We start from the raw sequence: 55,916 nt of genomic DNA, 5'->3' as shown, positions 1-55,916 counted from the left end.
TATACGCGGTCGAAAGCTTCCAATCGGAGAAATTGTCGCTTTGCAGTTCGACGTAGTTGGCCTCGGGGTCCTGATAGTAGATCGAGATCGTCAAGCCATGATCGACGCTGAACGCCGGCTCGACGCCGGCCTTGCGCAAACGGTCGTACGACGACATCAGGTCAGCGAAGCTCGCATACTCGAACGCACAATGGTGCATCCCGTTGTGATGGATCTTGTCGGCGTCGTCTCCGAGACCGGGCACAGCCAGGAAAGCGATCCGATGGTTTGCCTCGTCATTTGACGTCCAAGCGGCCACTTCGTTTCGGAACTGCACCTGCGTACCGAGAACACGACCATACCATTCGATCATCTCGTCGAGGCGGCTGGTTTTCATCGTCACGTGGTGGAGCGAGGGTCTGATGATGGTGGTGGAAGTTGCAATCATGGCTCTGTCCCTTTCGCCGCAGAGTTTTCGAGTCATCGCCGCGCAATGAGGATGTGAAACCGGGCGTGACGGCGGCAGCTTTTCCGGTTCAATTGAACCCGACATCGCTGATCTAGGTTGGCATCGCGTCGCGATGTCGCCAAAGCACCCACGAATCCCGCCAGCTCTGCCGCGGCTCGCCGGTTCATGATCCAAACGACCACTTGCGATATATGGACCAATTGGTCTATATATTGAGGATGAGCCGCCAAACCACCACGCAGCTGCCTCGTGGCCGCCCGCGAAGTTTCGACATGGAAGCCGCCGTCGAACGTGCGATGGATGTGTTCTGGTCGCGCGGCTATCACGCCACGGCACTGCCGGATCTGCTGCGTGCGACGAAGCTCTCGCGTGGTAGCCTTTACGCCGCCTTCGGCGACAAGCACTCGCTGTTCCTGCGCGCGCTCGATCGCTACATTGCCGATGCGCTGACTCGGATGGATATCGAACTCGACTCTGGCGGAGAGCCGGTCGCCGGCCTGCGGGCCTACCTTGCCGGTTACATCCAGCGCGCCAGCGGCGCCAATGGCCGGCGCGGATGCCTGCTGGTGGCGACGGCCATGGAACTGGCCGGCCAGGATGCCGAGGTTGGCCGTCGCGTCGCGGGCTTTTTCAAAACAATGGAAGCCAGGGTGGCAGACGCGCTGTCTCGCGCGGAGGCGGCGGGCAGATTGGCCGATGGCGTCGAGGCTGCAAGCGCCGCCCGAATTCTCGTCTGTTTCGTTTGGGGGTTACGCGTGGTCGCCAAAACGGCACAGACACGGATCGCATGGCAAGCCACCGCTGACGCGCTGCTCGATCGCTTCATCAGATAAGCCATAACCCATGGACGCCTTCGCTATTGGTGCGTCCATATCTAGACCGATCGGTCTTGAAAGGAATGATGCCATGTCTGCCATCCAGATCGTCTGCGCAGTGGCCGTTCCCTTGCTTTGGGGCCTTCAGTTCGTGGCCATCAAGGTGGGTGTCACGGAGTTTCCCCCGCTGTTCTTCCTCGCACTGCGCTTCCTGGCGATCGCGCTGCTGCTTGTTCCGTTCGTCAAAAAACCCACGCGTCAACAGTTCGGCCCTATCGCAGCTATTTCGCTTTTCCTTGGTGGACTGAACTTCGGGCTGTTCTATGTTGGTCTTGGGCTCGGCTCGGGAAGCATATCGGCTGTCGCATATCAACTCGCGCCGCCTTTCACCGTCCTGCTGGCCTGGCCGCTGCTCGCCGAGAGGCCGTCTCTCGTCACGTCAGCCGGCGTGGTGCTTGCATTCGCGGGCGTGGTGGTGTTGGCGGCGGGGCCGGGGCTGTCGACCAACGCGCTTCCGCTGCTGCTTGTGGTCGGGGCGGCGTTCGCGTTCGCGGTGTCCAACGTCCTGACCAAACGCTACGGCCCGTTTGATCCGCTGATGTTGATGGGGTGGTCGTCGCTGCTCACCGTGCCGCAGGTCATGGTGATGTCGCTGCTGCTCGAATATGGACAGCTGGCGAGCCTTGGCACGGCGGATCAACGCGGCTGGCTGGCGCTCGCCTACACTATCTTCATCGGAGGCATCGTCGGCTTTGGCCTCTGGTTCTGGCTGATCGCCCGTTGCTCGATGGGCCGCGTCGCCCCGTTCGGTCTGCTGCTTCCGGTGTTCGCCCTGATCTCGAGCGTGATGTTCCTTGGCGACCGCGTGACCCCGAAATTGGTTGTCGGCGGGCTGCTCGCAATCTCCGGCGTCGCCATCACACAGCTACGATCGGCCTACGTGCCAATTAAGTCGAGCCGTCACAATAATTGACCCGACACGGATTTGAGCACAATCGATATTTGTCTAGGCTGGCTTACCGTTACCACGGAAGGCAACGATGCTCGGCTACTCCTTTGACCTGCTGCCGCGAGACCTCGAATTTATTTCACAGCAAGCCTACCGAACGCCCATGCGGTCATCGTCCGAGTTGAACGCTCGGATCGGATGTACCGTCCATGTCAAAGATGAAACTCTGCAGCGCAGTGGGTCGTTCAAGTTTCGGGGAGCAATACTTGGGGTCCGCAATGCCTCCCAAGGCATCGTAGCCGCGGGAGCTGGCAACTTCCCAATCGCAGTTGGCTTGGCAGCCCAAACGCTTGGCAAGCCCGCTTGTCTAATTATGCCAAGCGATGCACCGGCCTTCAAATTGGAACAAGCTCGAAGAACAGGAGCAGACATCCAATTCGCGGAACGTTCGCAGTTGGCAGAGCGCGCCGAGACAGAAGCAGGAGAGCGCAATTGGCGTAACCTGCATGCCTTCGAAGATATCGAAATGATCGCGGGCAGCTTCACCCTGGGACTGGAAATCGCTGCCGCGATGGACGCAGATAACTCGAACTCCGATGCCGTCGTCGTAGCCTGTGGCGGCGGCGGATTGGCGGCTGGCGTGGCGCTGGCCCTGCGCTCCAGGTCTATTTCTGCTGAAATCTATGTTGTCGAGCCGGAAACGCATCCGCGATATGCGCGCGCGCGTGCGGGGGGCGCGCCTATTCGGATCGACCCCGTTGGTGACACGTCGTGTGATGCCTTGCGGTCTCGCAAGGTCGGCGCACGCGCGTTCGAGATCCTGGAAAACTCGAATGTCGAGGTATGCGCGGTCAGTGACAGGCTGGTGGAAGATGCATGTCGGCTCTTGCGCAAGATGTGCGGCATTCAAGCTGAGCCAAGCGGAGCGGTCGCGTTGGCGGCAGTTTTGGGAGGTGTCGTCACCAAGAAGCATACCCGAACCTGGGTCATTGCTTGCGGGGGCAATGCGGAGCCCGAATGCTGACCGCGCGAACCGCGGCCCAGATGTCCTTGCGCACCTCGTCAAAAAATCTCGCGGATCTCCTCGATCGAGCGGGTGCGGAAAGTGACGCCGAGATGCTCTTCACGCGCTGTCGAAGACCGCTCCATTCAGTCATTTTGCTGACGCATTCTCTGTCTTAGTCGGGCGCGAAACTGAAGACACGGTGTGAGGACCGTCCCGGTTCTCATAATGGTTCCGTCGCCGGAACTGGCGCGAATCCGCGAAGAATTGGCACGCGTTAACGCCACCGCGTTCGCTTGACCATGTTTTGCGGCATCAGGAACCGGACGATCGAAAAAAATCAATCAAGGAGTTATGATGCTGTTCGGCTCGAGCGCCGCAATTTGCGGCGCCCTGGTTGCGCTCGCCATTTCTGGCACCGCTGCTCGAAGTGAAATCGGTGCGGTTCATTCAACCGCCGTCGTCAACGCCGCGTGTGGGGATGCAATAATTGGCGCGGCATCCATGTACAATCCGTTCAAGCCCGGCAAGGAGGAGGGCGGTCCGAGCACAGCCTCCGGCGAGCGCTATGATCGCTCGGTCTGGGCGGCTGCCATCAAAACGAGTTTGCGTCGGAAGTTTGGTGGGGTCCAATTTGGCGCGAGGCCGAAATATGCCCTCGTCGAGGCTGTAGGCAAGAAGGTCATCGTGAAGATAAATGACGTGGGGCCACTACGGCCTGGCCGCATCATTGACCTCAATGAGCGGACGATGCGCTATTTCGATCCAAGCCTGGAGCTCGGAGTCATTGGTGACGTAAAGGTCAGCCCGCTTGCGGGGGATTATTGGATTCCCGGACCGGTCGGCTGAACACCGCACGCGAAAGAGCCAGGGCATCGCACGCAGCAGGCGCGGATTAGCCCACCGGGTCCGCGCGAAGCGCGGCCCGATGACAGGCTCCGGCGTAATCCGCCGGTGCACCCGACAGAAGATGGCGGATGACGCTTCGCTAATCCGCCCTACGCACCTCGTCGCTACAGCGTCACCACGATCTTGCCGAGGTGCTTGTTGGCTTCCATGTGTTCGAACGCCTTGCCGATGTCGGCGAATTTGTAGACCTGGTCGATCGGCAGCTGCAGCTTGCGCGCCTCGACCGCGGGCCAGATGTCCTTGCGCACCTCGTCGAAGATATCTCTGATCTCCTCGATCGAGCGGGTGCGGAAGGTGACGCCGATGTACTGGATGCGGCGCGCCGCGTGCAGGTCGAAGTTGAAGTCGGCGTGGGTGCCGCCGAGCCGGCCGACATTGACGATGCGGCCCTTGACCTTGGTCGCCTTGAGGTTCTGGTTTGCGACCGGTCCGGAGATCTGATCGACGATCAGATCGACACCTTCACCGCCGGTCGCTTGCAACACCTGATCGACCCAGCCGGGATCTTTGGAATCCACCGCGAGATCGGCGCCGAATTCCTTTAAGCGGCCGCGGCGCATCGCATCGGTCGAGGACCCGACCACGAGCTTCGCGCCCTTCAGCTTGGCGATCTGCATCGCCATCAGGCCGACGCCGGAGCTCGCGCCCTGGATCAGCACGGTCTGGCCCGCCTGCAGCGCGCCATTGGTGACGACGGCATTGTGCATGGTGGCGAGCGCGACGGGCAGGGTGGCGGCCTCGTCGAAGTTCATGTTCGATGGCGCGCGAAACAGCCTGCCGTGATCGGCGAGCGTGTACTCGGCGAACGCCGCGCCGCCCGAGCCCATGATCTTGTCGCCGACCTTGACGCCTTTGGCATCAGGGCCGAGCTCGGCAACCTCGCCGGCCCATTCCATGCCGAGCACGGTGCCGACGCCGCCGGCCGCGCCGTGGGCGTGGCCCTTGGTCATGCCGAGATCGGCGCGGTTCAGCCCGCAGGCGTGAACCTTGACCAGCACCTGCGTGCCCTTCGGCACGGGCTTCGCAACGTCGGTGATTTCAGGGCCGTTGGCTCCGTACACGTAGGCTTTCATGGGCTTCTTCTCGTTGTGTGTCGATTTCGAGATGACTCTGAGTTCCGTCATCCTGAGGAGCGCGCAGCGCGTCTCGAAGGATGAACGGCCCGGCCGGTGGCCGTCGACCCTTCGAGGGCCGCTGAAGCAGCGGCCACCTCAGGGTGACGGGTAACTCATCTTACCCTCGGCCGCTTACTCCGCGGCCTGGCGCTTGCCCACCGACGTCATGCGGTCCAGACGCTCGCGGATGATCGCTTCCGCCTCGCTCACGATGCGCGAGATCAGTTCGGCGCAGGACGGAATGTCGTGGATCAGGCCCTGCACCTGGCCGGCCGACCAGATGCCTTCGTCGGCGTCGCCGGTGGCGTAGACCATCTTGCCGCGGGCGCCGGCGACGAGCTCGCGCACGTCCTCGAACTTGGCGCCTTCCCTCTCCATCTGCACGACCTTGGTCGAGATCGCATTCTTGGCGACGCGCGAGGTGTTGCGCATGGTGCGGAAGATCAGCTCGGTCTCGCGCTCGTCATTGGCGACGATGCGTTCCTTCACGAGCTGATGGATCGGGCTCTCCTTGGTGCACATGAAGCGCGTGCCCATGTTGATGCCTTCGGCGCCGAGCGCCAGCGCTGCGACGAGGCCGCGGGCATCGCCGAAGCCGCCCGAGGCGATCATCGGGATCTTCACCTTGTCGGCGGCGGCCGGAATCAGGATCAGGCCGGGGGTGTCATCCTCGCCGGGATGGCCGGCGCATTCAAAACCGTCGATCGAGATCGCGTCGGCGCCCATCCGTTCGGCGGACAGCGCGTGGCGGACGCTGGTGCATTTGTGCAGCACCTTGATGCCGTGCCTCTTGAACTCGTCGACATGTTCCTGCGGCTTGTTGCCGGCGGTCTCGACGATCTTGATGCCGCTCTCGATGATGACCTGGCGGTATTCGGCATAGGGCGGCGGCTTGATCGCGGGCAGGATGGTCAGGTTCACGCCGAACGGCTTGTCGGTCAGCTCGCGGCAGCGCGCGATTTCCTTGCGCAGATCATCCGGCGTCGGCTGCGTCAGCGCGGTGATCATGCCGAGCGCGCCGGCATTGGCGACGGCGGCAACCAGCTCCGCGCGCCCGACCCATTGCATGCCGCCCTGCACGATCGGGTGGTCGACGCCGAACATTTCGGTGAAGCGTGTCTTGATCATTCTGCCCTCGTTTCCATCAGAATTTTCCGCGCCGCGGACGGCCGCGCACGGTGTTGTTTTTGGATGTCGAGGGAAGGATGCAGTCCTGTCCGGCAAATGTCTACCGGCGACCTGCGGCGCGCCCATGCGGAAATGACGGGGCGCGGCGGTCCGGCGAGGGCGGAGTTTTAGGCTATTGCGGCAAGCGCTGATGATCGGCACGCAGCGCCTGGCCGAGAACAATGACAGCCGAGATGCTTGTTACGCCGGCACCGCGTCCTTCTTCGAGGCGGAAGTTTCCTCGTCGAACGCGGCCGCGATGTCGCGCATGCTGACGACGCCGATCAGGCTGTAATCGTCGATCACGGGCACGTGGCGAATGTGGTGCTTGGTCATGAGATGACGGATGTGCTCGAGCGTGTCGCTCGAGGTGCACGACACCAGCTGTTGCACCGAGACCAGCTGCGACACCTTCATGCTGGCGCCGGCCGCGCCGTGCTCGGCAATCGCGCGCACCACGTCGCGCTCGGTGAACATGCCGACGGCAGTGTTGCCCTCGGTGCGAACGACATCCTTGACCACGAGCGCGCTGATATTGCTGGCGCGCATCAATTGCGCGGCGATCGCCACCGTCTCGTTCATGCGAACCGTGGCAACGCGAGGGGTCTTCTTGCGCAGGATATCTCCGACTTGCATGGCAACCTCCTTGGTTATCGTTGACAGGATTCTGGTATACAAAATGCCAATTGTCAACGCGGCCGTTACGGAAATCTACCACCAGGAAACAGCCGAAATAGGCAGAGTCGCTGACGTTTCAGACGATTGTGACTTGGTGTGAGCGGGCTGGCCATCTACCGCGCTTGGCGTATCTGGTATCTGGCATCCCTGTGCTCCCCAAACGAAAGAGGCGCACCGAAATGCGCCTCCATCAGTCCGCGGGAAGTCGGGCCGTCAAATCAGGCCGGCATATCAAGCCGACATTTCAGGCCGTCTTGGCATTCGTTGCGGTCTCGGCTGCGGCGGCAGCCTCGTTGCCGTTGATGAAAGCGCGGCGCATCGGCTTGATCACGAACAGCGCCATCAGCGCCGCGGTGGCATTGAGCGCGACCGCGATCACGAACACCGCCTGCCAGCCATAGCTGGCGGCAACGATGCTGGCGGCCGGCACCAAGAGCGCGGCGGTGCCCTTCGCGGTGTAGAGCATGCCGTTGTTGGTGGTCGCGAACTTCGAGCCGAAGGTGTCGCCGCAGGTCGCCGGGAACAGCGAGTAGATCTCGCCGAACACGCCGAAATAGACCGCGGTCGCCAGCACGAACACCAGCGGATTGTGGCCCCAGGTGGACAGGGTCAGCAGCATCAGCGCGCCGGTGCCGAACGCGATGAACATGGTGTGCTCGCGGCCGATATTGTCGGAGACCCAGCCGAAGAACGGCCGTCCGAACCCGTCGAAGATGCGGTCGAGCGAGATCGCAAAGGTCAGCGCGGCCATCTGGAAGCCGGCGAGCGAGACCGGCGTGTTGGCGATCTTGTAGTCGTGCGCGATCGGCGCGATCTGCGCCGCCGCCATCAGGCCGCCGGAGGCGACCATCACGAACACCAGATACATCACCCAGAAGATCGGGCTGCGCAGCACCTGCGGCGGCGTGAAGTCGATCTTGGTCTGCGGCAGATTGAGCTGCTTCTTCCTCGGCGGGATCGTGACCGCAGGCTTCTGGATGAAGAAGGCGAGCAGGAACACGATCAGGCCTTGCCCGATGCCGAAATCGAAGAACGCGGTCTGATAGCCGCTCGAGGCGATCATGTTGGCGATCGGCACCACGGTCAGCGCTGCGCCGGCACCGAAGCCTGCGGCGGTTGCGCCGGCGGCGAGGCCGCGGCGATCGGGAAACCATTTCAGCGCATTGCCGACGCAGGTGCCGTACACCGAGCCGGCGCCGATGCCGCCGATGACAGCCGCGGCGTAGAGCAAAGTGAGTGAATCCGCGTAGGAGTTCAGCACCCAGGACAGTGTGATCATGACGCCGCCGAACATGATGACGATCCGCGGGCCGTATTTGTCGACGAACCAGGCCTCGACCGGCACCAGCCAGGTCTCCGTCACCACGAAGATCGTGAAGGCGAACTGGATCGCCGCGCGGCCCCAGTGATGCGCCCCGTCGATCGGATCGACGAACAGCGTCCAGCCATATTGCAGGTTCGCGATCATCGCCATGCAGACGATGCCCATGACGAGCTGAAGCCAGCGGAAGCCACTGGACGAAGGTTGTGCTTGTGTTACGGCAGCATTGCTGGAAACCATCAAATCCTCCCGAGCGCGCCTGGTCTTGTTGTGACCCAGTGTCGCAATTCTTGTGGCGTATCGTCGCAAGCGCTTAGCCGGAGGTTGGTATACTATATTCCAGAAAGCAAGCCTATCTTTCTGGTGCATTGCAGCAAGACTGGCATACGAAGCGCCGGTTCAGCCTCGGATTCGAGCCCATAGCGGACGCCGAAAAATGAAAACGCCCGGCGTTCGGCCGGGCGCTTTCGTCAGAAGATTGGCGCGTTGCTCAAGCCATCGCCGCCGATTTCGCAACCACGATTTTCCGCCACGGCTTGAGCACGGCGATCGCGAGCAGCGAGGCAAGGATGTTGGCGCCGGCTGCGATGATGAACACGTTGTCCCAATGGCCCGACGACTGCTGCATGTAGTTGGCGATCGGCACCAACAGCGCGGCGGTGCCTTTCGCGGTGTAGAGCAGGCCCGCATTCGTCGTCGCGAACTTGGCGCCGAACGTGTCGGTGCAGGTCGAGGGGAAGAGCGAATAGATCTCGCCCCAGGCGAAGAACACGAAGCCCGAGAGCAGCACGAACCAGACCGGATCGTGGCCCCAGAGGTAGAGCATCCAGATGCCGAAGCCTTCCATGCCGAAGGCGATGAACATCGTGTTCTCGCGGCCGATCATGTCGGAGATCCAGCCGAAGAACGGACGCGTCAGACCGTTGAGGACGCGGTCGATGGTGGCCGCGAACGTCACCGCCGTCATCGTCACCGCCATCAGCGTGACCGGCACGCTGTCGACCTTCCAGTCGACCGCGATCGGCTTCAGGTTCGCCGTCACCATCAGGCCGCCGGCGCCGACGATCACGAACATGAAGTACATCAGCCAGAAGATCGGCTGCCGCAGCACTTCAGTCGGCTGATAGTTGCGCCGGGTCTGGATGATGTTGGCGTTCGCCACGACGGCCGGCACCTGTCCGGCCTTCGGCGCGAGCAGGAAGAAGGCGAGCAGCACGATGATGATGCCCTGGCCGAGACCGAAATAGAGGAAGGTGGTCTGGAAGCCGGAGTCCTTGATCATCGCCTGGATCGGCGCGACCGTGAGTGCGGAGCCCGCGCCGAAGCCGGCTGCGGTGATGCCCGCCGCAAGTCCGCGCTTGTCGGGAAACCATTTCAGCGCGTTGCCGACGCAGGTGCCGTAGACGCCGCCGGCGCCGATGCCGGCGATGATCATGCCGAGATAGTAGCCGTTCAGCGAGGTCGCCTGCGCGTTGATCGCCCACCCGATCGCGCAAAGAATGCCGCCGATCAGCACGACGAGGCGCGGACCGTATTTATCGACGAACCAGCCCTCGACCGGCACCAGCCAGGTCTCGAACAGCACAAAGAGCGTGAAGGCCCACTGGATCGATGCACGATCCCATCCGAACTTCTTCTGGATGTCGGGGACGAAGAACGTCCACCCGTATTGATAGTTTGCGATCATCACCATCGCGGCGACGCCGATCGCAAGTTGCGTCCAGCGATAGGTATCGCTGACACGCGCGGCCGCCGGGGCCGCAGTTGCCTGAACCATGTCCGACATTGATCCTCCCAGTGCGCGCTTTGTCATTCTGCTTGTGGCGCGGCTCGGTCATCTTGGTATTTGATATGCCAAGGTTCAAGCTGTCGCAGAGGTTGCGTGCGCATATGCCGCAGAGGACTGAAGGCGGTCACCGCAATGAGAGTAATTCAGCGCGCAAAAAAAATGGCCCCGAAAATCGGGGCCATTGGTCGAAGGTTCAATGTGAGATCGCATCTTGCGACGAAACGGTCTCGGTGCAGCGCGCGCGGAATCCTCAGGCCTCAGAGGCCGAAGTGCGGCAGGTCGCCATTGCGGTTGGAGATCTCCGCGCTCTTCATCAGCAGGCGGTCGATCGTGGCCATCAGGCGGCCGAACAGGGCGGAGGAGGGCGCGAGCGTGAGTGCAGTAGTCTTGGACATTGGTGTCCCCTTTGACTGGAGGGCCAGCAACGGGCCGGCTCATCATCTGCAGCCAAATTATGTATACCAGATGCCAGAGACAACGGGCCTGTTTGCATAGCAGCATGGCAAATTGTGCAATGCAACAGGACGGGTGGGTTGGCATCCCACATTGGGGAGCGCATTGAAGCCACGGCCAAGTCCAGGCAAGCGTGGGTCTTCACCAAGCCCGGGAATCGTGCCGCTCTTGCGCGGTGCATTTTCAATGTGGCCGACCGACGCCGTCGCTGCCGTCACAAAGAAGGCCGCCTGACGGGGCGGCCTTGAGTGACTGGGTTTGCTTTTCTTCTTGGCCGATGAAGGGTCGGGGCCAGATCCCTTCACCGCGTCCAGTCTTCGCCCGCGCACAGCGTTCCCATGCAGCCGCGAACGTTCAGCGTGCCCGACGACACCAGCGTCACCGAGCTCTCATAGGTCTTGCCGTCATCCGCGTTGTAGATCCTGCCGGCCCATTTGTTCGGGCCTGCGGGCTGCATGTTGATGAAGAGCGAGATGCCTATGACCGGCCGGGTCCGCTGCGCGGGATCGGCATTCTTGTCGTCGCGTTGCGGCTTGCCGGTGGCCTTGTCGGTCGGCTCCTTCAGCCAGACGACGCGGCCGCACAGCGCGCTGCCGCAGCGCTGGACCTTGATCCTGGCGTCGCCGGACTGGGTCAGCCAGACGCCGGCCGGATCGTTGGCCTTGTCATTGGCTTTGGCGGCATCGGCGGCGCTGCTGAGCAGCGGAATGTGGAACGCTGCCACGATCAGGCGGCGCGTGAGGTGAGCGTGGATCAGCTGTTTCAGGGCGCTGCGGAGGCCGTCAATATCTGGGGGTAACGTCATCATCCACCTTCTTCATGAAAAATTTCATGATAAGCATGAAATAAATCACGTTTAAGGTTGAGTCAACAACATTACCGCAGCATGATGCGGCCCGGCCGTAACGGCCTGTATGGGCAAAAAAATTATCGGATGGATGTGATGTGGAAATCGGTTCGCGAGCAGCGCCAGCTTTGGTTTCGCCGGCTCGATCGGGCGTTCTGGGTGATCTGGGTCGCGCTGCCGGTGGTGCTGTGGCTGGCCTATTACCGCACCACGACTGCTCCGGTCACGATTGCGGAAAGCCTGAGCGGCGAGCAGGCGAAGTGCGCCAGCATCGTCGCCAACCCGCTCACCATGTCGACCCTGGGCCAGCTGCTGTTCTGGTCGCTGTTTGCGCTTGGGGTATCGTTTTACGCCGTGCTGATCGGCATGCTTCATCGCATGGTGAACCGATTCGCGAACGGCCGGATTTTTGTCTCCGAGACACTGCAGGGCGTCTGGTGGATGGGGATCTTTCTGGTGGTCTGGCCGTTCGTCGATACGATCACGACCAACGCGGTGATCTATGTCCTGTATCGGATCGGAGACATCAAGTTCCTGCTGCTGAACTACAACCTCGATGTCGGCACCATCGCCGGCGGTGTGTTCCTGATGGCGCTGAAGTTCGTGCTCGAGCACGCCATCCTGTTGCAGTCCGAAAACGATCTGACGATCTGAGGGTGATGCTCGTGCCCATCGTGGTGAACCTCGATGTCATGCTCGCAAAGCGCAAGCGCCGCCTCGGAGACCTTGCGGACGCGATCGGCATCTCGATCCAGAACCTGTCGATCCTGAAAACCGGCAAGGCCAAGGCGATGCGCTTCTCGACGCTGTCGGCGATCTGTCGCGAACTCGACTGCCGGCCCGGGGACATTCTGGAATATGTACCGGGCGATGAGGGTGAGGCCGATGGCGGCGAGGGCGGCTGATCCGGCGCGCGATCGATCGCGCGCGAGTGTCCCCGAGCACACCCTGGTCCATTGGTCCGATGTCGGCGTGTCAGATTTTGCTTCTCGGCTGCCCCCTTCGAGTTCCGCCGCCCCTCGTAAATCGCGGCAGTGGTTTGCCTCTTTGCCTAGACAAGATGCAAATCGCACTAAGGTCCGGTCCGCTTCTGACCCCGAAGCGATAATCAGAGCGACAGCGAGAGTTCTTGCGCCAACAGGGAAAATGATTGCTGATGATCTCACCGAAACGCGGCGGGGTCGGACCGATTCGTATTCCAGATGCTGCCGCGCCTAGTGTACCATCGCTGTTAGGTCAACGGTACTGCCCGATGGCCCCTCGTTCCGAAGTTGGCTAGCGCCTCTCTACTCACGATCGTGCGGCCATGTTTTGGTCAAAACTGCGTCCGCATTGTTGAGATGCCCACTGCAAAGGCTTGCGATGGAAAGGGCAACGTTCGCCAAGGCCAAGATTGTCGCTTTTGGCGACGCTCGGAGCGTTGCGACCTACGCGGTCGAAATCCTGATAGTTGCCGCAATTTATGCTGGTCTTGCCGAATCCGCGCGATTGCTTCCCGCCATAAATCCAGCCGCGACACCGCTATGGCCACCAACCGGGCTTGCGCTCGTGCTGGTCCTGCTGCGCGGCTACCGGATCTGGCCCGCGATCCTGGTGGGGGCCCTCTCACCTTACCTCATGGCCGACCGATCGCTCCTGGAGATCGGCGCCGCCGGGATCGGCAGCCTGCTTGCCGCATGTGCCGGGACATGGCTGATTGGCCGCTGGTCGAACGGTCGCCAGACGTTTGCCACACCGTCCGATGTCGCAAAGTTTGCAATCATTTCCTTTGCGCCGACCACGATCATCAGTTCAGCCATCGCCTTGGCCGGTTTCACGCTCGCCAACGAATCGAGCTTTTCCGATTCCGTCGTCGCCGGGTTGACCTGGTGGCTTGCGGACGCTGCCGGGGCCCTGGTGATTGCCCCGGTCATCGTGCTCTGGGCGACGATGCCCTTACGCATTGCTTCCAAATGGACTCTGTTGGAATCGATCACGGTCGCTGCTCTCGCTGGTATCATCGGGCTCGCTGCCTACAGCCCGCTGATCGGTAGCGATCTCGTCAGCGACGGCCTCGACGTGTTGCTGCCACATCGGAGCCTTCTGGGCTTTCTGGTTCTGCTGCCCTTGATCTGGGCCGGTCTGCGCGGCGATCGATGCACCGTGGCGACGGCCGCGTTCATTTTCATCGGAACTGCCGTGTGGGGGTTCTCGGTGGGGAATGATCCATTTTCGAAAATCGATCCGAACGGGGCGCTGTTATCCTTGTTCGTGCTTTCGATCATCGTGTCGGCGCCTCCTCTTGCCCTGGCCGCGGCAAGCGCGACGCGTCAGGCCAGGGAAGCCCATTTGCTTTCCGTCCAGGACCAGCTGAACGGTCAACTCGAACGGAAAGCTTTGGCGCTCGACAGCATCAGACGGCACTTCCAGACCCTTATCGAAGGCGTTGTCGATTATGCAATCTTTGCGCTTGATCGGGAAGGACACGTTACGAGCTGGAATAGCACCGCTCAAAAGATCATCGGCTACACCTCGGAAGAAATCATAGGTAAGCACTTCGGGATATTCTATCGGCCGGATGAACGCCGCGCGGGTTCACCGACACATGCGCTGGAGTCGGCAATCGAAAGCGGCAAGTACGACGTAGAGGGTTGGCGTATCAGAAAGAATGGTACGCCGTTTTTCATCACGGGCTCAGTCTCTTCGAGCCGTGATGACGCAGGAAATCTGATCGGTTTTATCAGTATCCTGCGCGACGCGACGGAGCGGCGCGACGCGGAGGAGAAGCTGGTCCAGGCGCGCGAACAACTCGCGATGTCTCAGAAGATGGAGGCAATCGGCAAGCTGACCGGCGGGATCGCACACGACTTCAACAATCTATTGATGATCATCGGAGGCAGTGCCCAGATATTTCAACGCCTGCTTGATCCAAAACTGCCAAAGGCCATCGAAGCCATACAAACCGCGGCCAAACGCGGCGAAAGTCTCACGCGCCAATTGTTGACCTTCTCTCGTCACCAGCATCTCAGCCCGACGGTCGTTGATCTGAATGCGTCCATCAAGAACATGCGGACCATGATTGAGAGCTCGCTGCGCGGGAACATCGTGTACAACGAGAACGTTGGCGACAGCGTTTCACCGGTCAAGGTTGACCTCGCCGAGCTGGAACTTGCGATCGTCAACATCGCCGTCAATGCGCGAGATGCAATGACAAGCGGCGGCACATTCACGTTGTCCGTCCACGCGGTCACCGCAAATCAGGAAACCGGCGGCGATCGCCGTGGGAAGGCCTTCTTTGCGATCACGCTTGGCGATACGGGCACCGGTATTCCGCCAAATCTTCTGTCCAAGATGTTCGATCCGTTTTTCACGACCAAGGAGGTCGGCAAAGGGACCGGGCTCGGTCTGTCCCAGGTTTATGGTTTTGCGCACCAGGCGGGCGGAACCGTGACGGCAGACAGCAAGGTTGGACAAGGAACAACGATTACAATCTATCTGCCGTCCTGTGTGGATGAGCAGATCACCAGCAAAGAACTCGCCGCTGCCCGGGCAAGACCAAGGCAGCCGCCGCGGCAGACGGTTCTCGTGGTCGACGACAGCCCCGAAGTGGCGGATGTGACATCATCGCTGTTCGAGCATCTAGGTTATGAAACCATCTATCGAGACTCGGCCGAAGCGGCATTGAAGTTGCTCGATACCGGTACGAAGATCGATCTCGTCTTCAGCGATATCGTCATGCCAGGGACCATCGATGGCGTCGGGCTCGCGAGAGAAGTTCGGTCGCGGTACCCCGGTTTGCCCATAGCCCTCACAACCGGCTATAGCGATGCCGCAAAAGCAGCCCCGCCAAGCCTGAAAATACTCCGCAAGCCGTTCGATACCGAGGCACTGAGAGATTTTATCCAGGATCTTGCGCCTTCGAGATCGACGCGCTCATCCGGCATACCTTTGGCGTCAAGCACCGCCGACGCGGCTCGCAGAAGTTGACCGGTCGCACCATCGCGGGCGCTGCCCGACGGTGCCGACGCAGCGATCGAACAGGCTATTGTCGCAAAAGCTGAATAGGTTGTCCGCATCTCGCCCGGGGCAGACATGTGGCATCGAGCTCATCAATGTCCGCCATTGATGCGGAGAGCGGCAGCCCGAACAAAAATGGCCGCGGTTGCCCGCGGCCATTTGTCGTTTTGATTGAGCGCAGCCTTACTCCGCCGCCTGCTTGCGCGGCGGGTCGAGTGCGCCGGAATCGTGGATCTCGGCGACCTGGTGGTCGCTGAAGCCGAGCACCTCGCGCAGGATCTCGTCGGTGTGCTCGCCGAGCAGCGGCGAGCGGGCGACTTCGCTCGGCGAATCCGACAGCTTGATCGGGTTGCCGACCGAGATGTACTTGCCGCGGGTCGGGTGATCGACCTCGACGACGGTGCCGGTCGCGCGCAGCGACTGGTCTTCCGCGATCTCCTTCATCGACAGGATCGGGCCGCAGGGGATGTCGTCCTTGTTGAGGATCTCCATCGCCTCGAATTTTGTCTTGGTCATCGTCCACTGCTCGATGCGGGCGAAGATCTCGTTGAGGCGCGGCAGGCGGGCCGGCGGCTTGGCGTAGTTCGGATCGGTCTTCCAGGTCGGCTCGCCGATCACGTCGCAGATCTTCTCCCAGACCGGGGCCTGGGTGATGAAGTAGATGTAGGCGTTCGGGTCGGTCTCCCAGCCCTTGCACTTCAAGATGCGGCCGGGCTGGCCGCCGCCGGAATCGTTGCCGGCGCGCGGCACGGCATCGCCGAACGGAATGCCTTCGCCGAACTGGCTGTATTCCTTCAGCGGCCCGTGGGCGAGGCGCTGCTGGTCGCGCAGCTTGACGCGGGCGAGGTTGAGCACGCCGTCCTGCATCGCCGCGGTGACGCGCTGGCCCTTGCCCGAGTGGGTGCGCTGGTAGAGCGCGGTGACGATGCCGAGCGCGAGGTGCAACCCGGTGCCGCTGTCGCCGATCTGTGCGCCGGTGACCAGCGGCAGGCCGTCGCGGAAGCCGGTGGTCGAGGCGGCGCCGCCGGTGCACTGCGCGACGTTCTCGTAGACCTTGCAGTCCTCATACGGGCCGGGGCCGAAACCCTTGATCGAGGCGACGATCATCTTCGGGTTGATGCTGTGGATCTTCTCCCAGGGGAAACCCATGCGATCGAGCACGCCGGGGCCGAAATTCTCGACCAGCACGTCGCACTGCTTGATCAGCGCCGTGAGAACTTCCTTGCCCTTCGGGTTCTTGGTGTCGAGCGTGATCGAGCGCTTGTTGTGGTTCAGCATGGTGAAATACAGGCTGTCCACGTTCGGGATGTCCTGCAGCTGGCCGCGCGTAATGTCGCCGACGCCGGGACGCTCGACCTTGATCACGTCGGCGCCGAACCAGGCCAGCAATTGCGTGCAGGTCGGACCCGACTGGACGTGGGTGAAATCGAGAATGCGAACGCCCTTGAGCGCCTTGGTCATAATATTATGCTCCGTACTCTGGTCTGCCCCTGCACCCGCAGGGAGTGATTGGGGTTAGGGGTTACTTCTTCTTCAGAACGCTCTGAGGATTGAGGTTGCCGATGCGGCCGCTCTCCGAGCCCGCCGCCGGATCGATCACCGCGTTGATCAAGGTCGGCTTGCCGGAATCCAGCGCCGCATTGACCGCTCGCTTCAGCTCGTCGGGCGAGGTGGCGTTGACGCCGACGCCGCCGAAGGCTTCCATCATCTTGTCGTAGCGCGAGCCCTTGACGAACACGGTGGTCGCTGGATCCTCGCCCGCGCTGTTGACGTCGGTGCCGCGATAGATGCCGTCATTGTTGAAGATCACGACGCAGATCGGCAGGTTGTAGCGGCAGATGGTCTCGACCTCCATGCCGGAGAAGCCGAAGGCGCTGTCGCCTTCGACCGCGAGCACGGGCAGGCCGGTCTCGACCGCGGCCGCGATCGAATAGCCCATGCCGATGCCCATCACGCCCCAGGTGCCGACGTCGAGCCGCTTGCGCGGCTTGTGCATGTCGACGACGCCGCGGGCGAGATCGAGCGTGTTGGCGCCTTCGTTGACGAAGATGGTGTCGGGACGTTCCGTGATGATCGTGCGCAGTGCGCCGAGCGCACCGTGATAGTCCATCGGTGAGGCATTGCTCATCAGCTTCGGCGCCATCTTGGCGACGTTGTCGTCGCGCTTCTTCGCCACGGTGGCGAGCCAGTCGCTCGGTGCGGCCGACCAGCTCGCGCCCATGGCGTCGAGGAACGCGGACACGCAGGAGCCGATATCGCCGACCACGGGGGCGACGATCTCGACGTTGGAATCCATTTCCTTCGGCTCGATGTCGACCTGGATGAACTTCTTCGGAGCTTCACCCCAGGTCTTGCCCTTGCCATGCGACAGTAGCCAGTTGAGGCGGGCACCGATCAGCATCACGACGTCGGCTTCCTTCAGCACGGTCGAGCGCGCCGCACCCGCGCATTGCGGATGCAGATCGGGCAAGAGGCCCTTGGCCATGCTCATCGGCAGGAACGGCACGCCGCTCTTCTCGACGAAATTCTTGATCGCCTCGTCGGCCTGCGCGTAGGCCGCGCCCTTGCCGAGGATGATCAGCGGACGCTTCGCGTTCTTCAGCACGTCGAGCGCGCGCTTGACGGCCGACGGGGCAGGGAGCTGCGCCGGCGCAGCATCGATCACCTTGACCAGCGACTTCTCGCCGGCCGCCGCGTCCATGACCTGGCCGAACAGTTTGCGGGCAGGTCGAGATAGACGCCGCCGGGACGGCCCGACACCGCGGCGCGGATCGCGCGGGCAAGGCCGATGCCAATGTCCTGGGCGTGCAGCACGCGGAAGGCCGCCTTGCACAGCGGCTTGGCGATCGCGAGCTGGTCCATCTCCTCATAGTCGCCCTGCTGCAGGTCGACGATCTCGCGCTCGGACGAGCCCGAGATCAGGATCATCGGGAAGCAGTTGGTGGTGGCGTGGGCGAGGGCCGTGAGGCCGTTGAGGAAGCCGGGCGCCGACACCGTGAGGCAGACGCCGGGACGCTTGGTCAGGAAGCCGGCGATCGAGGCCGCATAGCCGGCATTCTGCTCGTGGCGGAACGAGAGCACGCGAATGCCCGCCGCCTGGGCCATGCGGCCCAGGTCCGTGATCGGGATACCCGGCACACCATAGACGGTGTCGATGCCGTTGAGCTTGAGCGCATCGATGACGAGGTGGAAGCCATCGGTCAATTCTTGCTCGGTGCCCGGTGCCTCGGACTTCGTAGCGGTATTCAGCATCGGCATCGTCTCCCTGATCGTTCTTGGTTCGGACGATCTGATCGTCGTCTGAAGCGGGTGTGGACTCTCAAACTTACGTGAACGGTTCTCTACGTGAATAATTCTTGGCCGTGCGCCTCGACATAGGCGGCAAGGCCGAGCGTGTGATCGCGGGCGCGCTTTTCGGCGAGCTCGGTGTCGCGCGCTTCCAGCGCCTCGATGATCCCGAGATGCTCGGGCAGCGAGGTCGCGGTGCGGTCCTTGCGGCCGATCGTGAGCTGGCGATAGCCGCGCACATGCAGCAGCAGGTCATTGGTGAGATCGACCAGCACAGGCGATTCCGACAGCGAGATCAGCGCCTGGTGGAAGGCGATGTTGGCCTTGGAATATTCCTCGACGTGATCCTGCGGCAGGCGGTCGTCGCTGAAGTCCTTGAAGAAGTCGCGCAGCGCCGAGATGTCCTTCTTGCGCGCGGTGGTGGTGATCAGGCGCGCCGCCATGCTTTCCAGCGCCGCCCAGGCGCGGATCATGTCGACGATCTCCGACTTGGTGCGGCGGACCACGATGATGCCGCGGCGCGGCACGGTTTTCACGAAACCGTCCTGCTCGAGCATCGCGATCGCTTCGCGGATCGGCGTGCGGCTGACGCCGAGGCGCTCGGACAATGCGCGTTCGTCGAGCATCACCGGCTCGGGCGTCGCGTAGATGTCCATCTTCAGGATAGCTTCCTTCAAGGCCTCATAGGCCTTGTTCTTGAAGCTCGTCTCCGGCGCGATGCGGACGATGGCGATATCTGTGTCAGCCATGTTGGGCGACGCCTTGGTCTGTTTCGGGTCAGGCACGACTCGTCTCCTCCTCTTGGAGACGTCTTCTTAGCAGAAGAAAGTACCTTAGATTTTTGGCATGCCAAATACCAGAATGTCAAGCTGCCCATATTTTTCAGTATTTTTGCACGTCGACCGACCTTGACAATTACGTTTTTGGCATACCAAATGCCACGAAATCTGTCCCAGGAGGAAGCCAATGTCAAATTCGAAGGATGCGGTCCGCAAAATTCTCGATGCGGTCAGGGCCGACAAGCGCACGAGCCTCACCGCGCCCGAAGGCAAGGTGGTTTGCGACGCCTACGGCATTCCGGTGCCGAAGGAAGGCGTCGCCAAGTCGGCCGCCGAGGCTGCCCGGATCGCCTCCGACATGGGCTTCCCGGTGGTGATGAAGATCGTCTCGCCCGACATCCTCCACAAAACCGAGGCGGGCGGCGTGGTGGTCGGCGTCAAGAGCGCCGCGGACGCCGAGAAGAGCTACGAGACCATCCTCGCCAACGCCAGGAAATACAAGGCCGATGCCAAGATCGAGGGCATCCAGGTCCAGCAGATGCTGGGCGGCGGCACCGAGGTGATCGTCGGTTCGATCACCGACGGCTCGTTCGGCAAGCTGGTCGCCTTCGGCCTCGGCGGCGTGCTGGTCGAAATCCTCAAGGACATCACCTTCCGCCTCGCGCCCGCGACCAAGGAAGATGCGCTGTCGATGCTCGACGGCATCCAGGCGCATGAGATGCTGAAGGGCGTGCGCGGCGGCGAGCCGGTCAATCGCGAGGCGCTCGCCGACGTTATCGTCAAGGTGTCGCAGCTGGTCAGCGATTTCCCCGAGATCGTCGAGCTCGACCTTAATCCGGTGTTCGCCACCAGCAAAAACGCGATCGCCGCCGACGTCCGCATCGTCGTCGACTTCGACTACAAGCCGCGTCCGGCGCCGCGCCCGACCGAAGAGATCGTCGCCGCGATGAGCCGCATCATGCAGCCGAAGGGCGTTGCGGTGATCGGCGCCTCCGCCGAGGACGGCAAGATCGGCAACTCCGTGATGAAGAACCTCATCAACGGCGGCTACAAGGGCGAGATCTATCCGATCCACCCGAAGGCTGAAGAGATTCTCGGCTACAAGGCCTACAAGAGCGTCAAGGACGTGCCCGGCGTGATCGACACGGCGGTGTTTGCGATCCCCGCGAAATTCGTCGCCGGCGCGCTCGTCGAGTGCGGCGAGAAGAAAATCCCCGGTGCGGTGCTGATTCCCTCGGGCTTCGCCGAAGCCGGCGCGCCCGAATTGCAGGCCGAGATCGTCGAGGTCGGCAAGAAGTACAACATCCGCCTGATGGGGCCGAACATCTACGGCTTCTACTATACGCCGGCCAACCTGTGCGCCACGTTCTGCACCGCCTATGACGTCAAGGGCCACGCGGCGCTGTCGTCGCAGTCGGGCGGCATCGGCATGGCGATCATCGGCTTCTCGCGCTCGGCCAAGATGGGCGTGTCGGCGATCGTCGGCCTCGGCAACAAGTCCGACATCGACGAGGACGATCTGCTTGCCTTCTTCGAGCAGGACCCGAACACCAATTTGATCGCGCAGCACTGCGAAGACCTGAAGGACGGCCGTGCCTTCGCGGAGGCCGCCAAGCGCGTCTCCAAGAAGAAGCCGGTGGTCGTGCTCAAGGCCGGCCGCACTTCTGCGGGTGCGAAGGCGGCCTCGTCGCACACAGGCGCGCTCGCCGGCAACGACAAGATCTATGAGGACGTGTTCAAGCAGTCCGGCGTGATCCGCGCCCGCTCGCTCCGGCAGCTCTTGGAATTCGCCCGCGGCGTGCCGGTGCTGCCGACGCCGAAGGGCGAGAACGTCCTGATCATCACCGGTGCCGGCGGCTCCGGCGTGCTGCTCTCCGACTCCGTGGTCGACAACGGCCTGTCGCTGATGCAGATGCCGCCGGATCTCGATGCGGCGTTCCGCAAGTTCATCCCGCCGTTCGGCGCGGCTGGAAATCCTGTGGATATCACCGGCGGCGAGCCGCCGATCACCTACGTCAACACGGTGAAGCTCGGTCTCTCCGATGAGCGCATCCACGCGCTGATCCTCGGCTATTGGCACACCATCGTGACGCCACCGATGGTGTTCGCGCGCAACATGGTCGAGGTGAAGAAGGAGATGGAGGCCAAGGGCTTCGTGAAGCCGATCGTCGCCTCGCTCGCCGGCGACGTCGAGGTCGAGGAGGCCGCCGAGTATCTCTACCAGAACGGCATTCCGGCCTACGCCTATTCGACCGAGCTGCCGGTCGAGGTGCTGGGCGCCAAGTACAAATGGGCCCGCGGCGCGGGACTGCTCTGATCGTCTGATCTGTCGAAGACCAGAGGCCGCCTCGGACATCGTCCGGGGCGGCTTCTTTATTGGCCCCCGTCTGGGCCTTGCCGCCGAGGTGGACGGGAAGGGCGGCATCAGCCCGATCGTTCGAAACCAGCCCGGGCTTTCCTGCTCCGTCTTGCGCGGGTTCCGCGCACCGTCCCCTTTTTCTCGACCGCGTCTTGCCCGCCAAGGCAGCTTGCCTTTCGTAACTGATGTGCTACTGATATGTCAGATAAGAATGATGGAGGACGCCGCGATGGAGTTGGCTGCAACAGGGATGACCGACCGCCAGCGCAAATATCGCGCGACCTACCGCGAGCGCGTGGTGGGCTGGTACAATGGCTGGCTGCACGTCGTGCTGATCTACACGATCGGCTTCACGGCGCTGTACGTCTACCTGGCCAATGTGCACGATTTGAAGTGGTGGGAATACCTCACCATTCCGGCGGTGTTCCTGATTGCGAACTTCTTCGAATGGGCGGTGCATCGCTTCGTCATGCACCGGCCGTCGAATGTGCCACTGCTGCGCGCGATCTACAGCCGCCACACCCTGATGCACCATCAGTTCTTCACCGAAGAGGAGATGCGCTTTGCCGATCATCACGACTGGCGCGTCACCTTCTTCCCGCCCTATGCGCTGGTGGTGTTCACCCTAATGTCGATCCCGCCGGCGATCGTCGCCGGTCTGGTGATCTCGGCCAATACCGGCTGGCTGCTGATCACCACGACCACGTCGATGTACCTGATCTACGAATTCATGCATTTCTGCTGCCACGTCGAGGAAAATGCCTTCGTGCGCAACATGCCGTTCGTCAACACCATACGCCGGCATCATACCGCCCATCACAACCAGTCGATCATGATGGAGCGGAACATGAACCTGACCTTCCCGGTGATGGACTATGTGTTCGGCACCTCCGACCTCAACCGCGGCCTGCTTGGCCACATCTTCAACGGCTACAGCACGCGCTACGTGAAGACCGACATGCGACGGACGGCGCGGACGCCGCGGGTCGTGGTGAAGGAGCAATCGGTGCCGCATGCCGCAGCTTGAACCCAATCTCGCCGGCCTCGCCTGGTTCGGCCTGCTGTGGAGCGTGTGCTGCATCGGCTTCCTGCAGCTGGCCGGGATGTATCCGCTGCGTGGACGCGCCGTTCTGCCGGTGACGATGACGACCGCATTGTGGGCGATGTTGCTCGCCGGCACGCTGGCATTCGCCCTGGTCGAACTGCGCTGGACCACCGTCGTTGTGGTGGGCGGTGTGCTCTTCTTGTTCCTGCCCGGGCTGTTTCAGGCGCTGCCGGAATGGTGGCGCGACGGACGCGCGGGATTGCGCCTGTCCTGTTGCGCCATGATTGCAGCGCTGGCGCTGCTGGTCGGCGTGGCCGCATCATCGTTCCACATGTGGACCTGAGGGAGGTCTCGATGCCGAGCCACATCAAGCTCATGCTGTCGCTGGCGTGCCTCGCCACGGCGGCTTGCGGATACTTCTTCATGGTCTATCTCGGACAGCAGGGACCGAGCTACGCAGTCGCCTTCCTCGGCGTATTCGCCACGGTCGCGATGTGGATCTTCCCCGAGGTCGTCAAGAAGGACCTCAAGATGCGTCCACCGGGATCCTGATATGATGCTGCAGCACAGGGAGGCACCGATGGCGAGCTATGCCGGGGACCGTACCATCGACGGCATTTCCGTGCTGGTCGACGGCGAGCCGCTGTCACCGCATTACGACCAACTTCGGCTCACCGAACACGGATTTGAATGGAGCTATGAGGGGCCCGAGCCGGCACAGCTGGCCTTCGCGCTGCTCTATGATCATCTGCACGACGCGACCGCGGCGAAGGCGCTGCACCAGAGCTTCATGCGGCGCATCGTCGCCAATTTCGGCAATGAATGGGAGCTCTCCTCGGCCGATCTCGACGAGGCGGTCGCGGCGCTGCGATCCGGACAAACGGCCTGACCCCACGCGGATTTCTCCGCCGGAGAATTCTTTGAGATGACCCTGACCTGTCGCGCGGCGGTGCTGCATCAAAGCGGAACGCCGCTCTCCATCGAGCGCGTTTCGCTTGCACCACCGATGCCGACCGACGTCGTGGTGAAGGTGCGTGCCGCGGGGCTCTGCCACACCGATCTGGAGGTAATCGACGGATCGCTGCGCTACCCCGTGCCGATGATCCTCGGGCACGAGGCGGCCGGCGTGGTCGAGGAGGTCGGCAGCGCGGTGCACGACGTGCGCGCCGGCGATCACGTGATCCTGTCGTGGAATCCGCATTGCGGGCACTGCTTTCACTGCGACCGCGCGCAGCCGATCCTGTGCGAGACCTATCTCGCCAGGGGCGCGGAAGGCGTGCATTTCGACGGCGCGTCGAAGGCGCAGCTCGCGGGCGGCGGCAGCCTGGCCCACCTGATGTTTCTCGGCGCGTTCTCGGAATACCTCGTGCTGCCGGCGCAGCAGGCGATCGTCGTGCCAAAGGACATTCCGTTCGACCGCGCGTGCCTGATCGGCTGCGGCGTCGTGACCGGCGTTGGTGCCGCGCTGAACATAGCCGACATCGGCTATGGCGATACCGTGATGGTCACCGGCTGCGGCGCGGTCGGGCTGGCAGCGGTGCAGGGCGCCCGGCTCGCCGGCGCCGGTGCGATCATCGCGGTTGACCTCGACGATGCAAAGCTTGCGCTGGCGCGGCAACTCGGCGCGACGCAGATCGTCAACGCAGCGCGCGAGGACCCGGTGCAGTTCGCCAAGGAGGCGACGCGCGGACGGGGCGCCGATGTCATCCTCGAGGCGGCGGGCCATCCCAAGGCGTTTCGGCAGACCGCGGAGGCGGTGCGGCCGGGCGGCGAGGTGATCTGGCTCGGCAAGATCGACGTCACGCAAGACGTGAGTTTCCGCTGGGGCGCGTTGATGGGCGAGAAGCGATTTCGTCGCTCGAGCTACGGCGGTGCGCGGCCACGGCGCGACTTTCCGTTGCTGGCGCAGGCCTATCTCGACGGCCGGCTCAAGCTCGACGAACTGATCACCGGCCGCTGCAGCCTCGACGGCATCAATGATGGCTTCGAGGCGTTGCGGCGCGGCCGCTCGATCCGCACGGTCGTCGAGTTCTGAAAACGCTCACAGCGTCGAACGCGCAAAGCTCTCGATGTAGTCGATCAGGCTGTCGGAGGCCGCGCCCGCGGCGTCGACGCGGCGCTCGGCGACGGCTTCGGCGACATCGGCATGCAGCCGCGCCGCGAGCGGCAGATCGGCCGCTTCCTTGTAGTGCTGGTACCAGAATCGGCGCGACAGGCCGTGCATCAGGCCCATCGCGCGGGAGGCGAACTCGTTGCGCGACGCCGCCGAGATCAGCGTGTTGAACTGGTGATCCAGCCGCATGAACAGCAGATCGTCGGACTTTTCCGACGCGCGCCGCATGCCGGCGGCGATCTCGTAGAACTGCTTGCGTTGCTCGCTGGTGGCGCGCTCGGCGGCGCCGCGCGCCATCAGCCGTTCCAGCTCGCGCCGCACTTCGAGCAGGCGGAGCTGGGCGCGCAGGTCGATCTCGGACACCAGCACGCCACGACGGGCCAGGATGTTGACGAGGCCGTCGCGCGACAGCCGCTGCAACGCCTCGCGGATCGGGGTACGGCCGATGTCGAGCCGCTTGGCGAGCACCAGCTCGGAGAGCGCAGTACCGGGCGGCAGCTGCAGCGTCACGATCAGCTCTTCGAGCTCGGCATAGGCGCGATCGGTGAGGGTGACGTCGGCTTGCGGGAGCATGGCCTGCGTGGCAGCGCGCGGCTTGCCGGCGGCGGCGGACGATGGCCGCGCCGGCCGGAGGCTTCCTGCTGCGCGCGCGCGCACCGTGCTGGATCGTTTGCTCGAATCTGCCATCGGGATCTTGCGTGCTGCTGTACAGCAGATATCTCACACGCCCCGACGGCACTGACAAGGCCGCTCGATCGGCGCTACACCGAATCCGGCCGCATGCAGCGAACAGCGGCGCATCATCAGTGCGAAATGCTCTCCAGCGTCCGGCCGCGGGTTTCCTCGCCGAGCAACAGCACCGCCAGCGCTGCCACCACGAACGCGCCGGCGCCCAGCGCGAACACGCCGCTCTGCCCTGCCGCAGGCAGGATCACGCCGATCACATAGGGGCCGATCAGTGAACCGATGCGGCCGACTGCGGAGGCAAAACCGGTTCCGGTGGCGCGGACATGGGTCGGGTATAGTTCAGGCGTATAGGCGTAAAGCGCTGACCACATGCCGAACAGGAAGAACTGCATGCAGAGGCCGGCAATGATGAGCTGGGTCTGGTCCGCCGCCGAGCCGTAGAAGTGGCAGGCGATCGCGCCGCAGAGCAGGTTCATCACCAGCGTCGCCTTTCGGCCCCAGGATTCGACGAGCCACGCCGAGACCAGGAAGCCGGGAATGCCCGCGAGCGAGATCAGGATGGTGTAGAACACCGATTTGGTGATCGGGAATCCCTTGGCCTGCAGCAGCGCGCCGAGCCACGTGGTCAGACCGTAGAAGCCGAGCAGGGCGAAGAACCACAAGGTCCACAACATCGCGGTCCGCTTGGCGTAGATGCCCGAAAACAGCGTCCTCAGGCCGGTCACTTCCGACGCGGGTGCGGCCGCCTGGCGCACCACCGGCGGCAGCTCCTTGCTGCCGAGACGATCGCGGACCCTGCTTTCGATGTCGCGCACGGTCGCTTCGGCCCGCTCGGAATAGCCGTGGGAAGCGAGCCAGCGCGGCGATTCCGGAACGTAGCGTCGCACCACGAGCACGAAGACGGCCGGGATCGCCTGCAGGATGAAGACCCAGCGCCAGTCGGCGGCCTGCAGTACGAAGTAGGTCAACAGGCCCGACGCAATGAAGCCGAGCGGCCAAAACCCTTCGAGGAACGCGATGTAGCGGCCGCGGTTGCGGGCCGGCATGATCTCCGAGACCATCGACTGCGCGACTGGAAACTCCATGCCCATGCCGAAGCCGAGCAACAGGCGGGAAGCGCCGAGCGCGGTCGCCGTCGTCGAGAGACCACAGCACAGGCTGCCCAAGCCCCAGAAGATCATGCTGACCTGGAAGACGCGGGCGCGGCCGAAACGGTCGGCCAGCAGGCCGGCGGACGCGGCGCCTATGAACATGCCGAGGAAGCTCATGCTGGACAGCAGCCCGGTTTCCGCCGTCGACAGGCCGAAGGTCTGGCGGATCGAGCCGAGCACGAAGGTCAGCGCGGCCAGGTCCATGCTGTCGAAGAACCATGCGGTTGCGATGATTCCGAAGATCCAGCGCTGATAGGAGGTCAGCGGTAGGCGTTCGAGCCGTGCCGCGATGTCGGCGACCTGCTGTGCCTGCGCGGTGCGCGCGACGGCGGCCGGAGCCCGGCTTCCGGCCGCTGCGGTGACGTCGGAAATGGTCATTGCTGTCCTCCCCAGATGGACGTTGCCGGGCTCTTGTCGGCCCGTTCCATAAAATGTCACACGGATAGCAGTGATATGTCAATTGGTGATCACGCACGAATTGACGGGAGCGAGCCGGCCTCCGCGCCGGACAGGGCCGGGGACAAATCGGCGCGCGGCGCCGGCCTGCTGTGATCCGATCGGCGTTTGATGCCGCTTCGGACATCTTCCGAAGCGGCATCAAAGCCCGGTTAACGGCATCCGAGAAATCGGGGCCTGTCCGATAATCGGGCTTTAATGGGGGGCCGACTAAAGGTCTCGTGGTTGTGACGTACCGGATGCCTGGAGGTATCCGATATTGGGTCCGGAGGAGGCGTTTTTCCCATCATGTCAGTTCAGGTCGATTTGGATTTTGCGAGCGACGATCGCGCAAGGGCGCAGATCGGCGCGGCGGTGAGCTATCTGCTCAGGGACGCGACCGGCGCCGCGCGTGAGCATGCCGTCGAGATGATTGTCGAGATGGTGCGCGATGTCGCAAGCCGGCCGGCCGGTCTCGAAGCAGCGTCCCTTCAGCCGCTCATGAGCGGCGTCACCTATCGGGATTTTGTGATCGATGCCTACCGGCGCGATGTCGATCGCTGGCGCGCGACCATCCGCCGGTCGAACGGCAAGAAGATCCGGATCGCTTCTCCGCCGTCGGTGCGCGACGAGGCGACCACGACAGCGGATGCGATCACCGCGGAGAAGGCCATCGAGTTCGCCAGGCGCGCGATCGATATGGGCGAGGTGCTCTGACCACACCGCCCGAGGATGCATTCGCCACGAAAGTCGCGGCGATGCCACCGACCCTATGCTTGGGACGCGCGATGTGCTCCGATGCGACGGCTGCGTCGGTTCCGGGGCCGTCAGCGAAATCTTGATCCATCATATCCCAGCAGAGAGAAGCCATGCCTTCCGAACTCCGTTCGCCCCGTCTGGCGGTCCTGATCGACGCCGACAATGCATCTGCAAGGATCGCCGACGGGCTGTTCGAGGAGATCGCCAAGATCGGCGAAGCCAGCGTGCGCCGAATCTACGGCGACTTCTCCAATCCGAGGTCGAAGGGCTGGGCCGACATTCTGTCCAAGCACGCCATCATCCCGCAGCAGCAATTCGCCTATACGACCGGCAAGAATGCATCCGACATCACCCTGGTGATCGACGCGATGGACCTGCTGCACAGCGGCCGGTTCGATGGATTCTGCCTGGTGTCGTCGGACAGCGATTTCACCCGGCTTGCCGCCCGCATCCGCGAGCACGGCATCGACGTGTTCGGGTTCGGCGAGCAGAAGACGCCGGAGAGTTTCCGGCAGGCCTGCCGCAGGTTCGTCTACACCGAGAATTTGCGCGGCGGGGTGACGAGCAACCAGGATGCGGCCGTGCGTGCCCAGCCGTTGCAGCCGCCGGACGCCGCCACGCCCATCCTCAAGAAGGTGATCGGCCAGATGGCCAGCGAGGACGGCTGGGTGACGCTTGGCGAGGTCGGAAGGCAGCTGGCCAATCTGGCGTCGGATTTCGATCAAAGGACTTACGGCTTCCGCACCCTGAGCGAGCTGGTGCGCAGGACAAACGCGTTCGAGATTGAACAGCCCAAGGGCGGGACGACGCGAATCCGCATCAAGCAGGCGGCGGCACCGCCGCCAAGACGGCGAACGCCAAGACGACGAGCCGATCAAAAACCGCCGGAATGAACGGCGCGCAGCGCGCTCCTGCTCTAATCCATCTCTGAATCTGAACCCACGATGAATGCTGCTTCGGACATTATCCGGAGCAGCATTTTCATTTGTGCTGGAACTAAGGCGAGTTGCTGCGGAACTGGAATTTGCGCACGAGTTGCCGGCGTTGGAACTGGAACGTCTCGTTCCCTGCGATGTTGAAGGGGCGTCTCATAACTCGGAGGAGGAGAATCATGAACAAGCGTCTTGCTGTTTCCCTTGTTGCCGCCGCGTCGCTGCTCGCGTCCGGCTCGGCGTTCGCGCAGTCAACGACCGCGGCGGGCGCCGCGAACGGTGCGCGGACCGGTGGCGAGATCGCAGGCCCGGTTGGCGAGATCGTCGGCGGCACGGTTGGTGCCGCGGTCGGCGCCGGCCTCGAGATTCCGAATGCGGTGATCACGTCGATCCCGCGCGACGAGCCGTCGGTCGTGGTGCGCGAGCGCGTCGTGGTCGGCGAGCCGCTGCCCGACACCGTCGTGCTGCGTCCGGTGCCGCGCTACACCGAATACCGCTACGCGATCGTCAATGATCGCCGCGTGATCGTCGAGCCGCGCACCCGCAGGATCGTCAAGATCATCGACTGATCGCGCCGATATTTCTAACTGCGAAGATCCTCGCGGGCTTGTCGCCCGCGGGGATTTTCGCATGGCACGGGCCCGTTTTTTCATGAGGTGCCTGGTTGGCCTGCCGGCGCGATCCCCTAGACTGGTCCGCAACACGCGGACGCAGCCAGCGGCCGCCTCAATCAAGAGCAGGGTGGAAACATGGGTCGGAAGATCGCGATCGTCGGCGCGGGTGCGGTCGGCGGCTATGCCGGTGCGCATATGGTGCAGGCGGGTGAGGACGTCACCTTCATCGATCCCTGGCCCGAGCATGTCGAGCACATGCGCAAGCACGGATTGCGCGTCACGCACGCGATGGATGTCGCCGAGTTCTCGGTGCCGGTGCGTGCGCTGCACGTCACCGATGCTCAGCAACTGGCAAAGGAAAAGCCGGTCGACATCGCCTTCGTCTGCATGAAGTCCTACGACACCGCCTGGGCGACCATGCTGATCCGGCAATATCTGGCGCCGGACGGTTACGTCGTCTCTCTGCAGAACTGTATGAATGAGGAGACGATCGCCGGCATCGTCGGCTGGGGCAAGACGCTCGGCTGCATCGCGAGCAGCATCACCGTCAACCTGCCCGAGCCCGGCCATATGCACCGCGGCGCCGGCAAGGGTGGCGCGGCGCATACCGTGTTCCGCGCCGGCGAGGTGCATGGCCGTATCACCGCGCGGGCGGAGGAGGTTTGCCGCCTGGTTGGCTACTCCGATAGCGCCAAGGTGACCGGCAATCTCTGGGGCGAGCGCTGGTCCAAGCTCGTCGCCAACGTGATGGGCAACGGGCTCTCGGCCTGCACGGGTCTAGCGGGCGGCGAGATGCTGCAAAGCGAACCGCTGCGCCGCTTCTCGACGCGGCTCGGCAGCGAGGCGATCCGCGTCGGCCAGGCGCAGGGCTATCAGCTGGAGGAGATCCTGCATCTGCCGCCCGAGACCATCGCGCGGGCGGGCGAGGGCGACGAGGCCGCGACGCGCGCCTGCGACGAGCAGCGCTTCAAGGATGCCAAGCGCACGTCATCGGCGCAGCGTCCCTCGATGGGCCAGGACATCCAGAAGGGCCGCCGCACCGAGATCGAATTCCTCAACGGCTTTGTGGTGCGCGAGGGCGAGAAGCTTGGCCTCGCATGCAATGCCAACGCCGCGCTGACCGACATCGTCAAGCGCGTCGAACGCGGCGAACTCGCGCCGGATCCCCGGCATATCACCGAGTTGCGGCTGAATTGAACGGCGCTACGATGTCGAGCTCCGCCGTGGCGGGCCGGCGGGCGGCATCGTGCGTCGGAAGCTCGGCCGCGCGGTGTGTTGCGCGTAATAGCGCGCGAGATGCGGTGCATCCGCAAGTGCGCTGGCGCCTTCGGGCGCCTGCTGTACCCGGTGCAGGATCGGCAGCAGGTTGAGGTCGGCGAAGGTGAGATGATCGCCGACAAGGTAGCCCGTCGGCGCGACCGCTCGGTCGAGAACGTCGATCTGCGCGCGCAACGCCGGCATGACGGCATCGATGGCCGCGCGGTCGGGGGTGCCGTCGGCGGTCTTCGGCGCGATATAGGCGAACAGGTAGGTCCGGATCAGCGTGTGGTCGATCAGCGTGTTGACGACCGAAATCCATTGTTCGGTGAGCGCGGCGAGCCGAAGATCGGCCGGAAACAAATAAGGCGCAGGGAAGCTGCGGTCGAGATAGGTGGCGATCGCCTTGGATTCGAACAGCTCAAAATCGCCGTGGCGCAGCACCGGCATTTTCCCGAACGGATGGATCGCATAGACTTCAGGCGCACGCAGCGGCCGTTCGGTGAGCGTGTAGTCGATGCCCTTTTCCTCGCACACCAGGCGGATCGCGTGCGTGTAGGTCGAGCGGATCGAGCCGATGATTTCCGGAGCGGTCATGGATATCTCCCGTGTCGTCAGCGCGCGATCCACGACATGCGGTCGAGCGCGGCCGACCAGCCGATCACGTGGCGGTCGCAGGTTTCCTTGTTCTCGAAGCGCTGCTGCAGCAGCACGAGCCGCGTGCCGCCCGGCGCGGCCTCGAAGGTCACCGCGACCTCGCTTTCGTGGCCGCGCGCGCCGTGCTCGCTTTCCCAGGCCCAGGTGAAGGAGAGCCGGTACGGCGGCTCGACAATGCGGTAGACCCCGCTGGTCGCGACCACGCCGCCATCGGGCCTGCGCATCATGGTGCGCCAGCGGCCGCCGGGTCTTGCGTCGAGAATGTCGACCGAAGGCTCGTAGCCGTCCGGTGCCCACCATTTCAGCAATTGCGCCGGCTCGATCCAGAGCGCGAACAACACCTCGGGCGGCGCGGCGATCAAGCGTTCGATGCGCAGCGTGGTGTCGGCATCGCTCATGATTTCCTCCGCTGCGGTATTTGCGCGGCAGCCACTGCTTCCAGGCGATCCAGCGCCGCCGACCAGTGCCGCCGATGCCGCTCCAGCCAGCTCTCCATCGGTGCCAGCGCATCGGCGCGCACGCGCACGAACCGCCATTGTCGCTCGACCCGGCGTTCGATCAGTCCGGCCGCCTCCAGCACCTGCAGATGCCGTGTGATGGCCGGCGTGCTGATGGAAAAGGGAGCGGCGACCTCGCCGACGCTGAGCTCGCCGCGGGCGAGCAGCCGGTCGATGATCGCGCGCCGGGTCGGATCGGCGAGCGCCGCGAATAGATTGTCGAGTTGAGGCGCCGCGGCCGACATGGCGGGAGAGCCTTATGGTGATTAATGAAAGTGTTAAATAACACAATGGTTAAATAATGCAATCGTTAAATAGCAAGAAACCACCTCTCGGCACAGCCTGCCTGTCATCGCGCGAGGCGACGCGACGAAGCGATCCATCCACCGGATATGCGGGTGGATGGATTGCTTCGCGGAGCCTGTCATCCGGCGGCGCTGCGCGCCGACCAGGTGGCCCGTAATGACGGATTCTACGTTGCAACAGGGCCTGCGGCCGGGCGGCCCTACAGCAACTGCCTAACCCCCATCCCGTGCATGAACCGCTCGCGGATCTGCACGGGGTCGCGGCGGGTGGTGCCGGTGCCGGGCTTGTCGTCGATGCGGACGCCGATCAGGGTCGGGCCGGGTGCTGACTTCGACTGTTCGATCAGCCGCTCGAAATCGTCCTCGTCGGCGGCCCAGGAGCTGCTCGCAATCCCGCTGGCGAGCGCGACCGCGACGATGTCGGTATGGCCTGCCGCCGGGGTTGGCTGACTGCCGGTGATCTGGTAGATGCCGTTGTCCATCACCACCATCGTGAGATTCTTCGGCGCCAGCGTCGCGATGGTCGAGAGGCAGCCGAGCTGCATCAACAGCGAGCCGTCGCCTTCGAGTGCGAACACGCGGCGCTTCGGCTGCGCCAGTGCGACGCCGAGCGCGATCGGAAACGCAAGTCCCATGCTGCCCAGCATGTAGAAATTCTCGGGGCGGTGGCCGGCGGCCCAAAGATCAAAGTTGGTGTTGCCGATGCCGCCGATCACGGCCTCGTCCTTCAGCCCGGCGACGAGGCGCTGGGTAAGGTCGAAGCGGTTCATCACCTTGGTGTTGCGCGCGTGTGCGTTGGTCATGGCTGATCTCACTTGTCGAAGGTCTTGCCGCCGGTCAACAGCGGCGAGAGGATCAGCGCCACCGGCGCCTGGGTGGTGACGGCCTGCTTGATCGAGCGGTCGGCGATGAATTCGAGCTCGTCGAGCCGGGTGATGGTGTGATGTTCCATCGCCAGCGAATCCAGCATCGGGCGCATGGTGCGGCAGACCAGCGCCTGGCCGTAGTTGAACTCGCCGAGCGTGCCGCGCTCGGAGACGAACATGATCAGCGGGATCTGGTAGGGCACCGCGAGCGAGGCCAGCACGTTGGCGAGCGTGGCAAAGCCCGAGGTCTGCATCAGTACGGCGCCGCGCGTGCCCGCCATCCAGGCACCTGAGACGATGCCGACGGCCTCTTCCTCGCGCGCGGTCGGAAACGTCGTGAAATACGGATCGGCGTGCAGGTCCTTGATCAGCGTGGTCAGCACCCGGTCGGGCACATAGGGCACCAGCTTGATCTCGTTCCGCTTCAGCGTCTGCAGCACGATGCCGTGCCAGGTGGTCGCCGCATCCTGGGACTTATCCTTGGCTTTATCCTTGGACGAGGCTTGTTCCGCGGCCGCCATCCTGTTCTCCCTCTCGCGCGACGCTGATGATCGCTTGCGCCATGAAACTTGACGCTGACCATGCGATTGTCAACATGTCGAGGCCGCAACGCGATCTGCGGAATTGGGCCATCGTAGTGCCCAACCGGCGTGCGATACAGGCTGTAACGATCAAGGGACGGAACGATCAAGGGACGGGAGGCGTCGATGGCCGGATGGGTCTGGCGGACCGCCATTGCGGCAGCGGCCACCGTCGTGGCCGGCCTTGCGTCCGCGCAGCCATACCCGGCAAAGGCCGTTCATATTCTCGTCCCATATCCGCCGGGCGGCGGCGTCGACGTGCTGACGCGGACGCTAGCCGAAGCGGTGTCGAAAAGCTGGACGCAGTCGATCGTGGTCGAGAACCGGCCGGGCGCCGGCGGGGTGATCGCCTCGCAGGCGATCGTGAGCTCCGCGCCCGATGGCTACAATCTGATCATGGTGGCGAGCGGCCATGCCACCAATCCGTTCCTCTATCCAAAACTGCCCTACGACACGTTCAAGGATTTTTCGCCGATCTCGCTGCTGGCGTCATCGCCGAACGTGCTGCTGGTGCGCGCGGACTCACCGTTCAAGTCGGTCAGTGACGTGATCGCGGCGGCGAAGGCGAAGCCCGGCAGCCTGTCCTTTGCCCATGCCGGCAACGGCACCTCGACCCATCTGGCCGGCGAGCTGCTCAACAGCCTCGCCAAGATCGATCTCAACGCGATCCCCTACAAGGGCGGCGCGCCCGCAATCAACGATCTGCTGGGCGGACAAATTCCGATGTCGTTCAACAACGGGCCGGAATCGGTCGGGCAGTTGCAGGCCGGCACGGTTCGTGCGCTGGCGGTGACGACGGCCTCGCGTGCGCCATTCTTGCCCGATGTGCCCAGCATGTCGGAGGCCGTGCCGGGCTACGATACCGAGGTGTGGTGGGGGCTGCTCGGGCCCGGCAACATGCCTGCGGATCTCGTTGCGAAGATTTCGCATGATTTCGTCGCGGCCGTGAATACGGATGCCGTGAAGGAGCGTCTCGGCAAGCTCGGCGCGATCCCGATCGGCTCCACGCCGGACAAGTTCGCCGCCAAGATCAAGGCCGACTACGACAAATGGGGGCCGATCATCAAGGCCGCCGGCATGAAGGCGGAGTAGGAAGATGGCTGTATCAGAGATTCCCGCCTGCCTGCCGCCGCGTCCGGTGACGCCGCCGAGAGAGAAGCTGCCGCCCAAGGCCTGCGATACGCATGCGCATGTGTTCGGCCCGGCGGACCGCTTCCCCTATGCCGCCGATCGCAGCTACACGCCGCCGGACGCGCCGCTCGCGACCTATCTCGGCATGCTCGATGCGCTGGGTTTCTCCCGCGGCGTGCTGGTGCAGGGCAGCGCGCATGGACACGACAATTCGGCGATGCTGGATGCGCTGCAGCGCGAGCCGGCGCGGCTGCGCGGCGTCGCGGTGGCCGATGCCGATGTGGCGGCGGGCACGCTGCGGCAATGGCATGTGCTCGGCGTCCGCGGCTTGCGCTTCAACCATTTCTTCCGCGGCGGCCAGTTGCACTATCGCGGCGGCATTCCCTTGAGCGTCGCCGGGACGCATGCGGCCGTGATGGCCGAGCTCGGCTGGCATCTGCAGCTCTGGATCGACGTGAAGGATTTGCCTGACACGGTCCCGACGCTGAAGGCGCTGGGCCTGCCGGTCGTGGTCGACCACATGGGCCGCACCGATGCGGCCGCTGGCATCAACACCGCGGGCTTTCAGAGCCTGCTGCGCGCGGTCGGCGAGGGCTGGTGCTGGGCCAAGCTTTCCGGCGCACATCGCCTGAGTCAGCGCGCGCCGGATTATCCGGATGCGCGGCCGTTCCACGAGGCGCTGGTATCAGCCAACTCCGAACAGCTGGTGTGGGGCGGCGACTGGCCGCATCCGCGGGTCGAGGGCGAGATGCCCGACGCCGGCCACCTGCTGACGCTGTTCCAGGAGTGGACGCCGGACGCGGCGACCCGCCACCGCATCCTCGTCGACAATCCCGCACGACTCTATGGCTTCCCAAACTGAAAGCTGCTCGAAGACATGACCGTCAACAACAAGCGCGTGTTCTACGTCAAATACCTCGCCCACGAGATCTACGTCGACATCCTGAAGAAGCGGCCAGATGTCCGGCTCGACCGTCTGGAGAACGAGACGCCGGAGGCGGCATTCGCGCCGGTTCTCGCCGATGCGCATGCCTACCAGATCGGCGCCGCCCGCGATGAGCTGGCGCCGCATTTCCATGCCCATGCCGAGCTGTTGAAGCGCGCGCCGAACCTTCTGATCGTCTCCTCGAACGGCGCCGGCTTCGATCCGGTCGACGTCGAGGCCTGCACCGCGGCGGGCGTACTGGTGGTCAACCAGTCCGGCGGCAACGCCAACTCGGTCGCCGAGCACGCGCTCGGCATGATGCTGACGCTGTCGAAGCGCATCATTCAGTCCGATCGCCGGCTGCGGCGCGAGGCCAACGTCAACCGCAACGATCTGATCGGCAACGAGCTGAACGAGAAGACCGTCGGCATCGTCGGCCTCGGCAATGTCGGCCGCCGCATCGCCGAGCTGTGCAAGGGCCTCTTGCACATGAAGGTGATCGCCTACGATCCCTATCTCACGGCCGAGGAGATGGCGAAGCGGGGCGGGGAGAAGGTCGAGCTCGACGATCTCTTGCGCCGCGCGGATTTCGTCTCGATCTCCTGTCCGCTGGACAGCAAGAGCCGAGGCATGATCGGCGCGCGCGAATTCGCGCTGATGCAGCCGCACGCCTATTTCGTCACCACCGCGCGCGGCTTCATCCACGACGAGAAGGCATTGGAAGAGGCATTGCGCGAAAAACGCATTGCCGGTGCCGGCCTCGACGTCTGGTCCAAGGAACCGCCGCCGCCGGATCATCCGCTGCTGCAGTTCGACAATGTGCTGGCGAGCCCGCACACCGCCGGCGTCACCCGCGAGGCGCGCATCAACATGGGCCGCATCGCAGCCGAACAGATCCTCGATACGCTGGACGGCAAGCGCCCGCCGCGCATCATCAATCCCGAGGTTTGGCCGGTTTACGCCAGAAGGTTCGAGAAGGCGTTCGGGTTCATGCCAGGGTAGGTCGACGGTCATTGCTGTCAACGGTGAAGTCAGCCAGGTGAGGTCGGCGCGCTGGTCAGGCTTCCCTCTTGGGGGGCTGCGCGCGGCCAAAATATCGAAAACAACCCCATGCAAAGGAGCTGACGGCTGCCGGCGGATCGATCAGTCAACTTGACGCGTCGGGCAACTCAGGGGTACATTTCCAATATTCCGAAATCGTGCGGGCGCCCGCGCCTTGCGGGGAGAGATACCGCAAGGGAAACTGTTCCGCCGGTGCGTGCCTCACGCAAATGGCGTGAGTGGAGCCATGAGTAGCTGGTTGCGGCGGAATCCGATCGAGCGCGGTCACAACTCTGTCGCAACTCTACTAAACCTCAAGCTGTGCTTTTCTCACAACATGTAACGGAAAAGCTCACAAGACATCGTTTCTCTTCGTTGCTCCTTGGCCTCAACTGCGGCAATTTGTCCAGCAGGGATGCTTGGGGTCGCTGAAAGTGAAGTCGGGGAATATCGCTGTTGTGCCGAATCGGCACCTCGGTACAGGATTTTGCGGGCGGCGAACGCTCGTTTCGTACTGGATTGGCCTGTTTGCGTTTTTAGTGCTGGTCGTGACGGTCTTGCCGGCCGCTGCTCAGGACGCGAGTTGGAGTACATTCCCGTTTGCGGGACCCCTTCCCGGGACGCGCGATTTCAATACCGGCATCAACTGGACAGGAGGAAGCGTACCGACCGGCACCGCCACGTTCGGTGTCTCGAACGTCACGAGCCTGTCGTTCTCGTCCAACATCACCAGCGTCGGTGGCTGGACCTTCTACGCCGGGGCTTCCGCTTATACGTTCGACGTGAGCCAGACACTCACATTCAATGGCGCCGGCATTGTTATCAAGAACGGCAGCGCCACGATCAACATCAGTCAATTTGGTAACCAATTTGGCGCGGTACAATTCCTAAACGCGAGTACGGCCGGCAGCGCCACTATCAACAACGGCTTCAGTCTCACATTCCGCGACAGCAGCACGGCCGGCAATGCGATCATCAACAATAATCTCTTCTTGAATTTTCTCGATTCGAGCACAGCCGGCAACGCCACCATCACCGATAGCGGCGGCATAACTGTCATCGAGAACTCGGCCAGCGGCGGCACCGCGCGCTTCATCCTGAACGGGGGCGGCGTACTCGACATTTCGGGCCTGACGACCGGCGGCACCACCGCAGGTTCGATCGAGGGGGACGGCAATATCCGTCTTGGCGCGAATACCCTGGCGGTTGGTGGCAATAATCTCTCGACCGTTTTTTCCGGCGTCATCAGCGGGGCCGGCGGATTGACCAAGGTCGGCAGCGGCACATTGGCGTTGTCGGGCACCAATTCTTACACTGGCGCAACCGCTATCAACGGCGGTACGCTGGAGGTGGACGGCTCGATCGCCAGTTCGTCGAGTGTAACGGTCAATTCCGGTGGTACCTTGAGCGGTACTGGTATCGTCGATCCCGCGACGACCACTATCATGAGCGGCGGCACACTCGCGCCCGGCAATGCGACCAACCCGACCGGCACGCTTACCGTCACTGGCAATCTCGCCTTCCAATCCGGCGCGGTTTATTTGGTGCAAGTGACGCCATCTTCTGCGGCATCGACCAATGTCAGCGGGACTGCGATGCTCGGCGGCGCGACTGTGAACGCGGTGTTTGCCAATGGCAGTTACGTCCAGAAGCAGTACACGATCCTGACGGCGGCCGGCGGCGTGTCGGGCACCTTCGCGCCCAACACGGTCAACACCAACTTGCCAACTAACCTGCATACCTCGCTGAGCTACAACGCCAACAACGCCTATCTCAACCTAGTCCTGAACTTCGCGCTTCCCGGTCTCAACGGTAATCAGCACGCGGTCGGCAATGCGCTGAGCAATTACTTCAATGCGACCGGTGGCATTCCGTTGGTGTATGCCGCGTTGTCGCCGCCTCAACTGTCCCAAGCTTCGGGTGAGCTCGGCACGGGCTCGCAACAAACCACGTTCGACGCCATGACCCAGTTCATGGGGGTCCTCACCGATCCCTTCATGAACCGGACCGGATCGGCCACTCCCACCCCGGGACCTGCCGGCTATGCCGACGGAGCGCTAGGCTACGCGAGCGGCGCACACGACGCGTATGCGATGTTCACCAAGGCGCCGCCGACGCCGTTCGTGCCGCGCTGGAGCGTGTGGGCGGCCGGATTCGGCGGCTCGCAAACCACCGACGGCAATTCTGCGGTGGGATCGAACAACACCACGAGCAGCGTCTTTGGGACCGCCGTCGGGGCCGACTATCTGTTCTCGCCGAACACGATTGCCGGTTTCGCGCTCGCTGGTGGCGGTACCAACTTCAACGTCAACGGCATGGGCTTCGGCCGATCCGACCTGTTCCAGGCCGGTGGCTATGTCCGCCACAATGAGGGGCCGGCCTATATCTCGGCGGCCCTGGCCTATGGCTGGCAGGACGTCACCACCAATCGCACCGTCACCGTCGCGGGCATCGATCAGTTGCGCGCCGAGTTCAACGCAAACGCCTATTCGGGACGCGTCGAAGGTGGCTATCGCTTCGTTACCCCCTGGGCCGGCGGTCTCGGCATCACGCCCTATGCCGCGGGCCAGTTCACGACCTTCGATCTGCCCGCCTATGCCGAGCGGGCGCTGGTCGGCTCGGCCGCCTTCGCGCTCGCCTATGGTGCCAAGAGCGTCACTGGCGCCCGCAGCGAACTCGGCTTCCGCACCGACAAGTCGTTTGCGATGGCCGACGGCGTGCTGACGCTGCGCACCCGGTTCGCCTGGGCGCATGATTTCAATCCCGACCGCTCGATCGGCGCGACCTTCCAGGCGCTGCCCGGCGCGAGTTTTGTCGTCAACGGCGCGGCGCAAGCCGCCGACTCTGCACTGACCACGGCGTCGGTCGAGATGAAATGGCTGAACGGCTGGTCGGTGGCGGCAACGTTTGAGGGCGAGTTCTCCGACGTCGCCTCGAGCTACGGCGGGAAAGGCGTGGTCCGGTATCAGTGGTGAACGTGCGTGGCGTCCAAGATTGTCAGAGAAAATCTCCCTCGCCGTCAGCCCGATTGCGGCAATAAACCCACTGCAAAAGCACCACTTCACAACGCGTCCGTTGTTATTTTCCCTGAGATATCGACGGCTTAGCCCGATGTCGCCATCTTCCTGAGGTGCCCGATCATTCCGGGTACGGAAGGAAGAAATGTCATGCGACAGGTCCAGTCATTGCTGCGCAACGCGCCTGCGAAAATCGGCCGCCGTCTTGCGCAGATCGTCGCGATCGCTGCCGCCAGCCTGCCTGAGGCTGGGGCGTAGTTTTCCCGCTGGGAAGCGCCGCATCGGCGCGCCGAATTAACTCAACTCCCTTTCGCGTTAGTGCTAAAGCAGTACCCCCGGCTCTTCCGGTCCAGCGGGGAGGGTTCCATGTCACGCTTCGTCGTTCATTTCATGAAGGACGTGCTGGGCGGCAATGGCCGCCAGCGCGAGGTTTGCCAGGGCGAACTCGAGGTCGACGCCTCGAGCGAAGGCCAGGCCACCGAGATGGCCAAGCTCATATTCTGTCAGGAACAGGCGCTCTGCGACTGGTCATTGCATGCCGACCGCATCCGGATCGAAGCGGCCGACTTGCAAGTGACCTGACGCGTCCAGAGCCACGTTCCGATTGAATCGCAACGAGGCTCTGGATTTTTGTTTTGAGGCGTTTTCGCTCGAAAACGCTTTGGCCGATTACTCCGGCAGGATGCGCACCGCACCCTTCGCCGCGCTGCTTGCGAACGCCGCATAGGCCTTCAGCGCGGTCGAGACGGCGCGCTTGCGCGGCGCGGCCGGCTTCCACGCCACATTGCCCTTGGCTTCCATCGCCGCGCGGCGGCGCTTGAGCTCGGCATCGTCGACCTTGAGGTTGACCTTGCGGTTCGGAATGTCGAACTCGATGATGTCACCTTCCTCGACGAGGCCGATCAGGCCGCCTTCGGCGGCTTCCGGTGAGACGTGGCCGATCGACAGGCCGGACGATCCGCCGGAGAAGCGGCCGTCGGTGATGAGCGCGCAGGCCTTTCCGAGCCCCTTCGACTTCAGATAGCTGGTCGGATAGAGCATCTCCTGCATTCCCGGGCCGCCGCGCGGACCTTCATAGCGGATCAGCACGACATCGCCGGCCTTGACCTTGTTGCCAAGGATCGCTTCGACCGAGGCGTCCTGGCTCTCGAAGATGCGGGCCGGGCCCGAGAACTTCAGGATGCTCTGATCGACGCCGGCGGTCTTCACGATGCAGCCGTCCTCGGCGAGGTTGCCGAACAGCACGGCGAGACCGCCATCCTTGGAATAGGCATGCTCGGCGTTGCGGATCACGCCCGTTTCGCGGTCGAGATCGACCTCGTCGAAGCGGCGGTCCTGGCTGAAGGCTTCCTGGGTCGGCACGTTGCCCGGGGCGGCGCAGTAGAAGTTGCGCACCTTGTCGCTTGTGGTCCGCACCACGTCCCAGCGGTTCAGCGCGTCGTTCAATGTCGCGGCGTGTACGGTCGGGCCGTCGGTCGTCAGCAGCCTGGCGCGGTCGAGCTCGCCGAGGATCGCCATGATGCCGCCGGCATGATGCACGTCCTCCATGTGGACGTCCGGCACCGAGGGCGCGACCTTGCAGAGCACCGGCACCTTGCGGGAGAGACGGTCGATGTCGGTCATCGTGAACGGCACCTCGCCCTCGCGCGCGGCGGCGAGCAGATGCAGCACGGTGTTGGTCGAGCCGCCCATCGCGATGTCGAGCGTCATCGCGTTCTCGAACGACTCGAAGTTCGCGATGTTGCGCGGCAGCACCTTGGCGTCGTCCTGCTCGTAATAGCGGCGGGCGAGATCGACGATCAGATGGCCGGCTTCGACGAACAGGCTCTTGCGGTCGGCATGGGTCGCCAGCACCGAGCCGTTGCCGGGCAGCGCGAGGCCGAGCGCCTCGGTCAGGCAGTTCATCGAATTCGCGGTGAACATGCCGGAGCAGGAACCGCAGGTCGGGCAGGCCGAGCGCTCGATCACCTCGACCTCTTCGTCCGACACGTTGGAGTCGGCGGCCGCGACCATCGCATCGATCAGGTCGACCGCGCGCTTCTTGCCCTTGAGCAGGATCTTGCCCGATTCCATCGGGCCGCCCGAGACGAACACCGTCGGGATGTTGAGGCGCAGCGTCGCCATCAGCATGCCGGGCGTGATCTTGTCGCAGTTGGAGATGCAGACCATCGCGTCGGCGCAATGCGCATTGACCATGTATTCGACGCTGTCGGCGATCAGCTCGCGCGAGGGCAGGCTGTAGAGCATGCCGTCATGGCCCATCGCGATGCCGTCATCGACCGCAATGGTGTTGAACTCTTTTGCCACCCCGCCGGCCTTCTCGATTTCCCGCGCCACCAGCTGGCCGAGGTTTTGGAGATGCACATGCCCGGGTACGAACTGGGTGAAGGAATTGACCACCGCGATGATCGGCTTGCCGAAATCCTCGTTCTTCATGCCGGTGGCGCGCCACAGGCCGCGAGCACCCGCCATGTTGCGGCCGTGGGTGGTGGTGCGGGAGCGATAGGCGGGCATCGTAAATCCTTGGGCTATGGCCATTTTTTAGGGGAGATGGGGTTCCTTATGCCCGCCCGTGCACGTGGATTCAAGCGCGGAACCGCATGGCTGAACCCCGCTACGCGATCCCGATCTCGGGAGTTTCCGGAGGGCCTGTCCGCGTGCTCCCTTTACCTCTCCGCTTGCGGAGGAGGGAGCTCAGCTTGCTCGTGGCGGATGCTACGCCTCGAACCTGAACCTGAAGGCCTCGCCATGCCTGACCACGCGGCCTGCGGTCGGGGCGGGGAAGTGCCCGGTCAGCAGATAGCTCGGCGTATCCGCCAATTCCTCCAGCAGCGTCACGCGGGTGGCGAGCGCCGCCGCGGGATCGACGTCGGCGGCATTCGACAGCCACGGCTCCGCGCACTGGATCGGATGATGGATCACGTCGCCCGACATCACGGCATGGTCGCCGTCGCCGTCGAGATGGATCTGCATGTTGCCGGCGGTGTGGCCCGGCGCCGGCGCAAAGCGCAGGCCCGCGTCGCGCTTGTCGAACAGCAGGTGATCGGTCTCGACGAATTCGGCCTGGCCGGCCGCGACGACCGGCAGCACCGAATCCTCGAACGAGCCGTGATTGACCGGTGTGGGCGGGTTTGCCCGGTGCGCGGCCTCCCAGTGCCGGAACTCAGCGCGTCCCATCAGATAGCGCGCCTTCGGAAACGTCGGCACCCAGCGCCCGTTGATCAGCCGCGTGTTCCAGCCGACATGGTCGACATGCAGATGCGTGCACATCACGAAGTCGACCTGTTCGGGCCGCACGCCGAGCGCGGCCATGTTTTCCAGATAGGGCTGGTTAAGATTGTTCCAGGCCGGCACGCGCGGACGTGGCTTGTGATTGCCGCAGCAGGTGTCGACAACAGCCGTCCAGCGCGGCGTGCGCACCAGATAAGAGTGGTGGCTCAGGATGAAGCGGCCGGTCTCCGGCTCGATATAGCGGTGATCGAGCCAACTTCGGTTCGCGGCGATCACCTCGTCCGTGACATTGGCGAACAGCCATGTCTTGTCGAAGGCGAGCGAGGGGATCTCGACCAGCCGGTCGATCCGCATGCTGCCGATCGTGATCTGGCGCATGTGGTGCTCAGTTCTTGATGAGGTCGCCGAACGGCACCCAGCGCGTGCCATCGTAGCGGATCAATTGCAGGCTGGTCATCGGCGTATACCGCTCCGGCGAATTGTTGACCGCGGTGCCGTTGATCAGCATCGGCAGATGCAGATCCCTGATGCTGGTCGCCTGCTTCATCACATTGGCGCGGGTAAGGTCGTTGCCGGCGGCCTTCAGCACCGCGACCAGCGTCTGCGCGATGGTGTAGCCGTAGACATTGAGCCAGTCGCTCTTGTTGGCGTCGGGCAGATACTTGTCCATGAAGGCGACCCATTCCTTGTAGCCGGCGTCGTCCTTCAGCGCTGGGTCGGTCGAGTCCTTCAGGTACTGGCTCGAGATCACGCCGGTGGCATTGTCCTTTCCGGCGGGTTCGAGCACGCCGCTGATCGAGGCCGAGACATTGGAGATGATGGTGGTTGGCTTCCACCCGATCTCGCCGATCTTGCGGATCGCCTGCGCCGCGAATTTCGGCGTCGCCGCGACCAGCAGCACGTCGGCGCCGCTGCTCTTGAGCAGCAGGATCTGCGTATCGACGGTGGGAGCGGTGGTCTCGTAGGCCGCCCGCGCCACGATGGCCTCGGTGCTGCCGAGGCCTTCGTCCAGCGCTTTTAGATAATCCTTGCCCAGGTCATCGTTCTGATAGAGCACACCGACCTTGGCGTTCGGGTGGCTCGCCTTGATGTATTTGGCGTAGGCGATTGCCTCGTCGCGATAGGTCGGCTGCCAGCCGACGGTCCACGGAAAATTCTTCGGATCGTCCCACTTCGCCGCACCCGAGCCGAGGAAGAGCTGCGGCACCTTCCGGTCGTTGAGGTATTTGTGCACGGCGCTGTTGGTCGGCGTGCCGACGCCGCCGAAGATCAACAGCACCTCGTCGCTCTCGACCAGGCGGCGCGTCTGCTCCACCGTCTTGGGCGGGCTGTAGGCGTCGTCGGCGATCATCATCTGGATACGCCGGCCGTTGATACCGCCCTCGTCATTCACCTTGTGGAAATAGGCCTCCGCCGATTTCGCGATTTGCGCGAACGCCGAGACGGGGCCGGACAGCGGCGCGGTGGTTCCGATCTTGATCGTCTCGTCGTCGGCGCCTGAGTCATATTTCGCGCTCTCTGCATGGACGGTGCCGGCGGCGATCAGCGGCAGCAGCAAGAGGGCCGCGCGCAAATGAGTGCGGACGAGGCGCGCCATGACGGAATCTCCCCAGATTGCTCTCCGCCTCTTGGGGCGGAGTTGAAACGCGAATACTTCGCCCGCCGCCTGCGCGGCTTGCAGGCCGCGACCGCCGCCGTGCAGACGAACGATCGTTCGTACGGTTGACTAGCGAACGATCGTTCGTTAGTCAAGGCGCCATGGCGGCTTCCACATCCAGCGCGGCCGAGGCGGTCGTGACCTCTACCCGCGAGCGCATCCTCAGCGAGGCGCTCAGCCTGTTCGCGCAAAGCGGCTATGGCGGCGCGTCGATGCGCGAGCTCGCGCGCCGCGTCGGCATCCGCGAGAGCAGCCTCTACAATCATTTCCCCGGCAAGGCCGCGATCCTCGAAGCGATCGTCAGCGAGCACGGTCCGGCGAGTTCGGCCGACCGTCTCGAGGCGCCGCGCTACCGGCAGCTCGCGCAGCAGCCGGCGGCGTTCTGCCGCCAGTTCGCGCTCGACCTCGTCGAACAATGGTCGGATCCGCGCGAGCATCAGTTCCAGAAGGTCATCACCGCCGAACGCAACCGTGTGCCCGGCATCCGCGCCAAGTTCGCCGACCACTTCTATGCGCGCGAACAGAATCTGATGACGGACTACTTCCGCGGCTTTGCGCTCGCCGGACTGATCACGACTACAGACCCGCGCGAGGCGGCGCGGCTGTTCGCCGCCGGCCTGATCTATGTCAGGCTCGAACATTATGTGATGGGCGCGCAGGCCTCGCCGCGACCGAAGGTGATCGAGGCGATCGACCGCTATCTCGCATTCTTCCTGTCGCTGATTGCGGCAAAGGACGCAGACATCTCGGACAAGAAGCAACGAAAAAAGGGAGAGACGCGTGGCAAGGCTGCCTCTGATTGATCCGGACACCACGAGCGGCGATATCCGCGCCGCGTTCGACCGCATGCCGGTCAAGCTCAACATCTTCCGCATGATGGCCCATGCCGAGGCCAATGCGATGCCGCTGATGCGGCTCGGCAACTCGATCCTGCACAAGCAGAAGCTGTCGGCGGTCAACCGCGAGCTTCTGATTCTGCAGGCCGCGCAGCTCGAGGGCGGCGCCTATGAATGGCGCCAGCATGTGCCGATCGCGCTCGGCGTCGGCGTCACCCAGGCGCAGATCGATGCCGTCGAGCGCGGCAACTACGATGATTCCGCGCTCAACGCCGCCGAGCGTGCGCTGCTCGGCTTCGGCCGCGAGGTGGTCGAGAAGGTCCGCGTCGGCGAGGCGGCTTTCGCCGGCATGCGGAAGCATTTCAGCGATCAGGAGATCGTCGAGGCGATCGTCGCGCTCGGCTTCTACATGATGATGGCGCGGCTGACTGAAGCGACCGAGACCGATCTCGATCCGGCCGCCGGCATGGCCGTCTATGAGGGCGGCAAGAAGCGGGGTTGATGGGATGTCGGAGACTTCGCAAGAGGCCAAGCAAGACACGAAGCCGGAGCGCTATGTCCGTCCGCTGAGCGCGGAGTCCACGGGCATGGCGCCGGGCAGGGGACGCCTCAACGGCCGGCGCATCCTGGTGGTCGGTGGCGGCCAGCGCGTGTTCGATGCTGCGACCGACCCGATCGGCAACGGCCGCGCCATGAGCCTGCTGTTCGCGCGCGAGGGCGCCCATGTCGCGGTCGCCGACCTCAACCGCGGCTCCGCCGAGGCTACAGTCGCGCGCATCACCGAAGACAACGGTCGCGCCGTCGCGATTGCCGCCGACGTCACCAAGGAGCCTGATGTCATCAGGATGATCGACGAGGCGCATCACACGATGGGTGGGCTCGACGGCATGGTGCTGAACATCGGCACCTTCGGCAAGACCGGGCTCGACAATGTCAGCGCCGAGGAATGGAACAGGATCTACGACGTCAATGTCCGCGGCCCGATGTTGTGCTGCCGCGCCGCCTTGCCGCAGTTCGCGGACGGTGGCTCGATCGTCTTCATCTCCTCGATCGCGGCGCTGAAGGCGGGATCGCAGATGGCGGTGTACGATTCCTCCAAGGCGGCGCTCGGCGGCCTGATGCGCAACATCGCGCATACCGGCGCCCGGCGCGGCATCCGCGCCAACCTGGTCTATCCCGGGCTGGTCGACACCCCGAACGGCCGCGAGGCCGGTGCGGGCCGGCCGTCGCGCGGCAAAAGCCATGTTCCGTTCGGCCGCCAGGCGACGGCGTGGGAGATCGCGTATGCGGTGCTGTTCTTCATGTCGGATGAGAGCGTCTACGTCACCGCGCAGACGCTTGCGGTGGATAGCGGCCTGAGCGGACTGTGAGCGGGGCGCCGCTCCGGCGGCTGTCGCAGACCAGACCGCGGCCCTCGGCGTGGCCGCAATGATCCGGTCAACTCTCCGGCAGCTTGGACAGGAGGCACTTTGAAGCCGGGCACGTCAGCGTGGCTTCGAGCGTGTCGAGAATATTCTCGATCGTGAAGGGCTGGCCCCATAGCCGGCTGCTTTTGGTGTTGCGCAACTCGAGCACAGCTTCGTGGGCGGACAGGATCGCGTTGGCGTAGATCGCGAGGATCGAGAGCCGCTGTTCGACGATCGGCGCCGGGAGTTGCAGCATCTGCTTCAGCTGATTGAAGCATTCGATATAGCTGGCATTCCAGCGGCCGTTCAGCGCCTCACGCAATGCCTTGGGATCGGAGGCCTGCAGATTCGAGGTGAAGCGGATATATCCGCGCCATCGCTCGTCGTCGCCGAGCTCGATGACGGGCATGACCAACACCACGATCAACTCGCGAATGGTCTTCGGTCCGCCGCGCGCCTCGATCTCGCCGAGCATGTCACGCCGTCGTTCCTCGAGCACCGTGGCGCCGTCGACGACCATCTGCCGGATCAGCTCCTCCTTGGAGCCGAAATGATAGTGCAGGGCGGCATTGTTGCGCTGTCCGGCTGCGTCGACGATCTGCTGCACGGTCACGGCGTCGACGCCATGGCGGGCAAACAGCATTTGCGCGGCCGCCTTGATCTGGTTCCGCGTCTCTTCCGAGGTCGCGCGCGTGCCCTTCCGACTGCTTGACATGCGAACTGATCCTGGACTAATTAAGTGAAATCGCTTAATTCAGACTCGGAGAGGAAGCAGGTCATGCGTGTACTCATCGTGGGCGGCGGCATCGGTGGACTGACTACAGCGATTGCGCTGCGTCATCAAGGCATTGACGTTCTCGTGCTCGAGCAGGCCGGGGCATTGAGCGAAATCGGCGCCGGCATCCAGATTGCCGCCAATGCGGCGATCGTGTTGCGCGAGCTTGGATTAGAGGCCGCCATTCGCAGCGTTGGCGTCAAGCCGCAATCCTATGACTACCGCGACCTGCGCACCGGCAAGATGCTCTACCAGGCTCCGCTGGGCGATGAGGCCGCCAGGCGCTATGGCGCGCCGATGTACAATATCCATCGCGCCGATCTGGTTCAGATCCTGTCCGACGCGGTGCCGCCGGAGGCCAGACGGCTTGATGCCCGCTGCGTGGCGGTCTCGCAGGACGCCGACGGCGTCGAAGTGAAGCTCGCAAATGGCGAGACCGTGCGCGGCGACGTGCTGATCGGATGCGACGGCATCCACTCGGTGGTGCGCGAGCATCTGCGCGGCCGGGAGGAGAAGCATTTTGCCAACATTCTGATGTGGCGCTCGCTGATTCCGGCCGAGCGGGTCGAAGGCCTCGATCTGGAGGAGCGCGGCAATTACTGGTTCGGCCCGGGCCGGACGCTGATCACCTATTGGGTGCGGCCGAAAAATCTCTACAGCATCCTCGCTTCGGTGCCTGCGCACGAGGTGACACGGGAATCCTGGGACGAGACCGGCGACATTTCCGAACTGCTGGGCTCCTTCAACGACGCCGAGCCGCGTGCGCGAAAAATGCTCGAGCAATGCCAGAGCGCATTCATCACCGGCATGTATTATCGCGATCCGATCGATTGCTGGAGCTCCGGCCGCATCACGCTGCTCGGCGACGCGGCTCACCCGATGGTGCCGTTTCTTGCCGCAGGTGCCGGCCAGAGCATCGAGGATGGCTGGACACTTGCGCGCGTGCTGTCGCGACGGCAGAACGATGTGCCGGGCGCGCTGAATGAGTACGAGCAGCGGCGGCTGCCGCGGACGACGCGGATCCAGGCCGGTGCGCGTGCGGTGGTCAAGCTGATGCACGAGACCGATGCCGATCGCCTGCGCCACCGCAACCACCGATGGAAGGGCATGGCGCGGATCGATCCGCTGGCGGAGACCAGCTGGGGCCTCGCGTGGGACTATGATGTGGTCAAGGCCACCGAAGGGCCGCCCGGCGAAGTGCTCAATGTCACCGGCCTGCGCGAAGGCAAGCGCTTGCAGCGACCCGAAGCGCAGCGCGCGTTCGATCTCTGGAAATATGCGTTCCGGCCCGAAGATGTCGCACGTGGTCATGACGGGTTGCGCGAGGCCTATGACCGCTTCCTCCTGAGCAACTTTCCGCTGCCCGAAGGCGTGTCCGCGGTGGAGGACGAGCTTGGCGACGTCAAGGCCTGGCGCGTCGCGGCTCCGGACGCGCAGGGTGGCAACGTCGTGCTGCACTTCCACGGCGGCGGCTATCTGATCGGGTCCGCCAGGGGCTCGTTGGAATACGCAAGCCGGCTTGCGGCTGCGGTGGAGGGAACCTGCTACACCGTCGATTACCGGCTCGCACCGGAGCATCCCTATCCGGCCGCGCTCGACGACGCGGTGGCCGCCTATCGCGCATTGCTGGCGCGCGGCATTCCGGCAAGCTCGATCATGGTCTCCGGCGAATCCGCGGGCGGCGGCCTTGCCGTTGCAATGGTGCTGGCGCTCCGCAATGCCGGCGATCCGTTGCCGTCGGCGATCCTTGCCGCGGCGCCTTTCGCCGATTTGACATTGTCGGGCCCGACGATCCGGCAGTTCAATGGCGACGATCCTGCGGCCAATCGCGACCTGCTCACGTTCATGGGGGCGTCCTACTTCCAAGGGCATGAGCCGACCGATCCGCTGGTGTCGCCGCTGTTCGGCGATCTCACCGGCCTGCCGCCGCTGTTCCTCACCGCGAGCCGGGGTGAGGTGTTGCTCAGCGATACCACGCGGCTGGCCGAGCGTGCGGAGCAGGCCGGGGTCGAGGTGACGCTGCGGGTGGTCGAGGACTCAGTCCATGTCTATCCGATCTTCCCGTTCCTGCCCGAGACGCAGGCGACGATGGATGAGGTGGCCGCCTGGGCGCAGCGCCATCTGCGCCGCGAGGATGCGCGGCCGCAGGCTGCCGAATGATGGCTTGTTGCGGCGCTCGCGGCGCTGTCATTCCGCGGCAAGACTGGTTGGCGCCGGGATGCCCACCTTGGGGCGCATTCTCGCCGCGCGCCGGTTCTTCTTGCTGAAGCGGCTACCTGCGAGCAACGCCGCGGCGGCGCGCAGCTGCTCGCGCAGCCACTGATTGGTGGTGTCGCCTTCAGCGGTGGCATGCCAATAGAGATAATTGACGTGCGGGCTGATCGGGAACGGGCAGGGGAAGCACTGCAACAGCCCGGGGTCTTCCAGCACGGAGGCGGCGCTCTCCGACGCCGTCAGCAGCATGTTGCTGCGGCTCACGACATGGCAGGCGGTCGCGAAGTTCTGGCAGGTCAGGCGCACGGTGCGCGTCAGGCCGAGCCGCTGGAACTGGAAGTCCTCGAACGACAGGCCGCTGCGCCGCGATGTCACGCAGACGTGTTCCAGGCGCAGGTACGCCTTCTTGTCGAGCCGCGTGCCGAGCTCGGGATGGCCGCGCCGGGCGAATACCGCGATATGCTCGGTCAGGATCTGCTCGCGCCGCACCTCGGTCGAGAGCGGCAGCAGCGTATCGATCGCGACGTCCAGCGTGCCTGCGGCAAGCTCCCGTTCCAGATTGTTGCGCTCGCTGCGCACGGTGGCGATCTCGACCAGCGGCGCAACGGCGCTGATCCGGTTGATCAGCGCGCTCAGCATCGGCGCCTCGAGATTGCTGCGCAGGCCGATCACGAACCGCTTCGGCGTCTTGGCCGGATCGAAGCGGTTGGTATGGGTCAGCGTCGTTTCCAGGCCATTGAGGGCTTGGCGCACGGTCGTGATGATCTGGCGCGCCAGCGGGGTCGGCGTCATCACGTGATGGCGGCGCACGAACAGCGGATCGTTGAACATCGCGCGCAGCCGGCCCAGCGCATGGCTTACCGCGGGCTGGGTCAAATTGAGGCGGAAGCACGCGCGACTAACACCGCCCTCGGTGTAAATCGCGTCGAACACGACGAACAGGTTCAGATCGATGTCGCGCACATGCATGGAAATAATCAATCCGTATCCGTCGAATGCATTTGACGAATATGAGTTGGCGCTCTTAAAGTCTCAAGCAAAATAATACCTGGAGGAAACGATGAGCGTGCAATCGCCATCGCGCGGCGTTGCTGTCCCTGCGGCATCATCTCGCTCGGGCACAATGTTCGCAAAACCGAGCCAGGAGCAGATCGTGCTCCTGATCACGATCGCGCTTCTGGTCGTGTTCGGCCTGACCCTGAACGGTTTTGCCAGCGTTTCCAATCTGCTGAATCTGTTGCGCAGTATTTCCATCCTTGGCGTGCTCGGCCTCGGCATGGGGCTGATCGTGATCAGCCGCGGCATCGACCTCTCCGAGGTCGCGATCATGGCGGGTTCCTGGGCGATCGCCCTGATCTACATGCAGAACGGCATGCCCGTTTTCACGGCAGTGCTGCTGGCGCTGGCCATTGCGGTGCTGATCGGCGTCGTCAACGGCGTCATGGTCGCCTTCGTGGAGGCGCCGGCGCTGTTCGTGACGCTCGCCGCCGGCTTCGTGATCTATGGTCTCGCCTTCTGGATCGCGCCGGCCTGGGTTGTCTACGCGCCGAAGGACGCGCCGGGCCTGATGTATCTCGGCGCCGGGCGGCTGTTCGGCATCCCGGTTCCGATCCTGGTGTTCGCGGTCTGCGCGATCGCGATGCACCTGTTCCTGTCGCGCACCTCGATCGGCCGCTTCATCTATTCGCAGGGCGACAATCCGGAGGCCGCACGGCTGACCGGCGTTCCGCTGCGTCCGCTGATCGTGCTGGAGCACGTCTTGGTTGCGCTGCTCGCCTGGATTGCAGGCCTGGTCTGGGTCGGCACCACGGGCAGCATGCAGATGGCGATCACGCAAGGGACAATGATTTTCGACGTCGTGCTGGTCGTGGTGATCGGCGGCATCAGCCTGATCGGCGGCCGCGGCAGTGTGTTCAGCGTCGTGGTCGGCTGCGTCCTGATCGGCACGCTGCTCAACGCCTTCACCATCATGGACGTCAACAGCGAGGTGCAGAACATCATCAAGGGCGTGGTGCTGCTGGCCGCTATCGTGCTCGACAACTGGCTGCATCCTCGCGACGAGGAGACCGCGCGGCAAGGCGATTGAGCAAGCCCCTCGCGCCAATCAAAGCAATCCAAATCAATCAAAAGAATTTTGTGTGGAGGAGACGATGAAGACGACCAAGTTCTGGACGATCCTGCTCGCCGGGGTGACGCTCGCCGCGGTGCCGTTCGCGGCATCGGCGCAAGAGGAAGGTACCAAGGCCGGGCGCGAGCTGCGCGCCGCCTACGACAAGTCGCTGCAGGGCAAGACCGTCGCCTACCTGCCGATCGCGCTCGGCGTGCCGCTGTCCGACGAATGGGGCCGCGTGGTGCAGGAAGAGGCCGAGTGGCGCGGCATGAAATACATCGTGCGCGACCCCAACAACAATCCGTCCGCCATGCAGCAGGCGCTGACCGCGCTGGTCGACCAGAAGCCCGACGTCCTGATCGTGCAGAATCCGAGCGTGACGCTCTTGATGAAGGACCTGAAGCGCGCCGAAAGCCAGGGCACGCATGTGATCCAGGTCAATATGGCCTCGAACTACAAGTCCGGCGCCTTTGTCGGCGTCGACTGGCGCGAGATCGGCAGGATGCTCGCGAACGAAGCCGTCAAGGCCTGTGGCACCGGCTCCGGCAAGTCGGGCAAGGTGCAGATCGTGCAGGGCGAATTGACCGCAGCCGCCAGCGTCGATCAGGTCGGCGCCATCATGGAGGTGCTGAACAAGGATCCCAACATCAAGGTGGTGTCGAACCAGGCAGCGAACTGGGATGCCAACACCGCGCTCAACATCACCGCCACCGTGATCCAGCAGCATCCCGATCTCTGCGCCTCGATCGGCTTCTGGGGCATCATGGAGTCGGGCGCCGCGCAGGCGATCCGCAATGCCGGCAAGATCGACGATGTGAAGGTGTTCGCCTCGGGCGAGGGCTCGCAGCTCGATTGCGACCAGGTCACGTCAGGCAATTTCAGCAAGTTCCTCAGCTACAAGGCGACCGAGCAGGGCCACGATCTGATGTTCGCGGCTGAAACCCTGCTGATGTCCGGCGACAAGCCCGGCTCGAAAAACCTGTCCTATTACACGCGGCCGATCTGGATCGATAAGTCGAACGCCTCGCTCGGCGGCACCTGCTTCGCGCTACCCAAGAAAAACTAACAAGGCGCGAGACAGCCGGCGCGGGGGGCATTCCCGCGCCGGCTGTATCACGAGCATGATCCGGAAAAGTGGAAGCCGGTTTTCCGAAAAGATCATGCTCAAAAAGAGAGACAAGATCACGATGGGATTTCTCGCATCATGATCGAGGGAGTGCTTTGGCGATGTCGATGGCAGTTGATTCCTTTGCCGCATCGGTGCGGCGGTTCTCACCCCGGCTCCTGCTGTCGGAGCTGTTGCTGAAACAGTGGTTCGAGCCGGTCGTTCCCTTCACCGTGATGATCGGGCTGTGGGCGTATTTCGCGCTCACCATCCCCGACTACGCCTCGGTGCAGAACTCGGTGTCGCTGCTGCGGCTGTTCGCCGAATTCGGCTTCGTCGCGCTCGCGATGGGCTTCTGCCTCGTCACCGGCGGCATCGACCTTTCGGTCGGTGCGATCTTCGCGCTGTGCAATTTCGCGGCGCTCTATTTCCTCTTGGTGCGCGAATGGCCGGTCGGCCTGGCGGTGCCGGCGACGCTTCTGGTCGGTGCGCTGCTCGGCAGCATCAACGGCTTTTTGATCGGCTTCCTGAAGACGCGGCCGTTCCTGACCACGCTGGTGACGTTGATCATCCTGCGCGCCTCGGTCAATCTGCTCAACACCAGCTATGCGCAGGTGTTCGCGACCAACTCGGTCGAGAGCGACGCCTGGGATTTCATCGGCGGCGGCAGCGTGCTCGGCATTCCCGTCAATGCGGCGACGCTGTTCGTGGTGCTTCTGATCTGCCACATCTTCCTGTCGCGCTCGCGCTATGGCTGGCACCTCACCGCGATCGGCGCCAGCCGCAAGGCGGCGCGCCATGCAGGCATCCGCGTCCGCCTGATGCTGTTCATGACCTATGTGCTGTCGGGCACGCTGTGCGCGGCGAGCGGCATCTTCTATGCGGCGCGCCAGGCCTCGACGGATTCCACCACGGGTGTCGGCTGGGAGTTCCAGGCGCTGACCGCCGTGGTGCTCGGCGGCGTGTCGCTGGCCGGCGGCAAGGGCACGGTGTGGCGGGCGATGATTGGCGCACTGATCATCTTCCTCTTGATCAACGGCCTCGTGCGCATGGGCGTTCCGGGTTATGTCACCTCGGCAGTGACGGGCATGATCCTGCTCGCCGCCGTCGGCATCGACGTCAAATGGTCGAAGAACCGCGGCAAGGCGATCCAGAAGATCTACGTCAATCCGGCCTTCGTACCGCTCGCCTCGGCGCCGGCGGTGCAGCCCGGCGCGGCCTCGCCCTACGCGCAGAACGACCGGCTGATCAACGCGCAGGCGATCGGCGTCGACCAGGTCGAGGGCCCCGAGGACGTCATCCTCGACCGCCAGGGCCGGCTTTACGGCTCGACCCGCGACGGCAATGTGATCCGCTTCTCCGGACCGGACTTCAAGACCCGCGAGGTGTTCGCCCATATCGGCGCCGGCCGCTCGGCATGCAGTTCGATCGCGACGAGAATCTGATCGTCGCGGTCGCCGGCATGGGCGTCTACGGCATCGTGCCCGACGGCCGCATCTTCAAGGTCACCGACGAGACCAACCGCACCTGGTATAAGCTGAACGACGATTCCCGCCTGCGCATGGCCGACGATCTCGACATTGCGCCCGACGGCAAGATCTATTTCAGCGACTGCACCACGCGCTACGAGATGACCACCAACACCCTCGACATCCTCGAGGGCCGGCCGAACGGCCGCGTGGTCTGCTACGATCCGGCGACCAAGACCACGCGCACGGTGATCAACCACTTCTATTTCCCGAACGGGATCTGCGTCTCCCATGACGGCAAGTCGATCCTGATCGCGTCGACCTCGCTGTGCAAGGTGTTCCGCCACTGGATCGAGGGGCCGAACAAGGGCAAGACCGAAGTGCTGATGGACGAGTTGCCGGGCAACCCCGACAACATCAACCGCGCCTCCGACGGCACCTATTGGCTGGCGCTGGTCGGCATCCGCACGCCGACCTTCGACCTTGCCGCGCGCAAGCCCGGCTTCCGCCTGCGCATGGTCAAGGAGGTGCCGACCGACGAGTGGCTGGCGCCCGCGCTCAACCACGGCTGCGTGCTGAAATTCAACGAGCAGGGCGAGGCGCTGGAGTCGTGGTGGGATCCGACCGGCATCTCGCACTCGACCTTGACCTCGATGCGCGAGCATCAGGGCTATCTCTATCTCGGCGGGCTCGAGAACAACCGGATCGGCCGCATCAAGCTCGACGGCGTCGACGACAGCTGGACCGGCTACGATGCCTATTGGGGCGCCAAAAGCAGGGTGACGACGTAATGGGATTCTTCGATCATCTGTTGCGCGACATCCGCAGCGTCATCGACCGCGACGGCGGTCAGAACGCGATCCCGCCGCTCGACGGCGCGATGAGCCCGAACGACCGGCTCGACACCGCCGTGCCGATCGGCGCGCCGCTGCCCGGCGTCGACGACGTCATCTCCGCCGGCGACGGCGCGATCTATGTCTCCGCCGGCCGCCAGGTGTTGAAGCTCAGCGGCGCCGATTTCGCGACGCGCACGGTTGTCGCCGAGTTCGAGGATGATGCCGGCGGGCTCGCGCTGCATCCCGACGGCCGCCTCCTGGTCTGCGTCGCGGGCAGGGGGCTCGCCGCGATCGATCCTGCAAAGCCCGCGCCGCGCTGGCTGGAGGCCGTCGGCGGCAGCGCGCTCG

At 63.8% G+C, this 55,916-nt stretch carries 52 protein-coding genes and 2 pseudogenes (1 of these 54 running past the window's edge); 31 read left to right on the top strand and 23 right to left on the bottom strand.

Annotation, left to right across the window (positions count from 1 at the left end; all coding sequences use genetic code 11):
- Positions 1-532 carry the 5' portion of a VOC family protein gene (locus H8B02_RS05775; RefSeq protein WP_229165279.1) on the bottom strand. Its footprint begins 167 nt before the window's first position, so 532 of the gene's 699 nt are visible here — the first part of the coding sequence; its start codon is at positions 530-532; its stop codon lies beyond the left edge, outside the window.
- Positions 533-720: 188 nt separating this feature from the next.
- Here H8B02_RS05775 and H8B02_RS05770 point away from each other — a divergent pair, with 188 nt between their 5' ends.
- The 4 genes from H8B02_RS05770 to H8B02_RS05755 all read left to right on the top strand — a co-directional run bounded on the left by H8B02_RS05770 (position 721) and on the right by H8B02_RS05755 (position 4,064).
- The gene (locus H8B02_RS05770; protein ID WP_229165278.1) at positions 721-1,281 is read left to right on the top strand and encodes a TetR/AcrR family transcriptional regulator; all 561 of its coding nucleotides are present in this window, start codon (positions 721-723) and stop codon (positions 1,279-1,281) included.
- A 73-nt stretch (positions 1,282-1,354) separates the two neighbouring features.
- Positions 1,355-2,236, top strand: a complete 882-nt coding sequence (locus tag H8B02_RS05765; protein ID WP_229165277.1) for a DMT family transporter — start codon at positions 1,355-1,357, stop codon at positions 2,234-2,236.
- Positions 2,237-2,303: 67 nt separating this feature from the next.
- A complete protein-coding gene (locus tag H8B02_RS05760; protein ID WP_229165276.1) occupies positions 2,304-3,236 on the top strand; it encodes a pyridoxal-phosphate dependent enzyme in 933 nt (310 codons plus the stop codon).
- Positions 3,237-3,569: 333 nt separating this feature from the next.
- Positions 3,570-4,064 (top strand): RlpA-like double-psi beta-barrel domain-containing protein, encoded by a 495-nt coding sequence (locus H8B02_RS05755; protein ID WP_312000639.1) that lies wholly within the window; start codon positions 3,570-3,572, stop codon positions 4,062-4,064.
- Positions 4,065-4,228: 164 nt separating this feature from the next.
- Here the strand turns inward: H8B02_RS05755 and H8B02_RS05750 are convergent, their stop codons facing one another.
- The 7 genes from H8B02_RS05750 to H8B02_RS05720 form a co-directional block, all read right to left on the bottom strand.
- The gene (locus H8B02_RS05750) at positions 4,229-5,197 is read right to left on the bottom strand and encodes a zinc-binding dehydrogenase (protein ID WP_229165274.1); all 969 of its coding nucleotides are present in this window, start codon (positions 5,195-5,197) and stop codon (positions 4,229-4,231) included.
- A gap of 174 nt (positions 5,198-5,371) precedes the next feature.
- Positions 5,372-6,367: an NAD(P)H-dependent flavin oxidoreductase gene (locus tag H8B02_RS05745; protein ID WP_229165273.1), complete on the bottom strand. Its 996-nt coding sequence runs from the start codon at positions 6,365-6,367 to the stop codon at positions 5,372-5,374.
- 240 nt (positions 6,368-6,607) lie between these two features.
- Positions 6,608-7,042: a CBS domain-containing protein gene (locus H8B02_RS05740; RefSeq protein WP_212310984.1), complete on the bottom strand. Its 435-nt coding sequence runs from the start codon at positions 7,040-7,042 to the stop codon at positions 6,608-6,610.
- A gap of 286 nt (positions 7,043-7,328) precedes the next feature.
- Positions 7,329-8,645 carry an oxalate/formate MFS antiporter gene (gene oxlT / locus H8B02_RS05735; protein WP_229165272.1) on the bottom strand — a complete coding sequence of 439 codons (1,317 nt, stop codon included), beginning with the start codon at positions 8,643-8,645 and terminating at the stop codon, positions 7,329-7,331.
- Positions 8,646-8,895: 250 nt separating this feature from the next.
- Complete coding sequence (gene oxlT, locus H8B02_RS05730; RefSeq protein ID WP_092125274.1) at positions 8,896-10,191, bottom strand: oxalate/formate MFS antiporter; 1,296 nt, start codon at positions 10,189-10,191, stop codon at positions 8,896-8,898.
- Positions 10,192-10,451: 260 nt separating this feature from the next.
- The gene (locus H8B02_RS05725) at positions 10,452-10,589 is read right to left on the bottom strand and encodes a hypothetical protein (protein ID WP_229165271.1); all 138 of its coding nucleotides are present in this window, start codon (positions 10,587-10,589) and stop codon (positions 10,452-10,454) included.
- A 359-nt stretch (positions 10,590-10,948) separates the two neighbouring features.
- Positions 10,949-11,455 carry a DUF2147 domain-containing protein gene (locus H8B02_RS05720; protein ID WP_229165270.1) on the bottom strand — a complete coding sequence of 169 codons (507 nt, stop codon included), beginning with the start codon at positions 11,453-11,455 and terminating at the stop codon, positions 10,949-10,951.
- 135 nt (positions 11,456-11,590) lie between these two features.
- Between H8B02_RS05720 and H8B02_RS05715 the strand changes: the two genes are divergently transcribed.
- The 3 genes from H8B02_RS05715 to H8B02_RS05705 all read left to right on the top strand — a co-directional run bounded on the left by H8B02_RS05715 (position 11,591) and on the right by H8B02_RS05705 (position 15,460).
- Positions 11,591-12,148 (top strand): DUF2975 domain-containing protein, encoded by a 558-nt coding sequence (locus H8B02_RS05715; protein ID WP_229165269.1) that lies wholly within the window; start codon positions 11,591-11,593, stop codon positions 12,146-12,148.
- Positions 12,149-12,159: 11 nt separating this feature from the next.
- The gene (locus tag H8B02_RS05710; protein ID WP_050405125.1) at positions 12,160-12,399 is read left to right on the top strand and encodes a helix-turn-helix domain-containing protein; all 240 of its coding nucleotides are present in this window, start codon (positions 12,160-12,162) and stop codon (positions 12,397-12,399) included.
- A 457-nt stretch (positions 12,400-12,856) separates the two neighbouring features.
- Entirely contained in the window at positions 12,857-15,460 is a 2,604-nt protein-coding gene (locus H8B02_RS05705) for an MASE1 domain-containing protein (RefSeq protein ID WP_229165268.1), read from the top strand.
- Positions 15,461-15,673: 213 nt separating this feature from the next.
- Here the strand turns inward: H8B02_RS05705 and frc are convergent, their stop codons facing one another.
- The 3 genes and pseudogenes from frc to H8B02_RS05690 form a co-directional block, all read right to left on the bottom strand.
- On the bottom strand, positions 15,674-16,951 hold the full coding sequence (gene frc / locus H8B02_RS05700; RefSeq protein WP_163160254.1) for a formyl-CoA transferase: 1,278 nt from the start codon (positions 16,949-16,951) through the stop codon (positions 15,674-15,676).
- Positions 16,952-17,012: 61 nt separating this feature from the next.
- Positions 17,013-18,742 (bottom strand): annotated as a pseudogene (gene oxc, locus H8B02_RS05695) (oxalyl-CoA decarboxylase).
- Between the two features lie 89 nt (positions 18,743-18,831).
- Positions 18,832-19,527 (bottom strand): GntR family transcriptional regulator, encoded by a 696-nt coding sequence (locus tag H8B02_RS05690; protein WP_163160266.1) that lies wholly within the window; start codon positions 19,525-19,527, stop codon positions 18,832-18,834.
- Between the two features lie 217 nt (positions 19,528-19,744).
- Here H8B02_RS05690 and H8B02_RS05685 point away from each other — a divergent pair, with 217 nt between their 5' ends.
- From H8B02_RS05685 to H8B02_RS05660, 6 genes are all read left to right on the top strand, one after another.
- Positions 19,745-21,874 carry an acetate--CoA ligase family protein gene (locus H8B02_RS05685; RefSeq protein ID WP_229165267.1) on the top strand — a complete coding sequence of 710 codons (2,130 nt, stop codon included), beginning with the start codon at positions 19,745-19,747 and terminating at the stop codon, positions 21,872-21,874.
- A 271-nt stretch (positions 21,875-22,145) separates the two neighbouring features.
- Complete coding sequence (locus H8B02_RS05680) at positions 22,146-22,943, top strand: sterol desaturase family protein (RefSeq protein WP_229165289.1); 798 nt, start codon at positions 22,146-22,148, stop codon at positions 22,941-22,943.
- Complete coding sequence (locus H8B02_RS05675) at positions 22,930-23,304, top strand: hypothetical protein (protein ID WP_229165266.1); 375 nt, start codon at positions 22,930-22,932, stop codon at positions 23,302-23,304. Before H8B02_RS05680 ends, H8B02_RS05675 begins: the two co-directional genes overlap by 14 nt.
- 11 nt (positions 23,305-23,315) lie before the next feature.
- On the top strand, positions 23,316-23,513 hold the full coding sequence (locus H8B02_RS05670) for a hypothetical protein (RefSeq protein ID WP_024579640.1): 198 nt from the start codon (positions 23,316-23,318) through the stop codon (positions 23,511-23,513).
- A 28-nt stretch (positions 23,514-23,541) separates the two neighbouring features.
- Entirely contained in the window at positions 23,542-23,850 is a 309-nt protein-coding gene (locus H8B02_RS05665; protein ID WP_229165265.1) for a DUF6166 domain-containing protein, read from the top strand.
- 36 nt (positions 23,851-23,886) lie between these two features.
- Complete coding sequence (locus H8B02_RS05660) at positions 23,887-24,996, top strand: Zn-dependent alcohol dehydrogenase (RefSeq protein WP_229165264.1); 1,110 nt, start codon at positions 23,887-23,889, stop codon at positions 24,994-24,996.
- Between the two features lie 6 nt (positions 24,997-25,002).
- Here the strand turns inward: H8B02_RS05660 and H8B02_RS05655 are convergent, their stop codons facing one another.
- Together H8B02_RS05655 and H8B02_RS05650 are read right to left on the bottom strand one after the other, a co-directional pair.
- Positions 25,003-25,761: a GntR family transcriptional regulator gene (locus tag H8B02_RS05655; protein WP_229165263.1), complete on the bottom strand. Its 759-nt coding sequence runs from the start codon at positions 25,759-25,761 to the stop codon at positions 25,003-25,005.
- A gap of 116 nt (positions 25,762-25,877) precedes the next feature.
- On the bottom strand, positions 25,878-27,290 hold the full coding sequence (locus H8B02_RS05650) for an MFS transporter (RefSeq protein ID WP_229165262.1): 1,413 nt from the start codon (positions 27,288-27,290) through the stop codon (positions 25,878-25,880).
- Positions 27,291-27,656: 366 nt separating this feature from the next.
- On the opposite strand from H8B02_RS05650, the gene H8B02_RS05645 reads away from it, so the two are divergent.
- The 4 genes from H8B02_RS05645 (at position 27,657) to H8B02_RS05630 (ending at position 30,849) form a co-directional block, all read left to right on the top strand.
- The gene (locus tag H8B02_RS05645) at positions 27,657-28,064 is read left to right on the top strand and encodes a hypothetical protein (RefSeq protein WP_173641891.1); all 408 of its coding nucleotides are present in this window, start codon (positions 27,657-27,659) and stop codon (positions 28,062-28,064) included.
- A gap of 152 nt (positions 28,065-28,216) precedes the next feature.
- Complete coding sequence (locus tag H8B02_RS05640) at positions 28,217-28,999, top strand: NYN domain-containing protein (RefSeq protein ID WP_229165261.1); 783 nt, start codon at positions 28,217-28,219, stop codon at positions 28,997-28,999.
- 218 nt (positions 29,000-29,217) lie between these two features.
- Positions 29,218-29,607 (top strand): DUF1236 domain-containing protein, encoded by a 390-nt coding sequence (locus tag H8B02_RS05635; RefSeq protein ID WP_229165260.1) that lies wholly within the window; start codon positions 29,218-29,220, stop codon positions 29,605-29,607.
- Positions 29,608-29,787: 180 nt separating this feature from the next.
- The gene (locus H8B02_RS05630; RefSeq protein WP_229165259.1) at positions 29,788-30,849 is read left to right on the top strand and encodes a ketopantoate reductase family protein; all 1,062 of its coding nucleotides are present in this window, start codon (positions 29,788-29,790) and stop codon (positions 30,847-30,849) included.
- A 6-nt stretch (positions 30,850-30,855) separates the two neighbouring features.
- On the opposite strand, the gene H8B02_RS05625 is transcribed toward H8B02_RS05630, so the two are convergent.
- The 5 genes from H8B02_RS05625 to H8B02_RS05605 form a co-directional block, all read right to left on the bottom strand.
- Complete coding sequence (locus tag H8B02_RS05625) at positions 30,856-31,506, bottom strand: glutathione S-transferase family protein (protein ID WP_229165258.1); 651 nt, start codon at positions 31,504-31,506, stop codon at positions 30,856-30,858.
- Between the two features lie 17 nt (positions 31,507-31,523).
- Positions 31,524-31,964, bottom strand: coding sequence for an SRPBCC family protein (locus H8B02_RS05620; protein ID WP_229165257.1), 441 nt, complete (start codon positions 31,962-31,964; stop codon positions 31,524-31,526).
- Positions 31,961-32,308, bottom strand: a complete 348-nt coding sequence (locus H8B02_RS05615) for an ArsR/SmtB family transcription factor (protein WP_229165256.1) — start codon at positions 32,306-32,308, stop codon at positions 31,961-31,963. Before H8B02_RS05615 ends, H8B02_RS05620 begins: the two co-directional genes overlap by 4 nt.
- 260 nt (positions 32,309-32,568) lie before the next feature.
- Positions 32,569-33,171 (bottom strand): thiamine pyrophosphate-dependent enzyme, encoded by a 603-nt coding sequence (locus tag H8B02_RS05610; protein WP_229165255.1) that lies wholly within the window; start codon positions 33,169-33,171, stop codon positions 32,569-32,571.
- 8 nt (positions 33,172-33,179) lie between these two features.
- On the bottom strand, positions 33,180-33,755 hold the full coding sequence (locus H8B02_RS05605; RefSeq protein WP_229165254.1) for a thiamine pyrophosphate-binding protein: 576 nt from the start codon (positions 33,753-33,755) through the stop codon (positions 33,180-33,182).
- Between the two features lie 186 nt (positions 33,756-33,941).
- Here H8B02_RS05605 and H8B02_RS05600 point away from each other — a divergent pair, with 186 nt between their 5' ends.
- The 5 genes from H8B02_RS05600 (at position 33,942) to H8B02_RS05580 (ending at position 40,511) form a co-directional block, all read left to right on the top strand.
- Positions 33,942-34,907 (top strand): Bug family tripartite tricarboxylate transporter substrate binding protein, encoded by a 966-nt coding sequence (locus H8B02_RS05600; RefSeq protein ID WP_229165253.1) that lies wholly within the window; start codon positions 33,942-33,944, stop codon positions 34,905-34,907.
- A 4-nt stretch (positions 34,908-34,911) separates the two neighbouring features.
- Positions 34,912-35,808, top strand: a complete 897-nt coding sequence (locus tag H8B02_RS05595; protein WP_229165252.1) for an amidohydrolase family protein — start codon at positions 34,912-34,914, stop codon at positions 35,806-35,808.
- 15 nt (positions 35,809-35,823) lie between these two features.
- A complete protein-coding gene (locus H8B02_RS05590) occupies positions 35,824-36,873 on the top strand; it encodes a hydroxyacid dehydrogenase (protein WP_229165251.1) in 1,050 nt (349 codons plus the stop codon).
- A 587-nt stretch (positions 36,874-37,460) separates the two neighbouring features.
- Positions 37,461-39,887 carry an autotransporter outer membrane beta-barrel domain-containing protein gene (locus H8B02_RS05585; RefSeq protein WP_229165250.1) on the top strand — a complete coding sequence of 809 codons (2,427 nt, stop codon included), beginning with the start codon at positions 37,461-37,463 and terminating at the stop codon, positions 39,885-39,887.
- A gap of 408 nt (positions 39,888-40,295) precedes the next feature.
- The gene (locus H8B02_RS05580; protein ID WP_229165249.1) at positions 40,296-40,511 is read left to right on the top strand and encodes a hypothetical protein; all 216 of its coding nucleotides are present in this window, start codon (positions 40,296-40,298) and stop codon (positions 40,509-40,511) included.
- An 87-nt stretch (positions 40,512-40,598) separates the two neighbouring features.
- Here H8B02_RS05580 and ilvD read toward each other — a convergent pair whose 3' ends face one another.
- The 3 genes from ilvD to H8B02_RS05565 form a co-directional block, all read right to left on the bottom strand.
- Positions 40,599-42,443: a dihydroxy-acid dehydratase gene (ilvD, locus tag H8B02_RS05575; protein WP_229165248.1), complete on the bottom strand. Its 1,845-nt coding sequence runs from the start codon at positions 42,441-42,443 to the stop codon at positions 40,599-40,601.
- Between the two features lie 201 nt (positions 42,444-42,644).
- On the bottom strand, positions 42,645-43,538 hold the full coding sequence (locus tag H8B02_RS05570; RefSeq protein WP_229165247.1) for an MBL fold metallo-hydrolase: 894 nt from the start codon (positions 43,536-43,538) through the stop codon (positions 42,645-42,647).
- A 7-nt stretch (positions 43,539-43,545) separates the two neighbouring features.
- On the bottom strand, positions 43,546-44,757 hold the full coding sequence (locus H8B02_RS05565; protein ID WP_229165246.1) for an ABC transporter substrate-binding protein: 1,212 nt from the start codon (positions 44,755-44,757) through the stop codon (positions 43,546-43,548).
- 161 nt (positions 44,758-44,918) lie between these two features.
- On the opposite strand from H8B02_RS05565, the gene H8B02_RS05560 reads away from it, so the two are divergent.
- From H8B02_RS05560 to H8B02_RS05550, 3 genes are read left to right on the top strand one after another with little or no spacing between them, the layout of a single operon-like run.
- Positions 44,919-45,620, top strand: a complete 702-nt coding sequence (locus H8B02_RS05560; protein WP_207836667.1) for a TetR/AcrR family transcriptional regulator — start codon at positions 44,919-44,921, stop codon at positions 45,618-45,620.
- Positions 45,598-46,155 carry a carboxymuconolactone decarboxylase family protein gene (locus H8B02_RS05555; RefSeq protein WP_229165244.1) on the top strand — a complete coding sequence of 186 codons (558 nt, stop codon included), beginning with the start codon at positions 45,598-45,600 and terminating at the stop codon, positions 46,153-46,155. The genes H8B02_RS05560 and H8B02_RS05555 overlap by 23 nt, the downstream gene beginning before the upstream one ends.
- Positions 46,156-46,159: 4 nt before the next feature.
- Positions 46,160-47,023, top strand: coding sequence for an SDR family NAD(P)-dependent oxidoreductase (locus tag H8B02_RS05550; protein ID WP_229165243.1), 864 nt, complete (start codon positions 46,160-46,162; stop codon positions 47,021-47,023).
- A 67-nt stretch (positions 47,024-47,090) separates the two neighbouring features.
- Here H8B02_RS05550 and H8B02_RS05545 read toward each other — a convergent pair whose 3' ends face one another.
- On the bottom strand, positions 47,091-47,774 hold the full coding sequence (locus H8B02_RS05545) for a TetR/AcrR family transcriptional regulator (protein WP_229165242.1): 684 nt from the start codon (positions 47,772-47,774) through the stop codon (positions 47,091-47,093).
- Positions 47,775-47,837: 63 nt separating this feature from the next.
- On the opposite strand from H8B02_RS05545, the gene H8B02_RS05540 reads away from it, so the two are divergent.
- On the top strand, positions 47,838-49,994 hold the full coding sequence (locus tag H8B02_RS05540) for an alpha/beta hydrolase fold domain-containing protein (RefSeq protein ID WP_229165241.1): 2,157 nt from the start codon (positions 47,838-47,840) through the stop codon (positions 49,992-49,994).
- Positions 49,995-50,021: 27 nt separating this feature from the next.
- Here H8B02_RS05540 and H8B02_RS05535 read toward each other — a convergent pair whose 3' ends face one another.
- On the bottom strand, positions 50,022-51,029 hold the full coding sequence (locus H8B02_RS05535) for a LysR family transcriptional regulator (protein WP_229165240.1): 1,008 nt from the start codon (positions 51,027-51,029) through the stop codon (positions 50,022-50,024).
- Between the two features lie 172 nt (positions 51,030-51,201).
- On the opposite strand from H8B02_RS05535, the gene H8B02_RS05530 reads away from it, so the two are divergent.
- From H8B02_RS05530 to H8B02_RS05515, 5 genes and pseudogenes are all read left to right on the top strand, one after another.
- The gene (locus tag H8B02_RS05530; RefSeq protein ID WP_229165239.1) at positions 51,202-52,134 is read left to right on the top strand and encodes an ABC transporter permease; all 933 of its coding nucleotides are present in this window, start codon (positions 51,202-51,204) and stop codon (positions 52,132-52,134) included.
- Positions 52,135-52,198: 64 nt separating this feature from the next.
- A complete protein-coding gene (locus H8B02_RS05525) occupies positions 52,199-53,224 on the top strand; it encodes a sugar ABC transporter substrate-binding protein (RefSeq protein WP_229165238.1) in 1,026 nt (341 codons plus the stop codon).
- 167 nt (positions 53,225-53,391) lie between these two features.
- The gene (locus tag H8B02_RS48420; RefSeq protein ID WP_312000633.1) at positions 53,392-54,708 is read left to right on the top strand and encodes an ABC transporter permease; all 1,317 of its coding nucleotides are present in this window, start codon (positions 53,392-53,394) and stop codon (positions 54,706-54,708) included.
- Entirely contained in the window at positions 54,681-55,523 is an 843-nt protein-coding gene (locus H8B02_RS48415; RefSeq protein ID WP_312000632.1) for a strictosidine synthase family protein, read from the top strand. Before H8B02_RS48420 ends, H8B02_RS48415 begins: the two co-directional genes overlap by 28 nt.
- A pseudogene (locus H8B02_RS05515) lies at positions 55,523-55,916 on the top strand (hypothetical protein); the annotation flags it as partial. The gene H8B02_RS48415 and the pseudogene H8B02_RS05515, both read left to right, overlap by 1 nt.

The organism is Bradyrhizobium altum, from assembly GCF_020889705.1.
In the GTDB taxonomy this organism is placed as follows: Bacteria; Pseudomonadota; Alphaproteobacteria; order Rhizobiales; family Xanthobacteraceae; genus Bradyrhizobium; species Bradyrhizobium altum.
The sequence above is the reverse complement of the archived record's forward strand: the minus strand, read 5'-3'. Positions and strand labels throughout refer to the sequence as shown.

Excerpts from the sequence above, each read along its gene's own strand:
- H8B02_RS05770 (WP_229165278.1), top strand. The coding sequence starts at position 721 with ATGGAAGCCGCCGTCGAACGTGCGATGGATGTGTTCTGGTCGCGCGGC.
- H8B02_RS05765 (WP_229165277.1), top strand. The coding sequence starts at position 1,355 with ATGTCTGCCATCCAGATCGTCTGCGCAGTGGCCGTTCCCTTGCTTTGG.
- H8B02_RS05760 (WP_229165276.1), top strand. The coding sequence starts at position 2,304 with ATGCTCGGCTACTCCTTTGACCTGCTGCCGCGAGACCTCGAATTTATT.
- H8B02_RS05755 (WP_312000639.1), top strand. The coding sequence starts at position 3,570 with ATGATGCTGTTCGGCTCGAGCGCCGCAATTTGCGGCGCCCTGGTTGCG.
- H8B02_RS05750 (WP_229165274.1), bottom strand. The coding sequence starts at position 5,197 with ATGAAAGCCTACGTGTACGGAGCCAACGGCCCTGAAATCACCGACGTT.
- H8B02_RS05745 (WP_229165273.1), bottom strand. The coding sequence starts at position 6,367 with ATGATCAAGACACGCTTCACCGAAATGTTCGGCGTCGACCACCCGATC.
- H8B02_RS05740 (WP_212310984.1), bottom strand. The coding sequence starts at position 7,042 with ATGCAAGTCGGAGATATCCTGCGCAAGAAGACCCCTCGCGTTGCCACG.
- oxlT (WP_229165272.1), bottom strand. The coding sequence starts at position 8,645 with ATGGTTTCCAGCAATGCTGCCGTAACACAAGCACAACCTTCGTCCAGT.
- oxlT (WP_092125274.1), bottom strand. The coding sequence starts at position 10,191 with ATGTCGGACATGGTTCAGGCAACTGCGGCCCCGGCGGCCGCGCGTGTC.
- H8B02_RS05725 (WP_229165271.1), bottom strand. The coding sequence starts at position 10,589 with ATGTCCAAGACTACTGCACTCACGCTCGCGCCCTCCTCCGCCCTGTTC.
- H8B02_RS05720 (WP_229165270.1), bottom strand. The coding sequence starts at position 11,455 with ATGATGACGTTACCCCCAGATATTGACGGCCTCCGCAGCGCCCTGAAA.
- H8B02_RS05715 (WP_229165269.1), top strand. The coding sequence starts at position 11,591 with ATGTGGAAATCGGTTCGCGAGCAGCGCCAGCTTTGGTTTCGCCGGCTC.
- H8B02_RS05705 (WP_229165268.1), top strand. The coding sequence starts at position 12,857 with ATGGAAAGGGCAACGTTCGCCAAGGCCAAGATTGTCGCTTTTGGCGAC.
- frc (WP_163160254.1), bottom strand. The coding sequence starts at position 16,951 with ATGACCAAGGCGCTCAAGGGCGTTCGCATTCTCGATTTCACCCACGTC.
- H8B02_RS05690 (WP_163160266.1), bottom strand. The coding sequence starts at position 19,527 with ATGGCTGACACAGATATCGCCATCGTCCGCATCGCGCCGGAGACGAGC.
- H8B02_RS05685 (WP_229165267.1), top strand. The coding sequence starts at position 19,745 with ATGTCAAATTCGAAGGATGCGGTCCGCAAAATTCTCGATGCGGTCAGG.
- H8B02_RS05680 (WP_229165289.1), top strand. The coding sequence starts at position 22,146 with ATGGAGTTGGCTGCAACAGGGATGACCGACCGCCAGCGCAAATATCGC.
- H8B02_RS05675 (WP_229165266.1), top strand. The coding sequence starts at position 22,930 with ATGCCGCAGCTTGAACCCAATCTCGCCGGCCTCGCCTGGTTCGGCCTG.
- H8B02_RS05670 (WP_024579640.1), top strand. The coding sequence starts at position 23,316 with ATGCCGAGCCACATCAAGCTCATGCTGTCGCTGGCGTGCCTCGCCACG.
- H8B02_RS05665 (WP_229165265.1), top strand. The coding sequence starts at position 23,542 with ATGGCGAGCTATGCCGGGGACCGTACCATCGACGGCATTTCCGTGCTG.
- H8B02_RS05660 (WP_229165264.1), top strand. The coding sequence starts at position 23,887 with ATGACCCTGACCTGTCGCGCGGCGGTGCTGCATCAAAGCGGAACGCCG.
- H8B02_RS05655 (WP_229165263.1), bottom strand. The coding sequence starts at position 25,761 with ATGGCAGATTCGAGCAAACGATCCAGCACGGTGCGCGCGCGCGCAGCA.
- H8B02_RS05650 (WP_229165262.1), bottom strand. The coding sequence starts at position 27,290 with ATGACCATTTCCGACGTCACCGCAGCGGCCGGAAGCCGGGCTCCGGCC.
- H8B02_RS05645 (WP_173641891.1), top strand. The coding sequence starts at position 27,657 with ATGTCAGTTCAGGTCGATTTGGATTTTGCGAGCGACGATCGCGCAAGG.
- H8B02_RS05640 (WP_229165261.1), top strand. The coding sequence starts at position 28,217 with ATGCCTTCCGAACTCCGTTCGCCCCGTCTGGCGGTCCTGATCGACGCC.
- H8B02_RS05635 (WP_229165260.1), top strand. The coding sequence starts at position 29,218 with ATGAACAAGCGTCTTGCTGTTTCCCTTGTTGCCGCCGCGTCGCTGCTC.
- H8B02_RS05630 (WP_229165259.1), top strand. The coding sequence starts at position 29,788 with ATGGGTCGGAAGATCGCGATCGTCGGCGCGGGTGCGGTCGGCGGCTAT.
- H8B02_RS05625 (WP_229165258.1), bottom strand. The coding sequence starts at position 31,506 with ATGACCGCTCCGGAAATCATCGGCTCGATCCGCTCGACCTACACGCAC.
- H8B02_RS05620 (WP_229165257.1), bottom strand. The coding sequence starts at position 31,964 with ATGAGCGATGCCGACACCACGCTGCGCATCGAACGCTTGATCGCCGCG.
- H8B02_RS05615 (WP_229165256.1), bottom strand. The coding sequence starts at position 32,308 with ATGTCGGCCGCGGCGCCTCAACTCGACAATCTATTCGCGGCGCTCGCC.
- H8B02_RS05610 (WP_229165255.1), bottom strand. The coding sequence starts at position 33,171 with ATGACCAACGCACACGCGCGCAACACCAAGGTGATGAACCGCTTCGAC.
- H8B02_RS05605 (WP_229165254.1), bottom strand. The coding sequence starts at position 33,755 with ATGGCGGCCGCGGAACAAGCCTCGTCCAAGGATAAAGCCAAGGATAAG.
- H8B02_RS05600 (WP_229165253.1), top strand. The coding sequence starts at position 33,942 with ATGGCCGGATGGGTCTGGCGGACCGCCATTGCGGCAGCGGCCACCGTC.
- H8B02_RS05595 (WP_229165252.1), top strand. The coding sequence starts at position 34,912 with ATGGCTGTATCAGAGATTCCCGCCTGCCTGCCGCCGCGTCCGGTGACG.
- H8B02_RS05590 (WP_229165251.1), top strand. The coding sequence starts at position 35,824 with ATGACCGTCAACAACAAGCGCGTGTTCTACGTCAAATACCTCGCCCAC.
- H8B02_RS05580 (WP_229165249.1), top strand. The coding sequence starts at position 40,296 with ATGTCACGCTTCGTCGTTCATTTCATGAAGGACGTGCTGGGCGGCAAT.
- ilvD (WP_229165248.1), bottom strand. The coding sequence starts at position 42,443 with ATGCCCGCCTATCGCTCCCGCACCACCACCCACGGCCGCAACATGGCG.
- H8B02_RS05570 (WP_229165247.1), bottom strand. The coding sequence starts at position 43,538 with ATGCGCCAGATCACGATCGGCAGCATGCGGATCGACCGGCTGGTCGAG.
- H8B02_RS05565 (WP_229165246.1), bottom strand. The coding sequence starts at position 44,757 with ATGGCGCGCCTCGTCCGCACTCATTTGCGCGCGGCCCTCTTGCTGCTG.
- H8B02_RS05560 (WP_207836667.1), top strand. The coding sequence starts at position 44,919 with ATGGCGGCTTCCACATCCAGCGCGGCCGAGGCGGTCGTGACCTCTACC.
- H8B02_RS05550 (WP_229165243.1), top strand. The coding sequence starts at position 46,160 with ATGTCGGAGACTTCGCAAGAGGCCAAGCAAGACACGAAGCCGGAGCGC.
- H8B02_RS05545 (WP_229165242.1), bottom strand. The coding sequence starts at position 47,774 with ATGTCAAGCAGTCGGAAGGGCACGCGCGCGACCTCGGAAGAGACGCGG.
- H8B02_RS05540 (WP_229165241.1), top strand. The coding sequence starts at position 47,838 with ATGCGTGTACTCATCGTGGGCGGCGGCATCGGTGGACTGACTACAGCG.
- H8B02_RS05525 (WP_229165238.1), top strand. The coding sequence starts at position 52,199 with ATGAAGACGACCAAGTTCTGGACGATCCTGCTCGCCGGGGTGACGCTC.
- H8B02_RS48420 (WP_312000633.1), top strand. The coding sequence starts at position 53,392 with ATGGCAGTTGATTCCTTTGCCGCATCGGTGCGGCGGTTCTCACCCCGG.
- H8B02_RS48415 (WP_312000632.1), top strand. The coding sequence starts at position 54,681 with ATGCAGTTCGATCGCGACGAGAATCTGATCGTCGCGGTCGCCGGCATG.